The following is a 57671-nucleotide window of genomic DNA, read 5'->3' as shown; positions in this document are numbered from 1 at the left end:
GGCTGCACTTCGCTGTGTTGTTTCGCCAGCTCTTCAATCTCTGGTTTCACTTCATCAAGCGTTTTGCCGCTGCGGTACAGCAGTTTGTACGCGTTGCGAATGGCATGCAGCGCTTCTTTGCTAAAGCCGCGACGCTTCAGACCTTCGATGTTGATACCGTATGGCGTTGCGTGGTTGCCCTGCGCAATGACATAAGGCGGCACATCCTGCGCGACGCCTGAACAACCGCCAACCATCACGTGAGCACCAATGGTGCACCACTGATGTACCGCCGTCATGCCGCCGATAATTGCAAAATCATCAACGGTGACGTGACCGCCCAGCGTGGCATTGTTAGCAAAGATGCAGCGATTGCCGATCACGCAGTCATGCGCGATGTGAGCATTCACCATCAGCAGATTATCGCTGCCGACTTTGGTCACATTGCCGCCCTGCGTGGTGCCACGATGAATGGTCACGCTCTCGCGGATGCGGTTACGATCGCCAATTTCAACTCGCGTCGGTTCGCCCGCATATTTCAGGTCCTGGTTCACTTCACCAATGGAAGCGAACTGGTAGATCTGATTGTCTTTGCCGATACGCGTATGGCCGTTCACCACCACGTGCGATTTGAGAACCGTTCCTTCACCAATTTCCACATTGGCACCGACAAAACAGAACGGACCGATGTGAACATTGGCGCCGATAACAGCACCCTCTTCAATGACAGAACTGGGATGGATATTGGCGGTTGAATCAATCACTTATTATGCCTCCCGGCTACGGGCACACATCATGGTCGCTTCACAGACAATTTTGCCGTCCACGGTCGCCACGCCTTTAAAGCGCGTCAAGCCACGACGGGTTTTCTCGAAGGTCACTTCCATGATCATCTGATCGCCCGGCACAACCGGACGTTTGAAACGTGCTTCATCGATACCAGCGAAGTAATAGAGTTCGCCTGGTTCCAGTTTTCCAACGCTTTTGAACGCCAGAATGCCGGTCGCTTGCGCCATCGCTTCCAGAATCAGAACGCCTGGGAAAATCGGCTTACCAGGGAAATGTCCCTGGAAAAACGGTTCGTTAACAGAAACGTTCTTCACCGCGCGCAGATATTTATGCTCTTCAAAATCCAGCACGCGATCAACCAGCAAGAAAGGATAGCGGTGTGGCAGCAGTTCTAAAATCTCTTCAATTTTCAGAGTATGCGTTTCAGTAGTCAAAATACTCTTCCTGTCCTAAAAAATCTGATGGCAACAATAACACGGCCTGCACCGATCAAAATGATCTTCCGCAGGCCGCAAATTAGTTCGGGGCGTTTCGCTTTCTTACGATACCAGCTGCCATTCTCGGGTTAGCCAAGGTGGCAGAAAATACACTTCTTGTTATGAAAGCGAGTAGCGTGGGATGCGTTTAGTCGTCTTTGCCGACCTTACGTTCGATGGCTTTTAAGCGTTTGCTTATTTCATCGATGTTCATCACCAGCGCTGCTGTTTTACGCCAGGTTTTGTTGGGTTGCAGTGGAATTCCCGACGAATACACGCCTGGCTCTGTGATGGGGCGCATTACCATGCCCATGCCCGTTACGGTCACTTTGTCACAGATTTCCATATGGCCGTTAATGACGCTGGCGCCGCCAATCATACAGTAACGTCCAATCTTCAGACTACCCGCCATGATCACACCACCCGCAACTGCGGTGTTATCACCAATCACGACGTTGTGCGCAATCTGACACTGGTTATCTATGATAACACCATTGCCGATCAGAGTGTTATCCAGCGCGCCGCGATCGATGGTGGTACAGGCACCAATTTCTACCCGATCACCAATCACTACGGTACCCAGCTGTGGGATTTTCACCCAATTGCCGCGATCGTTAGCATAGCCGAAACCATCAGCACCAATGACGGTGCCGGACTGAATCAGACAATCCTGACCAATCTGGATTTCGTGATAAATCGTGACGTTAGCCCACAAACGTGAGCCGCGACCGATGCGCGTCTGCTTACCAACAAAACATCCTGCGCCAATAACGACGTCATCACCCAGCTCTACGCCGGACTCAATCACCGCATTTGCGCCTACCGAAACATTCTTACCCAGCTTAGCCGTTGCATCGATCACCGCGCTGGGCGCGATATTCTGCGCGGGCTGCGGCGTGGTGTCCAGCAGTTGTGCCATGCGGGCATAAGTTAAGTAAGGATTTTTCACCACCAGGGCGGCCGTTTTACACCACTCCAGATCCGCTTCCGTCAGCACCACGGCTGAAGCCTGGATAGTAGCGAGCTGCTCGCGGTAGCGGCTGTTTGCAAGAAAAGTGATTTGGCCAGTTGTGGCGGATTGCATAGAAGCAATGCCGGAGATGACGATATCGCCATCTCCGTGCAATTCTGCATCCAACTGCTGGGCTAAATCAGCCAGTCGAATTGATGACATCAATTATTTAACCTGTTTTACAACGTCAGCAGTGATGTCTTTAGCATCAGAAGAAGAGTACAGCACGGCCTGAGAGTCCAGAACCAGATCGTAACCTTCGCTTTTCGCTACAGACTGAACAGCGGTCTGGATTTTAGCCAGCAGCTTGTTACGCTCCTGCATCTGACGAGTTTGGTTGTCTTTGTCAAAAGCCTGTGCTTTTTGTTCAAAGGCAGCACGCTCAGTAGAGATTTGCTTCTCTTTCTTGGTGCGGTCGCTCGCTTTCATGGTCGATGCATTACGCTGCAGATCCTGAATTTCTTGCTGGATCTTCTGCTGCTGAGACTGGAGGTCAGAGGCGCGGCTCTGGAATTCACCTTCAAGCTGTTTAGCAACAGCAGCACGCTGCGGAGACTGCTGGAAAACCTGGCTCAGGTTCACGACGGCAACTTTATCAGCCGCTTGGGCACCCGCAGAAGCAGCTAACGCAACACCCAGAGCAGCAGCACAGAACAACTTTTTCACTATAAACTCCTTACCTCAACGTGTGTGTTTGCAGCGTGCCGCATTATCAGGCAGCACGCATGCAAGACGGTATTTTCACTTCCCTGCTCAGAGCCTTACCAGGTTTTACCAATGTTAAACTGGAATTGCTCTGACTTGTCTCCCTCGACTTTCTTCATCGGCTGGGCGTATGAGAATACCAGCGGTCCTAACGGTGACATCCACTGCAGTGCCACACCGGCAGAGACGCGAATGTTATTAGGATCGCTGTAATCTGGCACACCCGCCGCGCGTGTTTCCGCGGTGTTCTGCCATTTGGTATCCCAAACGGTACCGGCATCCATAAACACCGAGGTGCGCACGGAATTCGCATACTTCTCGCTCAGGAACGGCGTTGGCGTGATCAGCTCAAGGCTGGCAATCGCCATGGCGTTACCACCAACCGCATCATCCGACTTACAGACGCCGTTCGGATCAGAGAGATTACAGGTTGACGAGCCATCGTTCAGATACGCAGCTTTAGGACCAATGGTATTGGACTGGAAGCCACGAACTGTGCTCGAACCACCGCCGTAGAAGTTCTCATAGAACGGCATCTCTTTACCATTAAGTCCGTCACCATATCCAACACGGCCACGGCCTAATACTACCCACGTACCATCGCGGTTCAGCGGCACATATTGCTGGCTATCCAATGTCGCTTTGTAGAACGCGTTATCAGAGCCTGGAATCGTCACTTTACCATTCAGGTTGGTACGGTTACCGCGCGTTGGGAAGAAGCCGCGGTCTAAGGTGTTATAGGTCCAACCGTAGTTGAAGGTGAAATCATCCGCAGAGAAATCACCATCATCATTCAAGCCCTGATGACGACCGACTGAATCCAGATAACGCCACATCGCAACCTGTGGACGCATGTTGGAAAGGTCGTTATGCACGTAACCTAAACCAACACGCAGGGTGTTGTTTTCGTTGACCGGGAAGCCCAGCGTACCGTCGAGACCATAACTTTTGTTGGTATAGTCAGACAGATCCGCGTCATCGGCTTTAAAGTCGTTATAGAACAAACGACCGCCAAGGCTCACACCGTCGACTGTGAAGTACGGATCGGTCAGTGAGAACTCAGCATAGGTCTGGTAATCGTTTTTGGTACCGCTGATGCCAACGGTGTTACCGGTGCCGAGCCAGTTTTCCTGGGTCACACCCACCTGGAAGCTCACGCCACTTTCAGTACCGTAACCAACACCAAAGTTGAAGGTGCCGGTGTTACGCTCTTTAACCTTGTAGACCACATCAACCTGGTCTGGTGCACCTGGAACGCGCTGCGTATCCACATCCACGGTTTCGAAGTAGCCGGTACGATTCAGACGCTCTTTACCCTGATCGACGAGGTCGCTGCCCAACCAGGCACCTTCCATCTGACGCATTTCACGGCGCAGCACTGAATCTTTTGAGGTGTCGTTGCCTTCAAAGCGCACTTTACGCACGTAATAACGGTTGCCCGCATCTACGTTGATATGCAGCTTAACGGTTTTGTCAGCATCATTAATTTCTGGTTGCGTCATTACACGCGGATAGGCGTAACCGTAGCGGCCCAGCAATTTCTTGATGTCATCTTCCATTTGGGTGACTTTGGTGCCGTTATACAGCTCACCCGCTGGAATTCTGGTCATCTTTTCGATTTCAGCAGAATGGCCCGCCATGCTGCCGTTCACGATCACGCCGGCAATCTTGTACTGATCGCCTTCGTTGATGTTCACGGTGATGTAGATGCCTTTCTTATCTGGCGTCAGGCTCACCTGCGTTGAATCGATGTTGAAACGCGCATAACCGCGATCCAGATAGAAGCTGCGCAGGGTTTCGAGATCGCCCGCTAACTTCTGCTTCTGGTATTTGCGATCGCCCACCACGTTCCACCATGGCACTTCATCACGCAGTGAGAAGCGCGAAATCAGTTCGTCAGAGCTAAACGCTTTATTACCGACGATGTTGATCTGCTGGATCTGTGCTGAAACGCCTTCCTGGAAGACGAATTTCAGATCCACACGGTTGCGCGGCAGCGGCGTAGCAATGGCTTTGACGCTGGCGGTGTATTTACCGACGCTGTAGTAGAAGTCTTCCAGGCCCTTCTCGATTGAGGAGAGCGTGGTGCGGTCCAGCGCTTCGCCAACGCGCACGCCAGAAGCTTCGAGGTTCTGTTTCAGCTGATCTTCTTTCACCGCTTTGTTGCCGGAGAAAGTGATGTTGGCAATGGTCGGACGCTCTTTCACCTGAACAATCAGGGTTGTACCGTCACGCAGAACCTGCACATCTTCAAAGTTACCGGTGGCGAACAGTGAGCGAATGGTGTTTCTGACGTCATCGTCATTCACCGTATCACCGACACGTACCGGCATGCTGAGCAGAGCCGCGCCGACGGCGACTCGCTGGAGACCTTCGAAATGAATGTCCTTCACTACGAAATCGTCTGCACCGTAAACGGTGGCGCTGCTAAACAGCAGCGACGCTATGAGCAACTTTTTCATCGCCATCGTTGTTATGCGTTTTCCTAACACATCCCGCGTCTGTATGCGTTCCAGCTATTACAGACGAGAGAAATCATTGAAAAGTGCAAGCCCCATTAACAGCACTAGCAAGATTGAGCCAATGCGATAACTAAAGTCCTGAACTCGCTCGGACACCGGTCCACCTTTGATCTTTTCGATCGCCAGAAAGAGCAGATGACCACCATCTAAAACCGGCAGAGGGAACAGGTTAATGATGCCCAGGTTGACGCTGATAAGCGCCAGGAACATCAGGTAATAAATCACCCCGTACTCTGCTGATAACCCGGCACCCTGCGCGATCGAAATCGGCCCGCTCAGGTTATTCAGCTTCACATCCCCGATTATCAACTTGCCCAGCATGGAGACTGTTAGCTTCATCAACTGCCAGGTTTTTACACTGGCTTCGCCGATCGCCGCAAAAGGCCCATACTGCCTTACCGTTTTGTACTCATCAGGCAGCGGAATCACACGCGGTATTACCCCCGCGAAGCCTTCCGCTTCCTTGCCCGGTTTCGCTTCCGGCGTTAACGTCAACGCCACAGGTTCGCCGTTGCGCTCGATATCTAGCGCCATGTTTTTGCCCGGATTATCCCGCACCTGTGCCGCAAAAGCCTGCCACTGAGACAATGGCTGACCATCGACTTTAACGATCCTATCGCCCGCTTGCAAACCAGCATTGCTTGCCGGTGAGTTTGCCTGAACTTCAGCTAAGGTCGTTTCAATCTGCGGCCCACGTGGACGAATACCTAAAGCGACCACCGGATCCTGTTTATCAGGCTCAAATTGCCAATCGCGCAAATTTAATTGCTTTTGCTGCGTGGCTTCTTCGCCAAATTGCGAGACGGTAAGCGTGGCATCGCTGTCGCCGATTTTACCGATCAGCGCCATACGCACAGCATCCCAATCAGGCGTTTCGATACCATCTACCGCTTTAAGTTCCATACCGGAGGTAATTTGCGCTTCGGCAGCGACGGAACCGTTCATAATTTCACCAACTACGGGACGCACACCCGGCACGCCGTGAATAAACACGACCCAGTAAGCGAAGATGGCAAAGATGAAGTTGGCGATAGGACCGGCTGCGATGATCGAAGCACGCTGCAGCACGGTTTTATTATTGAAGGCTTGATGACGCAGTTCGGCGGGAACGCTCTCAACGCGTTCGTCGAGCATTTTGACGTAACCGCCGAGAGGAATCAGCGCGATGACATATTCGGTGCCCTGACGATCGCTGCGACGCCACAGCGCTTTACCAAAGCCAATTGAGAAACGTTCGACTTTGACACCGCAGCGGCGCGCCACCCAGAAATGACCAAACTCGTGCACGGTAATCAGCACGCCAAGCGCCACGATAAAGGCGGCAAAACTCCAGAGTATACTCAACATCGTCGGCTATCCTCAGAGGGTGCGGAACACCAACAGCAGCAGGCAGGCAAACACCGGCACCGCAGCAGTCAGGCTATCAATACGATCGAGAATACCACCGTGCCCCGGAATCAAGTTACCGCTGTCTTTAATGCCCGCTTCACGCTTAAACATACTTTCAGTCAGGTCACCCAATACCGATGCCAGCGTGGCAATCACCGCACAGATGATCAGCGTGCCCGGCGCCACCGAAAGCGGTGCCAGCAGGGCAAATAGCCAGGCGATAATGGCAGATGACAACAGGCCACCGAAGAAACCTTCCCAGGTTTTACCCGGAGAAACTTTCGGTGCCAGCTTGTGTTTGCCAAACAGGCGACCAAACATGTAAGCACCAGAATCAGCGCCCCAGACGAGGAACATCACGAACAGCAGCCACCATGCGCCGGCAAAATGATCGGTATCGTAATGATACTGACGCAGCGCCATCATGCCCCAGAAGAAGGGAATCAAGGTGAGCACGCCAAACAGCAGGCGCAGCGTACGCGAATGACGCCACAATGCAGCAGAAGCCGGATAGAACAGCACTAAGATGAGCGCGACAATCCACCATCCCAGCGATGCCCAAAGCGAGCCTTCCATCTGGAATTGGTGCAGATTGCGTTGATAGGGTTCAAGAGTGAAAAGCATCGCGGACAGCAACAGACCGCATAGCACGGCGAGCCAGATACGTTGCTGACGCGTTTTCATGCCGGCAAACTGCCCCCATTCCCAGGCGGCAAGCATGCAGATGATGATAGTGATAATCGCAAAACCGGACAGGGGTAACCAGAACAGTGCAGCGATCACCAGCGGAATCAAAATTAACGCGGTAATCAGACGAGACTTGAGCAAAGGTTACCCCCAAATTGCTTAGGCGCCGCCTGGTGCAGTACCGCCATAGCGTCGCTCCCGCGTAGAGAATGCATTCAGTGCACCTTCAAAAACGTTTTCATCAAAATCAGGCCAAAGAACATCGGTAAACCAAAACTCAGCATAGGCGATTTGCCACAGCAGGAAGTTGCTAATCCGATGCTCTCCCCCGGTCCTTATCACTAAATCCACTGGCGCCAGCTCCTGCATACACAGATACGGAGCCAGGCTTTCTTCGGTAATCTGGTCAGGACGCAGTAAACCTTCCTGAACCTGTTCGGCCAATTTTCTGGCACCCTGGATAATATCCCAACGGCCGCCATAGTTGGCAGCAATGTTAAGGGTCAGTCCATTATTTTGCTGAGTCAGTTCCTCGGCGCGGCGAATGCGTTCCTGAATACGGTTATTGAAACGACTGATATCACCAATAATGCGCAGACGCACATTGTGCTTGTGCAGGCTTTTGACTTCGCTGTCGAGCGCCCAGACAAACAACTCCATTAATGCTGTCACTTCCTGAATCGGACGGCTCCAGTTTTCACTGCTAAACGCATAAAGCGTGAGCGCTTCCAGTTTATGGCTAACCGCAAAGCTGACAGCCCGGCGTACTGATTTTACCCCGGCTTTGTGGCCTGAAATACGCAGTTTGCCCTGATTTTTTGCCCAGCGACCATTACCATCCATAATGATGGCCACGTGACGTGGCGTGCAGTACGACTCGTCATCGATTGTGTTGTGATTGTTGGACGACATAACGCGTAATAATTCCTTTCATCAGAAATGCTGTGGTTTCTGAATACATTGCGCCTGCAGCAAACTCCGGCAAACACGCCAGATGACATCGAAACAATGTCGGGCTGTGAAACGCGAGCGAGCGACTATACCATTTTCACCCAGAGCGAACAAATAGCGGGAACTATCAACCTGCTAAACGAAAGCGCGGCAACAATTCATTGGCACGCACGCGCGCTAACCGATCGATCTCCATCACCTCGTCAATGCTGCCCGGCTCCTGACAACTCAGGGTCGCCAGCACTTCGCTGTTGATGGCGGCGATATCGGTAAAACGAATCTGGTGCTGCAGAAAAGCTGCCACCGCTACTTCATTCGCTGCGTTCAACGATGTCGTAGCGGCCTGACCTGTGGCACAGGCATCAATCGCAAGCTTCAGGCAGGGATAGCGCTCGTAGTCCGGCTCGGCAAACGTCAACGACTTCATGCGAGTGAAGTCGAGCGGCGTTACGCCCGCAGAGATACGTGCTGGCCATGCCATGCTGTGCGCGATAGGCGTCCGCATATCCGGAGAGCCCAGTTGCGCCAGCACGCTGCCGTCGCAATAACGCACCATCGAATGGATAACCGACTGCGGATGCAGGATCACCTCCATCTGCGCGTCAGTCGCATTAAACAGCCAGCGGGCTTCAATGTATTCAAGACCTTTATTCATCATGGTGGCCGAATCAACGGAGATTTTACGCCCCATTGACCAGTTCGGATGCGCACAAGCCTGATCCGGCGACATACCGGCTAAATCCGCTAATGGCGTGTCACGAAAAGGACCACCCGATCCCGTAAGGAGAATCGACTCGATGCCGTTCCCCCGCAGATCAGCGTACCCCAACTGATGCTGTATGGAAGCGGGTAAACTCTGAAAAATGGCGTTGTGCTCACTATCGACGGGTAGCAATTGCACCTGATGTTGGCGTACCGCCTCCATAAACAGACGGCCGCATGTGACAAGCGATTCTTTGTTGGCCAGCAGCACGGTTTTGCCGGCACGAATTGCGGCCATGGTAGGCTGTAAACCTGAGGCGCCAACAATCGCCGCCATCACTTGATCCACGTCATCCAGCGCGGCCAATTCGCAGGCAGCCTGAACGCCGGAGAGCACTTCAGTATTAACGTTGAGTGCTTTCAGTCGCTCACGCAGCGCTTGTGCAGATTTCTCGTCGGACATCGCAGCATAGCGAGGTTGGAATTGCAGGCATTGCTCAGCCATCAACGCCACATTCTGGCCGGCCACCAGCGCGGTCACCTGATAAAGTTCAGGATTTGCGGCAATCACCGCTAGCGTACTGGTACCAATGGAGCCGGTCGAACCCAGCAGAGTTAATCGCTTCATCATGCTATCCCTGTGAAGTCGTGGAGGGTGCCCGCAACGGCGCCGGACACAATGTAAAACGCCGCCAGAGTCGAACACGTCTCGTCTCTGAACGGCGTTTTGAAAAGCAGTTGATGGAATTAGAAGTCCATCAGTTCCTTTTCTTTATCGGCCAATGCCGCATCAACACTCTTGATGTGCGCATCGGTCATTTTCTGGATCTCATCCTGCGTACGACGTTCGTCGTCTTCGCTGATCTCTTTGTCTTTCAGCAGCGCTTTGATCTTGTCGTTCGCGTCACGACGGACGTTACGTACAGAGACACGGCCCTGCTCAGCTTCGCCACGTACGATCTTGATCAGATCTTTACGACGCTCTTCGGTCAGCGCTGGCAGCGGCACACGAATATCGCTACCGGCTGAGCTCGGGTTCAGACCCAAATCAGACGTCATAATCGCTTTCTCAACGGCAGCGCTCAAAGAGCGATCAAATACGTTGATTTTCAACGTACGTGAATCCTCTACTGTCACGCTAGCCAGCTGACGCAGCGGCGTAGGTGTACCGTAATAAGGAACCACAATGCCGTCGAGCAGTGAAGGTGAAGCACGGCCGGTGCGGATTTTGCTGATGTTGTTTTTAAATGCATCCACACATTTTTCCATGCGCGTGTCTGCATCTTTTTTAATGTCGTTAATCACGTTGAAACCCTTGAATTCGGTTGACCTGGCCATTTCCGGGCTAACCGGAAGCGGTATCGATAAACATCGATCATCCTAATTGCTGCGCGATGCCAGAGCATCGCGGCAAAAGAATATACCTTATTTTAACGTGCGTCGGGTATTAATGCGTAATCAGGGTGCCTTCTTTTTCACCCATCACGACGCGACGCAACGCGCCAGGCTTGTTCATGTTGAAGACGCGGATAGGCAGTTTGTGATCACGCGCCAGCGTAAAGGCGGCGAGATCCATCACTTTGAGCTCTTTATCCAACACTTCTGCATAGCTCAGTTGGTCATACAGCGTGGCATCCGGGTTTTTCACCGGATCTTCAGAGTAGACGCCGTCTACTTTGGTGGCTTTCAGTACCACGTCGGCTTCGATTTCGATGCCGCGCAGACAAGCTGCAGAGTCAGTGGTAAAGAACGGGTTGCCAGTACCGGCCGCAAAGATCACGACGCGGTTATTGCGCAGCAGGCTGATCGCTTCTGCCCAGCTGTAGTTGTCACACACGCCGTTCAGCGGAATCGCTGACATCAAGCGCGCATTGACATACGCACGGTGCAGCGCATCACGCATTGCCAGGCCATTCATTACTGTTGCCAGCATGCCCATATGGTCGCCGACCACACGGTTCATGCCCGCCTGGGCCAGACCTGCGCCGCGGAACAGGTTACCACCACCAATAACCACACCCACCTGAATGCCCAATTCAACCAGCTCTTTAACCTCTTGCGCCATGCGGTCAAGCACGCTCGCGTCGATGCCAAAACCTTCGGCACCTTGCAGTGCTTCGCCACTCAGTTTTAGCAGGATACGTTGATATACAGGTTTTGCGTTGGTCGCCATGGTCAGTTCTTCCTGGAAGATATGATGAAAAGGAGAAGTAAAATCTGGTCGATCATCCGCAAAGCCCGCGAGAAAAGCTATTGGGATGAGACTGAAAGTGCTGCACTAAATCGCAGACAAAAAAGAACCGCCTTGTGGCGGTTCTTTCGGACCATTAAGACTGTTTGGACATTGCAGCAACTTCTGCTGCGAAGTCAGCTTCAACTTTCTCAATGCCTTCACCCACTTCGAAGCGGATGAAGTTGATGACGTCAGCGTTTTTCTCTTTCAACGCCTGGCCAACGGTTTTGCTTGGATCGATAACGAAAGCCTGACCGGTCAGAGAAACTTCGCCGGTGAATTTCTTCATGCGGCCTTCAACCATTTTCTCTGCGATTTCTTTTGGCTTGCCAGACTGCATGGCGATGTCCAGCTGAACCTGGTACTCTTTCTCAACCACGTCTGCAGACACGTCTTCTGGCTTAACAAACTCTGGCTTGCTTGCAGCAATGTGCATAGCAACTTGCTTGCTCAGTTCTTCGTCAGCACCGGTGGTAGAAACAACCACACCGATACGTGCGCCATGCTGATAGCTGTTCAGCTCAGCGCCTTCCAGGATAGCAACACGACGGATGTTGATGTTCTCACCGATTTTAGTAACCAGCGCTACGCGTTCTTCTTCGAACTGCGCTTTCAGAACTTCCACATCGGTAACTTTGCCAGCGACAGCTGCATCCAGAACCTTGTCAGCAAACGCCTGGAAACCGCCATCTTTAGCAACGAAGTCGGTCTGGCAGTTTACTTCCAGGATCGCCGCGAAACCGTCAGCGATTTTGGTTTTGATCACGCCATCAGCAGCAACGTTGCCTGCTTTCTTAGCGGCTTTGATTGCGCCAGATTTGCGCATGTTCTCAATCGCCAGCTCGATGTCGCCGTTCGCTTCGGTCAGCGCTTTTTTGCAGTCCATCATGCCTGCGCCAGTACGCTCACGCAGTTCTTTTACCAATGCAGCGGTAATATCAGCCATTCCAGAATCCTCGATTCGTCTCTGTGTGCTCACACACTGTCAGAAACTTGTTGCGGAAAATTTACTCTGCCCCGCTCGCTCTGCAGTGAGCGTGACAGACTTAGATAAAATAAAGGGGCCTGAACGGCCCCCTTAACAGATAACATCTGATGTCTAAGGGCTCTTAGAAAGAGCGAACCTTATTAAGCTTCAGCAGCTTCTTCAGCCTGCTCAGCCAGATCCTGTGAACGGCCTTCGCGCACGGTAGTGGCAACGGCAGTCAGGTACAGGCTTACAGCACGGATCGCATCGTCGTTACCTGGGATAACGAAGTCAACGCCGTCTGGATCAGAGTTGGTATCAACGATAGCAAATACTGGGATACCCAGGTTGTTTGCTTCTTTGATAGCGATATGCTCGTGATCAGCGTCAACAACGAACAGTGCATCCGGCAGACCGCCCATATCTTTGATACCGCCCAGGCTGTTTTCCAGCTTGGCCAGTTCGCGAGTGCGCATCAGCGCTTCTTTCTTGGTCAGTTTGTCGAAAGTACCGTCCTGAGACTGAGACTCAAGATCTTTCAGGCGTTTGATTGACTGACGAACGGTTTTCCAGTTAGTCAGCATGCCACCCAACCAGCGGTGGTTTACGAAGAACTGGTCGCAGCTCAGAGCTGACTCTTTTACCGCTTCGGCAGCAGCGCGCTTAGTACCAACGATCAGAATCTTACCTTTACGGGAAGAGATCTTTTTCAACTCAGCCAGAGCGTCGTTGAACATTGGCACAGTCTGCTCGAGGTTGATGATGTGAACCTTGTTACGTGCGCCGAAGATGAATGGCTTCATTTTCGGGTTCCAGTAACGGGTCTGGTGACCAAAGTGAACACCAGCCTTGAGCATGTCGCGCATTGAAACAGTTGCCATGATTACCTCTAAAGTTTGATTTGGGGTTGGGCCTCCATGTATCCCATACGACCGACCTCTTTCAAGGCACCCCGGCGTATGTGTCGATACATGTGTGTTTTAGTACACATAATGAGTTTTATGCGTTTCCTGCCAGCCAAACGTCGGTGACAGAGAATCGTCGGCGCGCTTTATACCACAATGCGCAGGAATACGCCAATAGTAGTTGAGCGCCGCAGGCGCAGACAATCGCCATTTGGCAGCCCTTTTGCTGGCTGCTAACATGACTGCCACAGAACTCATTATTGTCGAAAATTTCGACGATTGCGGATTAATTTAATGGCTATTTCAATTAAAACCCCTGAAGAAATCGAAAAAATGCGCGTTGCGGGCCGCCTTGCGGCTGAAGTGCTGGAGATGATTGCACCGCACGTGGTGCCTGGCGTCACCACCGGTGAACTGGATCGTCTCTGCCACGAACACATCACGCAGAAGCAGCAGGCGATTTCCGCCTGCCTCGGCTATCACGGCTTCCCGAAGTCGGTGTGTATTTCGGTGAATGAAGTGGTATGTCACGGTATTCCGAGCGACGATCGTGTGCTGAAAGATGGCGACGTGGTTAACGTCGATGTCACGGTGATCAAAGATGAGTATCACGGCGATACCTCAAAAATGTTCATCGTCGGCAAAGCGACCATTCAGGGTGAGCGCCTGTGTCGCGTTACCCAGGAAAGTCTCTATATCGCGCTGCGTCTGGTGAAGCCGGGGATTCGTCTGCGTGAGCTGGGCCGTGCGATTCAGCAGTATGTCGAAGCCCAGGATTTTTCAGTGGTGCGCGAGTATTGCGGTCACGGCATTGGCAAAGGCTTCCATGAAGAACCGCAGGTCCTGCATTACGACGCGGATGACAGCGGCGTGGTATTGCAAGCAGGCATGACCTTCACCATCGAACCTATGGTGAATGCCGGTGATTACCGCATCCGCACCATGAAGGATGGCTGGACCGTGAAAACCAAAGATCGCAGCTTGTCCGCACAGTATGAGCATACTATTGTGGTGACAGAAAACGGCTGTGAGATTCTGACGCTGCGTGAAGACGACACCATTCCAGCGGTGCTCGAAAACGTCGCGTAATCATCTCGCTGACAGTACCAGGCCGGCTTATAGCTGGCCTTTTTTATGTGCGTAATGAAGAGGCATGTTGATGAGTGGTAGCGTGACCGAAGCAGTACACAAAGGCCTGACCGATTCCCCCGCCAGCTGGCCCGATGACGCCCTGACGCGCGACAAGCTCAAACAGTATCTCGAGCAATTCCAGCAGCATCTGGGTATCGCATTTGATGCGGGCACCGATATCGAATCGCTGATCGATGCGCGCACGCTGTTTATCGACCGCTTATTGCGTCGCCTGTGGCGCTTCTTTGGTTTCGACCAGATGAAGGAGATCGCGCTGGTTGCCGTTGGCGGCTATGGTCGCGGCGAACTGCATCCGCTCTCCGATATTGATGTACTGATCCTCAGCCGCCAGCCGCTGGATGACGCAGCCGCGCAGCGCACCAGCGAACTGCTAACGCTGATGTGGGATTTGAAGCTGGAAGTCGGTCATAGCGTACGTACGCTGGAAGAGTGCCTGCTGGAAGGCTTATCCGATCTCACTGTCGCCACCAATCTTATCGAATCGCGCATGCTCACCGGCGATGTAGCGCTGTTTCTCGAACTGCAAAAGAACATCTTCAGTGATGGCTTCTGGCCGTCGTCGCGCTTCTTCGCCGCCAAAATTGAAGAGCAGCAGGAGCGCCACCAGCGCTATCACGGCACCAGCTACAACCTTGAACCGGATATCAAAAGCAGCCCCGGCGGCCTGCGCGACATTCACACGCTGCAATGGGTGGCGCGCCGTCACTTTGGCGCCACCACCATGGATGAAATGGTCGGTTTCGGCTTTATCACCGAAGCGGAACGCAATGAAATCAATGAGTGTCAGGAATTTTTGTGGCGCATTCGTTTTGCGCTGCACTTAACGCTGACGCGTTATGACAACCGCCTGCTGTTCGATCGCCAACTGACCGTCGCTCAACGCCTCAACTATTTGGGCGAGGTCAACGAGCCGGTTGAGCGCATGATGAAGGACTTCTACCGCGTTACGCGCCGCATCGGCGAACTTAATCAGATGCTGCTGCAGCTATTCGATGAAGCGATTCTGGCGCTGTCGACCACTGAAAAACCGCGCAATATTGATGATGACTTCCAGATTCGCGGTGACCTCATTGACCTGCGCGATCTCTCGCTGTTTGAGCGTGAGCCGCAAGCCATCCTGCGTATGTTCTACGTGATGGTACGCAACGAAAATATCAAAGGTATTTACTCCACCACGCTGCGGCAGTTGCGCTATGCGCGCCGCCATCTGAAACAGCCGCTGTGCCAGATTCCTGAAGCGCGTGAAACCTTTATGGCGATTCTGCGTCATCCGGGCGCGGTAAAGCGCGCGCTGGTGCCGATGCATCGTCACAGCGTGCTGTGGGCGTATACGCCGCTGTGGGGCAACATCGTCGGCCAGATGCAGTTCGATCTGTTCCACGCTTACACGGTGGATGAGCACACCATCCGCGTACTGCAAAAACTGGAGAGTTTTGCCGACGAAGCCACGCGCCCGATGCATCCGCTGTGCGTTGAACTCTGGCCGCGTCTGCCGCAACCGGAACTGCTGCTGATGGCCGCGCTGCTGCACGATATCGCCAAGGGCCGCAACGGCGATCACTCGATTCTCGGCGCGCAGGATGCGCTCGACTTCGCCGAATTACACGGTCTCAACTCCCGCGAAACCCAGCTGGTTGCCTGGCTGGTTCGCCATCATTTATTGATGTCAGTGACCGCGCAGCGCCGCGACATTCAGGATCCCACGGTAATTCAGCAGTTCGCCGAAGTGATGCAGAACGAAAACCGCCTGCGCTATCTGGCGTGTCTGACGGTTTCCGATATCTGCGCCACCAATGAAAGCTTGTGGAACAGTTGGAAGCAGAGCCTGTTGCGCGAGCTGTTCTTCGCAACCGAAAAACAGCTGCGCCGCGGCATGGAAAATAGCCCGGATCTGCGCGAACGCGTACGTCATCATCGCTTGCAAGCACTGGCGCTGCTGCGCATGGAAAACCTCGACGAAGAGCGTTTGCACCATATCTGGAGCCGCTGCCGCGCCGACTATTTCCTGCGCCACACGCCGAATCAGCTCGCCTGGCATGCGCGTCATTTGATTCACCACGATCTCAACAAACCGCTGGTGCTGGTCAGCCCGCAGGCCACACGCGGCGGTACCGAAATCTTTATCTGGAGCCCGGATCGTCCGCACCTGTTTGCAGCGGTGGCCGGCGAGTTGGATCGCCGCAATCTAAGCGTGCATGATGCGCAGATCTTTACCAGCCGCGATGGCATGGCAATGGACACCTTTATTGTGCTGGAGCCAGATGGCAGCCCGCTGGCCGCCGATCGCCATCCGCTGATCATTCAGGCGCTGGAACAAGCCATCACGCAGAACGAATGGGTGCCGCCGCGTACGCGCCGTCAGTCCGCGCGCCTCAAGCATTTCAGTGTCGATACCGAAGTCAACTTCCTGCCAACGCACACCGACCGCCGCAGCTATCTGGAATTGGTCGCGCTCGATCAGCCCGGCTTGCTGGCGCGCGTAGGTGAAGTGTTCGCTGATTTGGGGGTTTCGCTGCATGGCGCACGCATCAGTACGATTGGTGAGCGGGTTGAGGATCTTTTCATCCTCGCCGATAGTGAGCGGCGTGCGCTTGGGGTGGAAATGCGCAATGTGTTGCAACAGAGGTTGACAGAAGCCCTTAATCCAAACGATAAACAGTGACCTGGCTTTCATCCTTCACGTTGCAGGTGCGTTGGCTTTCCTCGCTCACCCCGGTCACATACTGATGTATGCTCCCGGGGATTCGCTGCGTCGCCGCCTTCCTGCACCATGAATGATGTTTGCCAGGTAATTTAACTATGTACGCTATTTGGCGTGCATTCCGCTTTGACAGAATCAGGAAATAAATATGCAACAGTTACAGAGCGTTATCGAATCTGCCTTTGAACGCCGCGCCGACATCACGCCATCTAGCGTAGACAGCGCGACCCGCGATGCTATCACCCAGGTTATTGGCCTGCTGGATAGCGGTGAACTGCGCGTGTCTGAAAAGATCAACGGTGAGTGGGTAACGCATCAGTGGCTGAAGAAAGCGGTGCTGTTGTCGTTCCGCATCAACGACAACCAGGTCATGGAAGGTTCTGAAACTCGCTTTTACGACAAAGTGCCAATGAAGTTTGCTGGCTGGGATGAAGCGCGTTTCAAAAATGCCGGTTTCCGCGTAGTGCCACCGGCTGCTGTGCGTCAGGGCGCATTCATCGCGCGTAACACCGTGCTGATGCCTTCTTACGTCAACATCGGCGCTTACGTTGATGAAGGCACCATGGTTGATACCTGGGCGACCGTGGGTTCTTGCGCGCAGATCGGTAAAAACGTCCACCTGTCAGGCGGCGTGGGCATCGGTGGCGTGCTGGAGCCGCTGCAGGCCAATCCAACCATCATCGAAGATAACTGCTTCATCGGCGCACGTTCAGAAATCGTTGAAGGCGTCATTGTTGAAGAAGGTTCAGTGATCTCAATGGGCGTTTACATCGGCCAGAGCACCAAAATCTTTGACCGCGAAACCGGCGAAGTGCATTACGGTCGCGTACCTGCGGGTTCGGTAGTGGTTTCAGGCAACCTGCCGTCAAAAGATGGTAGCTACAGCCTGTACTGCGCGGTGATCGTGAAGAAAGTTGATGCTAAAACCCTCAGCAAAACAGGCATTAACGAATTGCTGCGCAGCATCGACTAAGCTTTTCCTGCCTGTAAATCTTCCCGACGGGCCTGGCTACAGGCCCGTAATTATTTGTTTACACTCCCGCCTGAATTACCTGTTTCGCGCCGCGAATTAACACGTGCGTTTATTTTTCAAACAGTTCATAATCCGCGCCAAGTTAACTCCGGTCGCGCACTGTTCATCCCGGTTTTTGTGTCTACAGTTGATTAAGTATGCCGTAAGCGTTCCGGTTGCCGCGTTTCTGCTGCATCCCGAATGATGATGATAGTCCTGCGCGCTCACCCACTCTTAGATGGAATATAAACGCTATGTACGACAACCTGAAAAGCTTAGGTATCAGCTCTCCTGAAGACATCGACCGTTACAGCCTGCGTCAGGAAGCTAACAACGACATTCTTAAAATCTACTTCCGCAAAGACAAAGGTGAATTCTTCGCTAAAAGCGTGAAATTCAAATATCCACGTCAGCGCAAAACCGTCGTCGCCGATCACACCAGCCAGGGTTACAAAGAAGTGCAGGAAATCAGCCCGAACCTGCGTTACGTGATCGATGAGCTGGACCAGATTTGCCAGCGCGACCAGGTTGAAGTGGATCTGAAGCGTAAAATTCTGGCGGATCTGCGCCATCTGGAAAGCGTGGTCTCTAACAAAATCGCTGAGATCGAATCAGACCTCGACCAGCTGACCCGCAATAAATAATTGTTCGCTTTTGAAAACAGGCCAGCTAATGCTGGCCTTTTTTATGGCTGCTGATAAGGCAGCGAAAGCAGCCACGTATCGCGCTGTGCCTGCATCACCGCCCCGCTGTTTTGATCTTTCCATTGCGTCTGCCTGATCCACTGCTGATAACGCGGCTGCTGCAAACTGTTGTCGGCCATTGAAAGCAGCGGAATGATGCGTTGGCTCACCCGATCGCGGTTTTTCCACGGCCAGACTTTACTGGCATCGCTGTACGGCGCCATCATGTCCAGCGCATCCAGCAATGAGCCGCTTTGCTGTTGCCTGCTATGCCACAAATCACCCAATCCCGCTTTACCGGCCAACTGTGCCAATGCAGTAAGCGCCTGCAGATTGAAGTAGCTGTAATGGAAGGATCGCGTGCGCGCTAACTCTGCGGGCTGGCTGCCATCGGCTCGGATTTGCAGCGCAATTTTACTGCGTGCCAGCCCCACCATCGCTTTAACCGTCTCACGATCGCCGAGATACCAGGCAATTCCCGCCACCTGCGTGCAATACCAGCTGCCATGATTATTCGCCGCCGCCGCTTCTCTCAGTGCTAACGGATTGTGCCGCAGCCAGTGCAGATACTCGCTAAACCAAAAATGCATCGCCTGCTGATCGGCTGGCTGCCAACCGGGCGCACTACGCAGCAAAGTCAGCGCATCCACCACGCGCGTGGCAAAGTAGCGTCCATCCAGCACGCCATCATGGCGGCCTGAGGATCGGCCCGGAATTCCCTGCGCAAAGTTTAGATTCGGATGCATGCGGCTGGCGGGATCGATAAACCAATGGCGCATCATCGCTAGCGCTTTATCGGCATAACGTTGATCGCCAGAAAAATACCAGGCCAGCGTCAGTGCCTGAAAATCAGCGGTAAAGCGCGCCAGCCGCACACCATCACTTTGTTCATTCTTACTGGCGGGATTCACTTCGCCGTCGCGACGCTGCCACGGCAAGCCGTCTGCGCTGCTGTCGTCCGGCCACCAATAAGCGCTCAGGCTTAAATAATCCTGCTTCGAGCCGCTCGGCGGCAGCATACCTTTATCGGTGACGCTGGGATTGGGGTGTTTCAGCGCGTTATCCGCCTGCTGCTTTAACTGATGCCAGGCATCGATCGTGGGCGGCGCAGCTTGATGATGTGCCAGCTGCTGCTTAATCCGCTGAAGATCGTTTAAAGAGAGAAAGACCGGATCGTTAGCCACACTTAGCGCGCTATACAGCCACAGCAGCACAATCCACAGGTTTCTCATTAACTTTGCTCATCCAGTTGTAGCGCCACATACAGCAACAAACGATCGTCGAAGTTGCCCAGATCGAGACCGGTAAGCTCGGAAATACGATTGAGGCGATACTCCAGCGTGTTGCGGTGAATAAACAGCGCGCGCGCCGTAGCGCTGGGTTGCACATTATGGCTAAACCACGCCACCAATGTACGCCGCAGCAAACCATTGTTATCCATACTTTTCAGCTTCGCCAGCGGGCGCGCCAGTTCGTTGGCCTGCCAGCCCCCGCGTAAACTGTCGAGCAGCACTGGCAGCACCAGATCCTGATAAAAATAGCTGCGCTGTTCCGGCATGCGCTGTTTGCCCACCATCATGGTGGTGCGCGCGGTACGGTACGAACGTGCGATGCTGCCGGGACCGGTAAAGTAGTTGCCGAGCGCGATACGCATACGCACCTGTCCGCTCTCTTTCATGCGTTGCAGCAGTTGATCCACGCGACGACGATGATCGTCCTGATCGTAGCGGCCATGCGCATTCAGTGCCGGTTTCAGCACCACCATTTCGGTGAGTGAAACAATCGCAATCAGATTGTCACGCTCCGGCGTGGTCAGCAGCGTTTGCAGCTGCTGTAGTTCGGACATGGCGCTATCGACGCCAAGCTGGCCGCTGTCCACTTCCACCACCGCCACCACACGCGGCTGATTGAGATCGATGCCGAGCCGCTGCGCCCATTCGCTCAGCGCTGGCGATAAGGTTTCGCTGCGCACCAGATTCAGCACCAATTCTTCACGCAAGCGGCTGTCCTGCGCCAGCATATGCAGCAACCGCGCCTGCTCCAGCATCATTTCAGCGGTCATACACACCAACTCGCCATAATGACGCAGCGTTGCTGGTTGGCCGGTCAAACCGATTACGCCGACGATGTCGCCATCAATACGCAGCGGCAAATTGATGCCGGGACGCACGCCGTGCAGATGTTTTGCTACCGCTTCGTCAATGTCCACCACGCGGCCTTGTGACAGCACCAGCAGCGCGCCTTCGTGCAATTCGCCAATACGTTCACGATCGCCACTGCCGATGATGCGACCGCGCGCATCCATCACGTTGACATTGCTATCAATAATTTGCATGGTGCGGGCAACAATATCCTGAGCCAGTCGCGCATCGAGATGATAGGTGGCCATCAAACACTCCGGAGATAAGGACGAACAGACAGAATACGCATCCGTTAAGGCGCTGACATTGTGCAGTTGCACATAGCCGTGGGGATTATGCGGGATTTGCGGTAAGCGTCACATTCAGTACCGGACATTTGCACAGACACAAAAAAGGCGAGCCGAAGCTCGCCTGTTATCAACAACCTGAAACTTACTGCATCAGCAAATACAAACTGCTGTCACCGCGCTGTACGTTCAGTGCCAGCACCGAAGGTTTGGTATCAAGCACTTTACGCAGCTCGCCAAGGTTAGCCACGGCTTGCTGGTTCACGCCGAGAATCACGTCACCTTTCTTCAGACCGATACGCGCCGCTGCGCTGCCCGGTTTAACGCTATCGACACGCACGCCTTTCTGGCCATTTGTATCGATATTGCTGAGATCGGCACCTTCAATGCCGGTGTAGATGGTGGCGGACTGCACTTTATCCTGCGAGCTCTGCTGCAGTTCAACCGTGACGTTCACCGGTTTGCCTTCGCGTAGCAGACCCAGTTGCAGCTTGGTGCCGACCGGCAGCGAGCCGACTTCTGCACGCAGCGCCGCGAAGCTGGTCAGCGCTTTACCGTTCATCGACACCACTACGTCACCCGCTTTCACGCCGGCTTTCGCCGCTGCGGAATTCGGCAGCACCTGGCTAACAAAGGCGCCGCGCTGCGCATCGACTTTCATCGCTTTCGCCAGCTCAGAGTTCAGCTCGGTGCCCATAATGCCCAGCTCGCCGCGTTTCACCTGGCCGTACTCAACCATCTGTGCAGTCAGGTTTTTCACCATTGAACTTGGGATCGCAAAGCCGATACCGATGTTGCCGCCGTCCGGCGCCAGAATCGCGGTGTTAATCCCGATCAGCTCACCGTTAAGGTTAACCAACGCGCCGCCGGAGTTACCCCGGTTGATCGCCGCATCGGTCTGGATGAAGTTTTCATAGTTTTCAACGTTCAGGCCGCTGCGACCCAGCGCTGAAACAATCCCCGAGGTCACGGTTTCTCCGAGGCCGTACGGGTTACCGATCGCCACGGTGTAATCACCGACGCGCAGGTTGTCAGAGTCGGCAATTTTGATTGCGGTGAGGTTTTTCGCATCCTGCAGCTGAATCAGCGCGATATCTGACTGCGGATCTTTACCAATTACTTTGGCATCGTAGCGACGGCCATCGCTGAGCTGAACCTGAATTTTGGTCGCGTTATCCACCACGTGGTTGTTAGTCACCACATAGCCTTTATCCGCGTTAATTACCACGCCAGAACCGAGCGCACGGAACTGCTGTTTCTGCGCGTTAGCACCGCCATCCGCGCCGCCGCCGTCACCGCCCGCGCCGTTTTGGCACATTGGCGAACTCTGGAACGGTGATCCGTCCTGGCAGAACGGAGAATTATCACCAAAGAATTGCTGGAACTGCTGTGGCATACGCGGTGTTTTAACCGTCGTCGTGCCTTCCACGCTGATACTCACCACGGACGGCATAACTTTTTCCAGCATCGGTGCCAGGCTTGGCAACTGCTGGCTGGAAGAAGAAGCGGTCTCTGCGGCAAATACACTCACAGGGCTCAACGCCGTCGCGCCGAAACTCAGCGCCAACGCCAGCATAATTGTGTTTTTTTTCATTTATCTGTGTCTCTCTAAGAATTACGGCCAGACCATTGCTGTGGTCGTGATGGTGAGATTAAGTTTTTAGCGCGAAGTTCCTAATAAAGTTTTAGGCAAAGGTAAAAAATTGTTCTTCGTCTTTACAATTCTGCGCTTATTCAACCGCCATTAAACGACGATATTCATCCCAGGCATAATTGTCCGTCATCCCGCTAATGTAGTCCTGAATCAGGCGCGCACGATAATAACGTTCCCACAACAGGCGCTGATATTTATGCTCAACAATTAATGAACGCATGTGTTGCTGATAGGCTTTGCGATGTTTGCCGGAAAGCTTATGAAACAGCCGGGTTTCAATTGGATGCTTTGCCAGAAAATCCTCGTTCATCAAGGTAGTAAATTGCTCGTAATCCAGCAACAGCAGTGACTGATATATTTCGAGCAAACCTTTAATCACCCGATAACCCTGTAATTCCAGTTGTTCAACTTCCGGATGATTAAACACCTGCTGACGCGCCACCGTTTTAAACAGTTTCAGCAAGCGCCCTTCTTCGCCATCATCTTCCAGTAAGGCGTGATTAAAATCGCCTTCGAAAATAGCCGGCAAGTTGTCGATGAAACGCTTAACCGCATGGCTAACTAAGACATTTTGTACGTTAACCCGCAGCGACATAAAGAATTGATCGCTGATACTGCGGCGTTTTTTCTGATTAGCCTCTTTCCAGGCATCGCCGATGGTGCGGCTGAAAACATCGCCGGTTTTTACCGTGCCCCAGGCATCGAGTAAATGCTTATACAGCGTTTCAACATGGAAGATGTCTTTTTCTACGGCGTCATCCAGATCGGCAATGCAATAAGAGATATCGTCGGCGGCTTCCATTATCCAGGTGAGCGGAAAACGATGGTGCTCTTTTATATTCGTTGCCTCGCGTAACTCAGCCACATATTCACGCTCAGATAAATAGAAACCCGGTTTTTTCATTAATACGCTAAATTCAGCCGGTTTATCGCCTTGCCACCATGCGGGCGCGGTATATTTCAAAATACAGGCGACCTGCGCATAGCTGAGATTGAGTTGCAGCAGCGTGTGCACCAGGCGAATCGCCTGGGCGTTACCCTCGAAATGGCATAAATCTTGACGAATCATTGCATTTAACTGGTCAAAAGCAGAACGCTCTGATTCATCGGCAACACCCGCCACCAGCGGATCGACCAGCTCGGCAGGCAGATTATCATCGAACCAGTCATTGATCGCCGCTTCACCAAAGTGACCAAACGGCGGATTGCCAACATCGTGCAGCAAACAGGCCATCTCAATCAGGCTTTCAAAGGCACCTTCGAACTCATCCAGTCCATAATTTGCCAGCCCGCCGCCCTGCGTTTTCAGCGCTTGCAGAATCTCTTTGGTGATATAACGCCCGGTTTGCTGTACTTCCAGCGAGTGCGTCAAACGCGAACGCACCGCCGCGTTGCGCTCTAGCGGGAATACCTGAGTTTTCTGTTGCAGACGACGAATCGCGGCGGAGTTAATAATACGTCCGCGATCGCTTTCAAAGTGGCGGGTAATAAAGTATTCCCCTTCGGGATCTTTGCGGCTGGTATAAGGGCGGGTGAAACTGATCTTCTTCCTGAAATTGATCGTCGCCATAATTACCCCTTATTTTTTCGTGAATTCTTCCTCAATCAGCCATGTTAGACTATGCCTCACTTTTGCGGGTTACATCCATTAAATTAGCGAGATTCTTATGAAAGTAGGCATTATTGGCGCGATGGAGCAGGAAGTTACTCTGCTGCGTGACAAAATCGAAAACCGCCAGACACTGACGCTGGCCGGCTGCGAAATTTACACCGGCACGCTGAACGGTGTTGAAGTGGCGCTGCTGAAATCAGGCATCGGTAAAGTGGCTGCCGCGCTCGGCACCACCTTGCTGCTCCAGCTATGCAAGCCGGATGTAGTGATCAACACCGGTTCTGCTGGCGGATTGGCGCCAACGCTGAAAGTGGGCGATATCGTGGTGTCCGATGAAGTGCGCTATCACGACGCCGACGTCACCGCCTTCGGTTACGAGCCAGGCCAGATGGCCGGTTGCCCCGCGGCTTTCGTGGCAGATGACAAACTGATTGCCGCCGCTGAGCGGGTTATCAAGCAGCTCGACCTCAACGCGGTACGCGGTTTGGTAGTGAGCGGCGATGCCTTTATCAACGGTGCTGCACCGCTGGCGCGTATCCGCACCACCTTCCCGCAGGCGATTGCAGTGGAGATGGAAGCGACCGCGATCGGTCACGTTTGCCATCAGTTCAGGGTGCCTTTTGTGGTGGTGCGCGCGATTTCTGACGTCGCCGATCAGGAATCACACCTGAGCTTTGACGAGTTCCTCAGCGTTGCGGCAAAACAGTCTTCACTGATGGTTGAAAACCTGCTGGTTCAGCTGGCGCGTGGCTAAAACTCTGCTGCTTGGGCTGTTGCTGCTGTGCAACAGCCTGTTCGCCGCCGCGCCGCGCGTTATTACGCTTTCGCCCCATCTGACCGAACTGGCTTTCGCCGCGGGCATTACGCCGCTGGCCGTCAGCGCCTTCTCCGATTATCCCGCGCAGGCTAACGGGCTGGAACAGGTGGCGAACTGGCAAGGCATCAAAGTAGAACGCATTCTGCAACTCAAGCCGGATGTGGTGCTGGCGTGGCGTGGCGGTAATCCGCAGCGACAAATCGAACAGCTGCAACGTTTCGGGATTAAGGTTGAGTGGATCGATCCACAAACCATTGATCAAATGATCGATGCGCTGGCGGCGTTACAGCGCTGGAGTCCGCAGCCGCAGCAAGCCATTGATGCGGCGCAGGCATTACGCGCGCAGGAAGCGGCGCTGCGTAAGCAATATCAGCAAAGTACGCCGATCCCGCTGTTTTTGCAGTTTGGTCAGCAGCCGCTGTTTACGGCTTCGCGTAACACCATGCAAAACCAGGTCATTGAACTTTGCGGCGGCAGGAATATTTTTGCCGATAGCAGCGTCAGTTGGCCGCAGGTGAGCCGTGAACAAGTACTGATGCGCCATCCGCAGGCGATTGTGATTGGCGGTAACGCCGCACACGCCGCCAGCATTGCCAAATTCTGGCAGCCGCAGCTGGATGTGCCGGTGATCGCCATCAATGACGACTGGCTGAGCCGTCCGGGGCCTCGCATGCTGCTGGCGGCGAAACAGCTGTGTGCAGATTTACATCCGACGAAAAAAAGCACCAATAAAGATTAAAGATCCGGCAGAAATTGTCGTAAATCATAATACAAGGCGCAGCGGCCACGTATGCTCTGTGCCCATTTTTAGCGCTTAGCGCAATTTTGTCTTCACCAGGAACTATTCATGACCAGAGCACTGCTGCTGGCCATAGGGCTCGTGATCGCTGCACCACTGAGTGCGGCCACGTCGACCGGCTCTATCGCCGTCACCTTGACGTTATTCTCGCGTTGCGATATCTCACGCCAGAATGAACACACTCTGCCGACGGTGGATTGTGGACGCCATTTCAGCGCGCAGCCGCGCATTACCGAACGTGTGTTAAAACGCGATGCCACGCGCCGTGAATCTGCGCGTTTAGTGACAATTGAGTGGTAGGAATCTGGCTACCAGAACGGCAGCCAGAAGCAGCATTAGATGCTGAAGGAAGAACCGCAACCACAGGTGGTTTTGGCATTCGGGTTGGTCACGATAAAACGTGAACCTTCCAGGCCTTCGGTGTAATCCACGGAACCGCCCACCAGATATTGCAGGCTCATTGGATCCACCACCAGCGCCACGCCTTGTTTCTCGATGGTCATGTCGCCGTCATTCATTTGATCGTCAAAGGTGAAGCCGTACTGGAAACCGCTGCAACCGCCGCCGGTAATATAGACGCGCAATTTCAGCTCAGGATTCTCTTCATCAGAAATCAGGTTTTTCACTTTTTTTGCTGCTGCATCAGTGAATTGCAAAGGCAGCGCTGCTAAGTCGTCACTCATCTTTTACTCCGGGTAAACGTCGAGGTCAGAAAACGACCTTAATTTCGCTATTATCTGCCAGCCGTCCAGTGCAATCAAGTCTCAAGCTTGACACTGCGTGCCGCCGTATGCGCAGGAAAGTATATACCCTAAACTTTAGCGCAAGCCTTTATTCCCGTAGAATGGCGCCAGATTTTTTCCCGAACAGCAGGAGCAGAACAATGAGTAAGTCCGAAAACCTGTATGCCGCAGCGCAACGCCTGATCCCCGGCGGTGTGAACTCTCCGGTACGTGCATTTACCGGTGTAGGCGGTGTGCCGCTGTTCATCGAACGCGCTGACGGTGCGTATCTGTATGACGCCGACGGCAAAGGCTATATCGATTATGTCGGTTCGTGGGGCCCGATGGTGCTGGGTCACAACAACGCCAACATCCGTAACGCGGTGATTGAAGCCGCCGCGCGCGGTCTGAGCTTCGGCGCGCCGACCGAGATGGAAGTAAAAATGGCCGAGCTGGTGTGCGAGCTGGTGCCTAGCATGGACATGGTGCGCATGGTTAACTCCGGCACCGAAGCCACCATGAGCGCCATTCGCCTGGCGCGCGGCTTCACCCATCGCGACAAAATCATCAAGTTCGAAGGCTGCTATCACGGCCACGCCGACTGCCTGCTGGTGAAAGCCGGTTCCGGCGCGCTGACGCTGGGCCAGCCAAACTCGCCGGGCGTACCGGCAGATTTCGCAAAACACACGCTGACCTGCACCTACAACGATCTCAGCACCGTGCGTGCGGCTTTCGAGCAATATCCTGAGGATATCGCCTGCATCATCGTTGAGCCGGTCGCGGGTAACATGAACTGCATTCCACCGCAGCCGGACTTCCTGCCGGGCCTGCGTGCGCTGTGTGACGAATTCGGCGCGCTGCTGATCATCGACGAAGTGATGACCGGCTTCCGTGTCGCGCTGGGCGGTGCTCAAGCGTATTACGACGTGACGCCCGATCTGACCTGCCTGGGTAAAATCATCGGCGGCGGCATGCCTGTTGGTGCTTTTGGTGGTCGTCGCGATGTGATGGATGCGCTGGCGCCAACCGGTCCGGTTTATCAGGCCGGTACTTTGTCCGGTAACCCGATTGCCATGGCGGCGGGCTTTGCATGTCTGTCGCAGATTGCGCAGCCAGGTACGCACAGCACGCTGACCGATCTGACCACGCAGTTAGCGCAAGGCTTGCTGGCCGCAGCGAAAGCCGAAAACATTCCGCTGGTGATCAACCACGTGGGCGGCATGTTCGGGATTTTCTTCACCGACGCCGATGAAGTCACCTGCTACCAGGACGTGACTCAGTGTGACGTTGAACGCTTCAAGCGCTTCTTCCACCTGATGCTGGAAGAAGGCGTTTACCTCGCGCCATCCGCTTTCGAAGCCGGCTTTATGTCGCTGGCGCACAGCAAAGAAGATATTCAGCGCACCATCGATGCCGCACGTCGCAGCTTCGCGAAACTGTAAAATTGCTAAATGCGATCCTACGCATTTTCGTAGGGTCGCCATTAATGGCGACCAACATTAAGCCCGCCGCAACAACCAGATAAAATACGGCGCACCGAAGAAGGTCGCCATCAACCCGGCTGGAATCTGATCCGGAAACGCCAGCATCCTGCCGCACCAGTCGGCGAAAATCATCAAACCGCCGCCCAACAAACCGGCCATCAACACCTGCGGTAACGCACGGCGGAACCCAAGCATACGCACGATATGCGGTGCCATCAGCCCGATAAAACTCAGCGGCCCGATGGTTAAGGTTGCCGTGGCGGTCAATGCCGCCGCCAGCAACAGCAAGCTAAGGCGAGAAGTGGTCAACGCCATGCCCGCCGAACGCGCGGTGGCGCTGCCGAGTGGCAACAAGGTTAACCAGCGACTTGCCAGTGGTGCCAGCGCAATCAGCACCAAACCCACCACCGCGCTTTGCACCGCCTGCTGCATATTGATGTTGTAGGTTGAACCGGAAATCCAGCTCAGCAAGCCGCCCATGCGCGGATCGCCGCTGGCCAGCAGTACCATCAGAATAGTGACGAACGCGCTGTTGAGCGCCATACCCGCCAGCAACATACGTTCCGGCGAGAAGCCGCCGCGACTCGCCACCAGCATAATAATCATCAACGTCAATGCTGCGCCCAGCGCACCGGCAGGCAACAGCCACGCCACCGCATCGCCCGGCACAAAGAACATCATCACCACCACGCCACACGCCGCACCCGAGCTAATGCCCAGCACTTCAGGGCTCGCCATCGGATTGCCGGTGAGACGCTGGATCAGCGCACCTGCCACGCCGAGCATCATGCCGACAATCAGCGCGGCCAATACGCGCGGTGCGCGCCACGGCAGCAGCTGCTGCAGCATATCGCCGCCCACCCACGTAAAGCCGTGCGCATCGCGACCAAAGGTAATGCCAACCCAGCTGAATATGCCCAGAACCAGTAATCCAATCAGACACCAGCGCAAGACGTTCTGCCGCTCAGCCGGCACGCTATCGCCCTGATTAAGCGCCGGCGGCACCGATCCGGTACGCAAGCGCGGCAACAGCCACAGCAGAATCGGCACGCCGATCAGCGCGGTCGCCGTGCCGGTAGAGACTTCGCGCCAGTGGCTGGTGAGCCACAGCACGCACTGATCGGCCAGCCACAACAGCAGCGCACCGATCAACGGGGCCAGCATCATGCGACTGATCAGGCGACGTCCGCCGAGCATCTTCGCCAGCAGCGGCGCAAACAGGCCAATAAAGCCGATGATGCCCGCAACATTGACCAACTGCGCGCTAAGCAAAATCGCCAGCGCCAGCGCGGCAATACGCGCCGCCGACAGCGCCAGACCGAGGTTTTTCGCTACGCCATCGTCGAGCCCCATCAACGTCAGCGGGCGCAGCAGCGACAGCGCCACCACAAACGCCAGCAGCAGACGCGGCCACAGTTGGGCCACGTTGTGTCCATCCAGCTGGTTGAGCGCGCCGGTGCTCCACAGGAACATGTTTTGCAGCTGATCGTGATTGAAGATAGCGAAGATTTGATTCACTGAACCGGCGTACAAACTCAATACCAGCCCAGCCAGGATCAGCGTTACTGGCGACAGACGTTTGCCCCAGGCAACCCCGAATACCAGAATGCCGACCAGCACCGCGCCGCCCATCGTCGCAAACTGCTGCGTGAGCTCGCCACCCGGCAAATGCCATAAGGTCGCGACGGTAATCCCCAGCTGAGCGCCCGACGACACGCCCAGCGTGGTGGGTTCCGCCAGCGGATTACGCAGCACCTGTTGAAACAGCAAACCGGCGAGGCCAAGGCCCGCGCCAACCAGCAGCGACAGCGCCAGTCGCGACAGCAAACTGTGATGAAACACCACTTGCTGAATATTGTTGATGTCAGGCGCGAAAAACGCCTGTGACCACTGCTCGCTCGGCAGCGCCTGGCGCAGATTGATCAAGGTTAAGGCCAGCGCCAGCAGAAAGACCGCACTCAGCAGCGCGACGGGAAAGAGACGATTGCGCATCAGTGCGACTCCAGCGCGTGTTCCAGCACGCGGACAAATTTCAGCGCCGAATAGGTTGCGCCGTAATACCAGACCGCCGGCACGCGCTGGAAACGCTGCGCGCGCACAAACGGCAGCGCCTGCCACAGCGCGGTAGCCATCACTTGCTGCATATCGCGATCGTTATCGTGATCGAAGCAGATCACCTGCACATCGCCCACTTCCGCCAGCCGCTCCAGCCCAACCACCGCGCTGCCCCAGAAGTTGGTTTCGCCCTGCCACGCGTTGCTCAAGCCAAGGATCTCCATCACTTCGAGGAACAGACTGTTTTTACCGAAGGTAATCGCGTGGCGGCTGTCCATCAGCGACATCAGCAGCACCGGACGATCGGCCCACGGTTTGAGGCGTTCACGCGCCGCCGCCAGCTGCTCATCCACATACTGCAGATGCTGCACGGCCTGCGCTTCACGGCCAAGACGCGCGCCGAGCGCCTGCAGCGAGTGACGCGCGGTGCTGAGCGGTTTGCCGTCGCCGCTATTAAGGTCAAAACCCATGGTCGGCGCGATGCGCTGCAGCTTATCCAGCGCCGGGCCGTAACCATTGGAGTGCAGAATGAGCGAAGGTTCGAGCTGCGTCATCAGCTCCAGATTGGGTTCGGTGCGCAGACCGAGATCGATAACGCCGGACGGCAGCTGCGGATCGCCGACCCAAATGTTGTAGTTGTGCATGTCGGCCACGCCGAGTGGCGTCACGCCAAGCGCCATCAGCAGCTCCACCGGCAACCACTCAAGCGCCAGAATGCGCTGCGCATCTGGCACGGCGGCACGCAGCGGCAACACGGACATCAACGGGGAAAGCGCCAGCGCCGTCAGCAGGCGGCGGCGAGAAATGTCGAACATGGCGAGGCCTTAATAAACGAAACTGACGGGCGCGCCGCCCAGCGGATGCGGCAAAATGCCCATCGGAATACCGTAAATGTTGCCCAGCACATCGGCCTGCATGATCACCTCGGGGCCGCCTTCGGCAATCACTTCGCCACCGCGCAGCGCCACCAAACGATCGCAATAGCGCGCCGCCATGTTGAGATCGTGTAGCACCGCAATCACCGTCAGCCCACGTTCGCGGCTGAGACGCAGAATCAGTGCCAGCACATCAACCTGATGGGCGATATCCAGCGCCGACGTCGGTTCATCCAGCAGCAGGCAGCGACTGTTCTGCGCCACCAGCATCGCCAGCCAGGCACGCTGACGCTCGCCGCCTGAAAGGCTATCCACCAGACGACCGGCAAAAGGTTTTAATCCCACCAGCGTAATCGCTTCATCCACCCGATCGCGATCTTCCTGACCGTAACGGCCCAGCGCGCCGTGCCACGGATAGCGGCCAATCGCCACCAGCTCGCGTACCGTCATGCCTTCCGCCGCTGGCAGCTGCTGCGGCAGATACGCTACCTGGCGCGCAAAATCTTTGCTGCCCCAGTTATCGACCGCGTCCTCATTCAGCAATACGCGCCCTTCACTCGCCGCATGGTGACGACCAAGCATTTTCAACAGCGTGGATTTGCCGGAACCGTTATGACCAATCAACGCGGTGACTTTACCCGGTGCAAATGTTAGCGACAGCGGATGAAGCAGCGTGCGGCCTGGCACACGAAAACTGACGTTATCCAGCCTGAAGGTGGTTTCTGCGTGGTGCGGATGCTGCATGATAATCCCTGGTTAATCTGTAGGGTCGCCATTGATGGCGACCTACGTAACACGATTAGAAACGGAAGGTCGCAGTACCGACGATCTGGCGCTCAGCGCCCCAGTAACAGGCGTAATCGCGGTAGCAGCTGGCGACGTATTCACGATCGAACAGGTTATTGACGTTAACGCCGATGCTTGATCCCGGCATGCCAAAGCGTGCGAGATCGTATTTCAGCGCGGCATCAACCGTGGTGTAACCGGCGACGTCGAAGTTTTGGTTCGCATCGTCGCCGCTGGCGTACAACCCTTTGCTCTCGCCGACATAACGCACACCGGCACCCACGGTGACACCCGATAGCGCGGTCTCATGGAAGGTGTAATCGCTCCACAGTGAGGCCATATGCTTCGGCACCTGCACCGGCGTTTTGCCTTTCAGCAAGGTGTCATGCGTATATTCGGCATCGGTGTAAGAGTAAGCGGCTGTCAGGTTGATATTGGCATTTACCGCCGCTTTGGCTTCTAACTCCACGCCGCGCGAACGGATTTCACCACCCTGCACGCTGAATTGCAGACTATCGGGATCGGCTGTGAGGTTCTTCGTTTTCGTGAGCTGATAGACCGCACCCGTAATAACAATCGGACGATCTTTTGGCACATATTTCACACCCGCTTCATACTGCTTAGCGCGTGAAGGGTCAAATGGTTGGCCGCTGGAAGTGGTACCCGCAGTAGGAATAAACGATTCGCTATAGCTGAAATACGGCGCGATGCCGTTATCAAACACATAGTTCAAACCACCGCGCCAGGTGAAGGCCTGATCGTGATTTTTCTCTTCTGTATTACCGTTACGGTTCAATGCCGAGGTCATCGCGTAATCATAGCGACCGCCTAATGTCAGCACCCAACGGTTCCACTCCATTTGATCCTGGGAGTAGAGGCCAGTTTGTTCCTGACGGTTTAGATATTGATACGGGAATGGCGTACCGATAACCGCGTCATTGCCATATTGCGGATTGATTGCACTGATCGGTGCGGCGCTGCCAAAGGCAGCATCAATATCATTGCGGGTACGCTGATAATCCACCCCCATCAACAAAGTATGATCTACGGCACCGGTGGCAAATTTAGCCTGAACCTGGTTATCAACGGCAAACTGGTTCAGTTTCTCATTTGAGAATGCTGTACCACGAGTAATTTGTTGTGTTTCAGGCAGATAACCATTGCCATAAATACTGCGATAATCCGTTCTCAGATCGGCATAGCGCAGATTCTGTCGCACCGTCCAGGTATCGTTGAAGCTGTGTTCGAAGTTGTAGCCCACCATCTTGGTGTTGCGCGAAATCTTGTTGCTGTCTTCGCCTTCATCAAAGTTGGTCGGCAGCTTGTAACTGCTGCCGTCAGGACGCGTAATGCCCACCACTGTGCCCTGACGCGGCAACCAGCCGTAATAGCCGGTTTCCGGTTCGTTCTGGAAGTAGGTCAGCAGATCAAAACGCGTGTTCTCATCCGGACGCCAGCTGAACGATGGCGCAATGGTGTAGCGCTTCTCTTTGTTCATCTCCTGCTGCGCATCGGCGCTGCGCGCGAGGCCGGTCAGGCGATAGCTGTAAACGCCGTCATCATCCAGCGAGCCGCCGAAGTCGAAACCGGTGGAGAACTGATTATTGGTGCCCATCTGGAACTGCACTTCACGCAGCGTCTCCTGCGTCGGACGCTTACTCACCAGCGAAACGACGCCGCCCGGATTGCTCTTGCCGTACAGCACCGAAACCGGACCGCGCAGCAGCTCAGCGCGCTCGAGGAAATAGGGATCGATAGCAAACTCAGAGTAGTTATCGCCCTGCAGTTTCAGGCCATCAAGATATTGGTTGGTGTTGGTTTCGCTGAAGCCGCGAATAGAAAGCGCATCGATGACATTGGAGCTACCGCGGTTGCCGGTCAATACGCCAGGCGTATAGTTGAAAGCCCCTTTCACGCTGGTGACGTTTTTCATCGCCATCTCTTCTTGCGTGACTACAGAGATCGACTGCGGGTTCTTTTCAATCGGTGTATCGGTTTTGGTGCCGGTGGCGCTGCGTTTGGCCGCGATGGTTGGCGACGGGCCCCATGCATTCTCTTGCGCCACGCCGCTGCCGCCATCGGCACTGACAACCACGGTATCTTCTGCCAACGCCTGCACGCTGAACGTACCCAGAGTCAGTGAAATAAGCCAAGCCAGCGAACGCGGGCGTAAAAAACAAGGATTGGTGTTTCGCGTATTCATAAATGAGGTCTCTCGAAAAAAGTCGATGCAGGTGAATACAAACGAGAATGATTATTATGACGCACGGATTTTAGGCGAAATAACGCCACATTCGCAACGACTAATGCCCGTTAGCGCGGCGTTTACAGCCAGATCGCGCATATTCATGATCGCGAATAATAAATTAGCGATGAAGGGAGCGGAGGCCAGCAATCGGGAAATTGCACTGCCGCAAAGCGGAAATTCATTTCATCCGGATAGAGCTCACAATTAACAATAATGAATAAAATCATCAAGTTAAAATCTGGCCCGCTAATTGCTTATGTCATGCACTCTCCTTCCTACAGAAACCGTCATGGCAGTTATAAACTGGAACATTGTTGATCGCGTCATTTTCATCAATTTGAAGAAACGCAAAGACCGATTAACCCGCATCACTAAACAACTTAAAAAGTTGGGTCTAACCCCTGAAAAAATCGTTCGTCTGGATGCGATCAAGCATGAAAAGGGGTACATCGGCTGCACGCAATCGCATATTGCCGCGCTGGAGATGGCACGCGATAACGGCTGGGAGCGGGTGCTGATTCTGGAAGATGACTTCAGCTTTGATGAAAACCAGGCGAATTATGACAATCTCAACCGCTACTTTGCCGCCCTGCCGCAAATCAACTGGCAAGTGGCTTTTCTGGCGGCCAATTATCGTCGCGTGACGCCGCTGAAAAGCGTGGAATATATCGTGCGCGCTAACTTCGCGTGGTGCGCCTGCGCATATATCGTCAATCACCGCTATTACGCCACGCTGATTGAAAACTATCGCGCAGCGCTTCAGGCACAATTGCAAGGTGGCGCGCAGGCACAATATGCCCTTGATGTGCACTGGAATAGCTTGATGCAGCAGGATCTGTGGCTGGGCATGTTCCCCAACGCTGGTGCACAACGGCTCGACAAAAGCGATATCGAAAATAGAACGGTAGATTACCGCGCCCTCTTCAGGAAGCCGTTGAGTCAAATCGTTGCGCCCGCCAAATTCACGCCCTCCATTAGCGGTCCAATTAAGGTCGATTTTTACTTTCAGTGGCCGCCGGGTTGGACAAACTTTGAATCGGTGATTGAGGCGATGCAGGCTAATTCCGCCTTCGATTGCCGCATCGTAGTTGTGCCTTACCTGAACTGGAAAGCCAGCGATGTTAATGGCGATATTCAGCGTGATATTCTGCGCGAAAGAGGGCTCGATTACACAGGTTTTGAAGATTATCAATTGGAGGAGCGTCAGCCGGATGTGGTGTTCTTGCAAAACCCTTACGACGAAGCGCGACCCGAAGCCTTTCGCAGCGACTACCTGCATGAACGCGGCGTGAAAATCGCCTACATCCCTTACGCGCTCGACACCGGAATTGGCGCTGAAAGTATGGTGTATCAATATAATTTGCTCTGTCAGAATCTGGCGACGTGGATATTTGCCCGTTCAGAAAAACATAAAGCTGAGTTTGCACTGCAATGTCAGGCAGGAAATCGCCATGTGCACGTTACCGGCCATCCCAAATTTGACCACTACCAGCGTCGTTTCCCTCTTTCAGACAAGCCGCAGCCACGCACAGTAACCACCTTCCTGTGGACACCGCATTTCGTGTTGCCGGGCGACCAGAAGATGTACACCACTTTCAACCTTTACGGCAGCGCGTTCCTGAAGCTGATTGAGCGTCAGGATATTCATCTGATTATTCGCCCTCATCCGCTGCTAAGCCAATGGATAGGCGAAGCCAGCCCAACGGCGCAAAGCCTTTATCAGCAGTTACTGCGCGCAGCACAGCAACACGCCAATCTCGAGTGGGATCACGGGCATGATTACACGCTTACTTTTGCACGTTCCGATGCACTCATCGCGGACGCCGGTTCCTTCCTGCTGGAATATCTGCCGTCAAAAAAACCCATCCTCTATCTCACTCACGAAACATGTCACGGTTTGAACCGCACTGCAGATTTCATTTATGACGCCTACGACGTGGCCTGGTGTGAGGAGGATATTTTCAACTTTGTTGACAATATTGTCGCGGGGCGCGATGCAATGAAAATTCGCCGGGAACAGGTGCTGTATGAGGAACTGCAGATAGAAAAGAAAACGGCGGGCGAGAAGATCACTGAAATTATTTGTTCATCACTCAGACCGCAACCGGCGGAATAAAAAATGAAAAATGTAGCCATAATACTTTCTGGCGGTACAGGCACCCGCTTTGGCAGTGACAAGCCGAAACAATTTGCTAAGTTGGCGGGACGTGCGGTGATTGAATACACCATCGAGCGTTTTGAAACTTCGGTCGACATTGATGAGATTATTATTGTCTCGCAAAATGAGTACATCGATTATGTGTGGGAACTGGTGGCTAAAAATCAGTGGCATAAAGTTAGTAAAGTGGTGAACGGCGGTAAAGAACGTTTTGACTCGACATATTCCGCACTGAAAACCCTTATCAACTATGACGGTCAATGCAAAATCTTACTGCATGATGCCGTGCGGCCATTAATTAGCGACGCAATAATTCGCAATTGTGTAGATGCTCTGGAATCCTTTGATGCCGTTGATGTGGTGATCCCCTCAGCAGATACCTTAGTAGAAGTGCACGATGATGGCTGCATTGCCAATATTCCTCATCGTGCCAGCATGCGCCGTGGCCAGACACCTCAGGCATTCCGTCTCGATAAAATTCGTCAGGCTTATGAGAAAGCGGCGGCCATGGGTAAGTTTACGTTTACCTGCGACTGCGGCGTGCTGCGTAATATGTTGCCTGAAACGCGTGTAATTACCGTCGAGGGCGATGAGGACAATATCAAAATCACCCATCCACTTGATCTCTATATCGCAGAGAAATTGCTGCAGGAAAGAAGTTCACACTCGCTGAATACCGCAAATCTCGATTTCCTGCGCGATAAGCATATGGTTATTTTTGGTGGCGGTAGTGGAATTGGTTTGGAGATGATGAAAGTTGCCACGCTGTGCGGGGCAAAAGTGCATATTGCCAGCCGTTCACATAATGATATCGATATCACTCAGCTCGACAGCATTAAAAACTATTTAAATAACATCATTGCCGATCATGGCAATATTGATTATATCGTCAACACTGCGGGTATATTAATTAAGAAACCGCTTTCCACGCTAACTCAGCAAGAAGTTATGGCGCTGATTAACATTAATTATCTCGGGGCAGTAAACGTGGCGATTGCGGCAAAAGAGCGCTTAACCTGTAATTCCGGCATGTTATTGAATTTTACATCCAGTTCCTATACGCGCGGACGGGCCTTTTATGCCCTTTACTCCTCTGCAAAAGCTGCGGTAGTCAATTTGACTCAGGCGCTGGCAGAAGAGTGGATTGAGGATAAAGTCAAAGTGAACTGCATTAATCCTGAGCGAACCGCAACGCCGATGAGAACCGTTAATTTTGGCGAGGAACCGGCAGACTCACTGCTACATGCACGAGACGTTGCAGTAAAAAGCCTGGAAGTTCTCGTAACGCAGAGTACTGGTATGGTTATTGATATTCGCAAAAATAGCGGTAAGAACCAGCCCGGCTAACCACCTATCCCAATGAAAAAGGGCGCCGCAGCGCCCTTTGTTTTTCCGGCAACTTACTTGCTGCCGAACATATCCTTAATCCAACCCGCGACGCCGTCAGAATCTTTCTGCTCATTCTGTGGCTGCTGCTGTTGTTGTTGCTGCTGTTGCTGCTGTTGCTGCTCTTGTTGCTCTTGTTGCTGCTGCAACTGCTGCTGTTGTTGCTGAACCTGCTGTTGCTGCTGCTGACACAGCGCATTTGGATCCAGCGACCACACCGGCAGCGAACGCCATGTGCTGCTACCGCTACCGCAAACGAAGTTACCGGCAGAATCGACGTTCATCTGCGTGATGTCTTCCGGCGGCGTCAACACCAACGGCATCGGCGCCTGGTTGTCGAGATAGCGACGATAAAGCTGCATCGCACCGCTGGCACCGTACAGTTTCGAGGTTTGGTTGTTATCACGACCAACCCAGGTAATCGCCACTTCTTTGCCATCGACACCGGCGAACCAGCTGTCGATCAGGTCATTGGTGGTACCGGTTTTGCCCGCCAGATGCGCTTTAGGATAACGCGCACCCAGCGCACGCGCGGTACCGTGATCGGCGACCTGCTGCATGGTGTAGAGCGTCAGATACGCGGCCTGCGCTGGTTCAACGCGCTGCGCCTGCGGATAGCTCTGATACAGCACCGTGCCATCTTCCGCAATCACCGAACGCACCGCCGACAGCTCAGCGCGGTTACCGCCGCTGGCAATCGACTGGAACGCCTGCGCCACTTCAATCGGCGTCAGGTTCAGTGCGCCCAGCAGCATGGATGGAACCGGATGCAGCTGATCTTTCGGCACACCGAGTTTGTTCCAGGTATCAACCACCGCATCCAGTCCCAGCGTCATACCGAGGTTGACGGTTGGCACGTTCATTGAGTTGGTCAGTGCATCCACCAGCATCACTTTGCCGCTGAAACGACGATCGTCATTCATCGGTTTCCAGATGGTGCCGTTCGGCTGTTTCAGCGCAATCGGCTCATCGGCGATCCAGCTGTTGAGGCGATAGCTGTTCGGCTGGCTCAGCGCGGTGAGATAGGTCGCCGGTTTTGCCAGCGAGCCAATCGAACGACGCGCCTGCAATGCGCGGTTGTAACCCGCAAACTGCGGATCGGCACCGCCAACCATAGCGCGCACTTCACCGCTAAAGCGGTCAACCACCACCATCGCGGTTTCCAGATCTTTCAGGCCACGCTGTTTTTTCAGCGTCGGAATGCCTTCAACCACCGCTTTCTCTGCGGCATCCTGCGAGATCGCATCCAGCGTGGTGAAAATCTTCACGCCGGAGAGATCTTTCATTTTGTCGCCGAGCTTAGCCTGCAGCTCGTTACGCACCATCTGCATAAACGCCGGCTGTGGCGTGATCACGCCGCCTTTTGGCTGCACGCCCAGCGGACGCGCCGACAGCATGTCATACAGTTCCTGATCGATGACGTTCTGCTGCTGCAACAAACGCAGCACCAGATTACGTCGCTCCAGCGCCAGTTTCGGGTTACGCCACGGATTGTACAGCGACGCCCCTTTCACCATGCCGACCAGCATCGCCTGCTGATCGAGGCTCAGCTCATCCACCGGACGACCGAAGTAGTACAAGCTCGCCAGCGGGAAGCCGCGGATCTGATCGTTACCAGTCTGGCCGAGATACACCTCGTTGAGATACAGCTCGAGGATGCGATCTTTGCTGTAACGCGCATCCATGATCACCGCCATATAGGCTTCACGCGCTTTACGCCACAGCGAACGCTCGTTGGTGAGGAACAGGTTTTTCACCAGCTGCTGCGTCAGTGTACTGCCGCCCTGCACCGCTTTACCGGCGGTGATGTTGGCGAGGAACGCACGACCAATCGAGTACGGGCTAATGCCGTCGTGCTCGTAGAAGTGGCGGTCTTCCGTGGCGATCAAGGTGCTGACCAGCAGATCCGGAAAACCGGCGCGCGGCACGAACAGGCGCTGTTCACCGTTCGGCGACTGCAACATGGTGATCAGGCGCGGATCGAGGCGGAAGAAGCCAAAGTCGCGGCCGGTATCAAGGTTTTTAATCTCGCTCAGCTCATCGTTGCTAAACGTCAGACGCGCGTTGATCTGCCCTTCTTTGCTGTCCGGGAAATCAAACGGACGACGCAGCAGGTCAATGGTATTGCCTTTGACGCTAAACTCGCCCGGACGGGTGATGCGCGACACTTCGCGATACTGCGTGCCTTCCAGCAGCGCAATCATCTCTTTTTTGTCGTACGGCATGCCCGGTTCAAGGCTTACCATGCGGCCATAAACGGCGGCCGGCAGTTGCCACACTTTACCGTCGATGCGGCTACGGATTTCCGAGTCGAGATAGACGCCCCAGGCAGCCATCACAACCACAAAGACCAGGAAGAGTTTAATCAACCAGCCTAACCAGCGACGTTTGCCGCGTGGCGGACGTTTTTTACTTTTTGGTGGCAACGGTCCACTCTCCTCATCTTCTTCATCAAAATCGTCCTGATCGATATCATCATCAAGTTCCCTGCGGCGACCCCGACGCGCAGTGCTGCGCGGCGGCTTTGGCGCTTTTCCTTTGCGCCCAATAGGTTCGCGATCGTTCCCAGACATGCTTTTATTCTCCAGGTATTGCTACGGCGGCGGCCGTTACTCTAACTGCTTTCTCGTGCTGCGCATGGCAGAACCCTCTGAATTCGATCCACAGCGTTTCACGATGAAAATTTCTTGGTCCGCCTTGTGGGTAAGGCGTTGGCCGGATCGTCCGGCCACGGATGCTTTGGATAGCGCCCTTTCATCTCTTTCTGCACTTCGGGATAGGCACCGCGCCAGAACGCCGCGAGGTCGCGAGTGATCTGCAATGGACGGTGCGCGGGCGAAAGCAGCTCTAACACCAGCGGTACACGGCCATCGGCCACCGCCGGATTCTGTGCTTCGCCAAACATCTCCTGAATCCGCACCGCCAACGCGGGTGGCTTCTCTGCATCGTAGCGGATCGGCAGGCGGCTTCCGGTCGGCACAGTGTAATGAGTTGGCAGCACAGTATCCAGCCGCTGACGTTGTGACCATGTCAGCAAATGTAATAATGCGCTGACAAGATTGATGCTCTGCAATCCTTTCAGATCGCGCACCGTGCTCATCTCCGGCAGCAGCCAGCTTTCGAGCGTTTCGAGCAGGCTCTCATCGTCCAGCGGCGGCCACGCCTCTTCCGGCAACCACTGCGTGGCACAATGCACCCGCAAGCGTAGCTGCTCAGCGTCTTCTTTCCAGCCCAGCACCGACAATCCTTTTTCGCGGATCCAGCGCAGCATCGCCGGATGCAATATTTCGGCTTCCGGACGCGCCTGCGGCTGTGCTTTCAGGACCAGCGCGCCGATGAGTTCGCGTTTCCACGCGCGCAAGGTGCCTTTCTCCTCGTCCCACTCCACGTCGGTGCGCTGCTCAACTAAGGTTGGACATGCGCGGCGTAGCGCGTCGATATCCACCGGCAGCGCCAGCAACATGCGCGCATCGGCGGCGCTGGCGTCCTGCAGCAGCGTCGGCGCGATTAGCCATTCATAGCGGCTCAAACCATCATGCTCGTTGAGCATCGCGCCAATGCCGTTCGCCAGCTGATAACGCGCGCTATCGCCACGACGCTGCGCCAGACGATCGGCAAAACCGGCGGCTAATAGCTGCGGAAACAGGTCTGGATTAATGGTGCCGCCGCTGGCGTTGAGGCGTTTCTGCCACTGACGCGCACGGCGCTGCCAGTACGACTGCGGATGATTGAGCGCATCACGCAGATCGACGCTGCCGCTGCGTGGAGGATCTTCCAGAATCGCTACCAGCAGTGCGGCGCTGGCGATGGCATCGTTGTTTTGCCCGGCGGCCACCAGAATCGCGCTCAGGCGCGGATCGCTGCCCAGCGCGGCCATTTTGCGACCGCGCGCGTTGAGCTGATGATTCTCCAGCGCGCCTAACTGCGTCAACCGCTCGCACGCCGCTCGCAAGTTGCGCGGCGGCGGCACGTCAAGCCAGGTAAGCTGCGTCGCATCCTGACATCCCCATTGCAGCATATCGATCTGCAGCGAGGTCAAATCGCTATGGAGAATTTCCGGTTCGCTTTGCGCTGCCGCGCGCAGCGCCTGCTCTTGCGGCAGTAAATGCAGGCAGATGCCCGGTTCTAATCGCCCGGCACGTCCGGCGCGCTGGGTCATCGATGCCTGACTGATGCGCTGCGTTTGCAACCGCGTCACGCCGCTGCGCACGTCAAACTGCGCCGAGCGCTCCAGCGCGCTATCGACCACTAAGCGGATGCCTTCGATGGTCAAGCTGGTTTCGGCGATGTTGGTCGCCAGCACCACTTTGCGTCGCCCCGCTGGAGACGGCAGGATGGCGCGGCGTTGCGCCTCCAGCGACAGCGCGCCATATAAAGGAGAGAGATCAACCTCGTCATTGACCCGCGCTTCCAGCTCGCGCTTCACCCGCTCGATCTCCGCTACGCCCGGCAGGAACAGCAGCAGCGATCCTGATTCGTCACGCAGCAGTTGCGCCACCTCGCGTGCCACCGCTTCTTCAAATCGTTGCTGGCTGTTGAGCGAAGCATAGCGGCGCGTGACCGGGAAGCTGCGGCCTTCCGAGACGACAAAAGGCGCATCCGGCAGCAGCTGACGCAAACGCTGATTGTCGAGCGTTGCCGACATCAGCAGGATTTTCAGATCGTCGCGCAATCCTTGCTGCACATCGAGCAGCAGCGCCAACGCGAGGTCGGCCTGCAGGCTACGTTCGTGGAATTCATCGAGGATCACCAGCGAAACACCTTCCAGCATCGGATCGCGCTGTAGCATGCGCGTCAAAATGCCTTCGGTGACCACTTCGAGGCGCGTGTTGGCACCGCAGCAGTTTTCACCGCGCATGCGATAGCCAACGATGCCGCCCGGCTGCTCGCCAAGCAGTTCCGCCAGGCGCTGCGCCACGTTGCGCGCCGCCAGCCGACGCGGCTCCAGCATGATGATGCGGCCGGGCAATTGGGCGTGTTTTAGCAGCTGTAACGGCAGCCAGGTCGATTTCCCTGCGCCGGTCGGCGCCGCCAGCAACACCTGCGGCGATTGCGCCAGCGCGGCCAGCAACGCAGGCAGCACCTCGCTTACCGGTAACTCACTCAAACTCAACTCCCAAAATGCCTGTGCTAAGATGGCGCGCATTGTAGCACTCTGAGGCGCGGATTACCGGAGGCCAACCTGGCAACGCAACGTCTGTTTTTTGCTCTTGAACTGCCCGCTCCGCTCCAGCAACAGCTGGTACAGTGGCGCGCGGATAATTTTGCTGCCGAAGCCGGGAAACCGGTGGCGGCGGCCAACCTGCACCTGACGCTGGCGTTTCTTGGCGAGGTCAGCGATGAGACCTCACGTAAGCTGCAACTGCTGGCCTCACGCATCGAACAACCCGGTTTTGCCCTTGATTTGGATGACGCCGGTCACTGGCCGCGTCCCGGCGTGGTGTGGCTCGGCTGCCAGCGTGCGCCGCGCGGATTACTGCAGCTCGCCAGCTTGCTGCGTGCGCAAGCGGCGCGTCATGGCTGCGCGCAGAGCCCGCAGCCGTTTCATCCACACGTCACGCTGTTGCGCCACGTGGCGCCACAGATCGCGCTACCGCCGCGCGGCTTTCACTGGCGCGCCAATATCCGCCATTTTGCGCTGTTCGCTTCGAACGTCACGCGCGGCCGCACGCGTTATCAGGCGCTGGCCCGCTGGCCGCTACTATCATCCACAGGAGAGTAAATGGAGTTCGATCCGCCACTCAAACCCGCCCGCTTGATCGCCCGTTACAAACGCTTTTTAGCCGATGTGGTTACGCCAGAAGGTGAAACGCTGACCATTCACTGCGCCAATACCGGCGCGATGACCGGCTGCGCCACGCCAGGCGATACCGTGTGGTACTCGACATCCAACAGTGCCACGCGAAAATATTCGCACAGCTGGGAACTCACCGAGACCCAACAAGGCCACTGGATCTGCGTCAATACGCTGCGCGCCAATCAGCTAGTGCGCGAGGCGCTGACGCTCGATAACATTCCGGAATTATCCGCTTACAGCCGCTGCCAGCCTGAAGTGAAATACGGCACGGAAAAAAGCCGAATTGATTTCCTGCTGCAAGCGGATGGCCGATCGAACTGCTATATTGAAGTCAAGTCCGTCACCCTTTTACAAGCAGGTAAAGGCTATTTTCCGGATGCGGTGACGGCTCGTGGACAGAAACATCTGCGCGAATTGAGCACTATCGTGGCAGAAGGTCATCGAGCCGTTTTGTTGTTCGCAGTTTTGCATACGGGGATTGAGGACGTTTCCCCGGCACGCCATATCGACGTGCACTACGCAGAACTACTGGAACAGGCGCAGCGTTGTGGTGTGGAAGTTTTAGCGTATCAAGCTCAAATCTCACCGTTAAAGATATTACTGACGCATCCGATTAACGTAGCGTTGTAATATTTATAGCAATTTGGTGTGATAGGAATGTTCTGGGCGAGGCGCTGAATACGCGATTGTTCAGAGGCTTGTCAAGTAGTGGTCAGGAATAATTGCCAACCTTGATTGCTTCTGCTATTTATAGCGGCCTGTTTTTTTCCCTTTATGGGAATCGATAAGCCCTAAATCGTTCGGGTTGTAGGCACACAGTCAACGCACATGCAACTTGACGTATTTAGGGAAGTGCGTGTTATCCAGGAGAAACAACATGCAAGAAGGGCAAAACCGTAAAACATCGTCCCTGAGTATCCTCGCCATCGCTGGAGTTGAGCCTTATCAGGTGAAACCGGGCGAAGAGTATATGAACGACGCCCAGCTAGGCCATTTCCGTAAAATTCTGGAAGCCTGGCGCAACCAACTTCGGGATGAAGTAGATCGCACTGTGTCACATATGCAGGACGAAGCTGCTAACTTCCCGGATCCGGTCGACCGTGCTGCGCAGGAAGAAGAGTTCAGCCTGGAATTGCGTAACCGCGATCGTGAGCGCAAACTCATTAAAAAGATTGAGAAAACGCTCAAGAAAGTGGATGACGACGATTTCGGTTACTGCGACTCCTGCGGTGTAGAAATTGGTATTCGCCGCCTTGAAGCGCGTCCGACTGCCGATCTCTGCATTGACTGCAAAACGCTGGCAGAAATCCGCGAGAAGCAGATGGCTGGCTAATGGCCGTGAGCAAATTGCTACCGCACAGCCGGGAAAATCCCTGTTTTCCCGACGTGCGGTACACTTCGTTATGAATCCTTCACTCTGCATTGGGCGTTTCGCCCCCTCTCCTTCGGGTGACCTCCATTTTGGTTCGCTGATTGCTGCATTAGGCAGTTACCTGAGCGCGCGCGCCCAACAGGGACGCTGGCTGGTGCGCATTGAAGATATCGATCCCCCACGTGAAGTTCCCGGTGCCGCAACGCGTATTTTGCAGCAGCTGGAACATTATGGTCTGCATTGGGATGGCGAGGTTATGTGGCAGTCACAGCGCCACGACGCCTATCGCGCCGCGCTGAGCTGGCTGCAAACGCATCGACAAAGTTACTTCTGCACCTGTACGCGCAGCCGCATCCAGCAGCTGGGAGGCTTTTATGATGGTCACTGCCGCGATTTGCAGCTGCCGCCTGACAACGCCGCGCTGCGCCTGCGTCAACATGCGCCGGTTAACGGCTTTGACGATCGCCTGCGCGGCCATTTGCAGGCTGAACCGCAGCTGGCGCAGGAAGATTTTATTATCCATCGCCGTGATGGGCTGTTTGCCTACAACCTCGCGGTGGTGGTCGATGACCATTTTCAGGGCGTGACGGAAATCGTGCGCGGCGCGGATTTGATTGAGCCAACGGTGCGCCAGATTGCGCTGTATCAGCAGTTTACCTGGCCGGTGCCGGATTACCTGCATTTGCCGCTGGCGGTTAATCGTGATGGCAATAAGCTTTCCAAGCAGAATCATGCGCCCGCGCTGCCCGATGGTGATGCGCGCCCGTTGTTGGTGCAAGCTTTGCGCTTTCTTGGTCAGCCGGTTTCGCCAGGCTGGCAGGATGAATCGCTGGAAAGCCTGTTGAAACAGGCGGTGGCGCAGTGGAATATCCGTCTGATTCCGTTGCAGAACGGTCTTAAAGAGGATGAAACGACATCACCATTCCTAAATGGTTCTCAACAGGCTATGATTAGCCGCTGATTTTATTAACACCCTTTTTCTCACTGTCGAGGTGTCCCATTTTTACCCGAGTCGCTAATTTTTGTCGGAGAGTCCTCAAGCGTGATGAGGAGGCGCCTGAAGAGGTGGAAGCTGAAAGTCCTGGTCAGATGACTGTCATTCCACGAGAAAGCCACAACATCTCACGCAAAGATATCAGCGAAAACGCCCTCAAAGTGCTCTATCGCCTGAACAAAGCCGGATTCGAAGCCTACCTGGTGGGCGGCGGCGTGCGCGATTTGCTGCTCGGCAGCAAGCCAAAAGACTTTGATATCACCACCAACGCCACGCCTGAACAGATGCGTAAACTGTTCCGCAACTGCCGTTTGGTGGGTCGTCGTTTTCGTCTGGCGCATGTGATGTTCGGTCCGGAAGTGATCGAAGTCGCCACCTTCCGTGGTCATCATCATGAAGAGAGCGAAGAAGATCGCAACAGCTCGCAGCGCGGCCAAAACGGCATGCTGCTGCGTGACAACATTTTCGGCAGCATTGAAGACGATGCCCAGCGCCGCGATCTCACCATCAACAGCCTCTATTACAGCGTGGCCGATTTCACCGTACGCGATTACGTCGGTGGCTTGCACGATCTGCACGAAGGCATCATTCGCATGATTGGCGATCCGGAAACGCGCTATCGCGAAGATCCGGTGCGTATGCTGCGCGTGGTGCGCTTCGCCGCTAAGCTGCAGATGCGTATCGCGGCAGAAACTGCCGAGCCGATCCCGCGTCTGGCGACGCTGCTGAATGACATTCCGCCAGCGCGTATGTTTGAAGAGTCGCTCAAGCTGCTGCAGACCGGTTACGGTTACCGCACCTATCAGATGATGCGCGAATATCAGCTGTTCCAGCCGCTGTTCCCTACGCTGACGCGCGGTTTCACCGCCGAAAGCGACAGCCTGATGGAACGTATGGTGGCGCAGGTACTGAAAAATACCGACACCCGCATTCAGAATGATATGCGCGTCAATCCGGCCTTCCTGTTTGCCGCGATGTTCTGGTATCCGCAGCTGGAATCCGCCGAACGCATTGCGCAGGAAAGCGGCCTGACCTATTACGATGCATTCGCCTTGTCGATGAACGAAACCCTGGATGAAGCCTGCCGCGCGCTGGCGATTCCAAAGCGTATTACTACGCTGATTCGTGATATCTGGCAGCTGCAGCTGCGCATGTCGCGTCGTCACGGCAAGCGTGCGTGGAAGCTAATGGAGCATCCTAAATTCCGTGCCGCTTACGATTTGATGGCGCTGCGTGCCGACGTGGAAAACAATCCTGAGCTGCAGAAGCTGACGCATTGGTGGGGCGAGTTCCAGGCGGCGGCACCGGTGCAGCAGAAAACCATGATGACCACGCTTGGCGACGATCCGGCACCGCGCCGTAAACCGCGCCGTCCGCGTCGCCGTCCAACCGGGCCTCGCACTAACAGCCCGCAATGACCCGCGTTTATCTCGCTTTAGGCAGTAATCTGGCCGATCCGCTGCATCAGGTTGATGCAGCGTTGGCCGCGCTAGACGCCATTCCGCATACTACGCGCATCGCCACCTCATCGCTGTATCGCACACCGCCGTACGGTCCGCCGGATCAGCCTGATTACCTTAATGCGGTGGTTGAGCTGGAAACTGCGCTGGCGGCCGACGCGCTGCTCGATCATACCCAGCGCATTGAGCTGGAGCACGGTCGCGTGCGTAAAGCCGAACGCTGGGGACCGCGCACGCTGGATCTCGATATCATGCTGTTTGGCAACGAAACCATTCACACGCCGCGCCTGACCGTGCCGCATTACGACATGCACAATCGCGCTTTTATGCTGGTGCCGCTGCTGGAGATTGCCCCGCAATTGTCGCTGCCGAACGGGCAAGCTTTATCTGCCATTCTTGCCACTCTGGATCGCAGCGCTATCCGTTTGTGGTCTGAGTAAGCCGTAGTACACTGCGCGCATCAGAAAACTCTGGAGCGTGTGATGAAACCAACAACCCTCTCCCATTTACGCCAACTCAAAACCAGCGGCCGCAAATTTGCCACGCTGACGGCGTACGACTTCAGTTTTGCCCGCCTGTTTGCCGATGAAGGCATTCAGGTGATGCTGATTGGTGATTCGCTCGGCATGACCGTGCAGGGCCACGAATCGACCTTGCCGGTCACCGTGGACGATATCGCCTATCACACCGCCGCCGTGCGCCGTGGCGCGCCGCTGGCGCTGCTGATGGCCGATCTGCCGTTCATGAGTTACGCCACGCCGGAACAGACGTTCACTAACGCCGCACAGCTGATGCGCGCGGGCGCCAATATGGTGAAGCTGGAAGGCGGCGAGTGGCTGGCGGAAACCGTGCGTATGCTGACCGAGCGCGCCGTGCCGGTGTGCGGCCATCTGGGCCTGACGCCGCAATCGGTGAACATCTTCGGTGGCTATAAAGTGCAGGGCCGCGATGAAGCCGCCGCTGAACGTCTGCTGGCCGATGCGCTGGCGCTGGAAGCCGCCGGTATGCAGCTGCTGGTGCTGGAGTGCGTGCCGGTGGCGCTGGCGGAACGCGTCACCAAAGCGTTGTCGGTGCCGGTGATCGGCATCGGCGCGGGCAACGTCACTGACGGACAGATTCTGGTGATGCACGACGCCTTTGGCATTACCGGCGGCCACATTCCCAAATTTGCTAAAAATTTCCTCGCTGAAACCGGCGACATTCGTGCGGCGATTCGCCAATATATCGCCGACGTTGAAGCGGGCCTCTATCCAGCCGCTGAACACAGTTTCCAGTAAATCAGGAGATTTGCAGTGCTGATCATTGAAACACTGCCGATGCTGCGTCGTGAAATTCGTCGCTGGCGTCAGGCAGGCAAACGTATCGCGCTGGTGCCCACCATGGGCAACCTGCACGACGGTCATCTGACGTTGGTCGATGAAGCGCGCGAGCGCGCCGACGTTGTGGTGGTCTCGATTTTCGTTAACCCGATGCAGTTTGATCGTCCCGACGATCTGGCGCGCTATCCGCGCACGCTGCAGGACGATTGCGAGAAGCTGAATCGTCATAGCGTGGATCTGGTGTTCGCACCCGCGCCGGCTGATGTCTATCCAAAAGGCCTTGATAGCCAAACCTTCGTGGAAGTGCCGGGTTTATCATCGCTGCTGGAGGGTGCCAGCCGTCCGGGACATTTCCGTGGCGTCTCCACCATCGTCAGCAAACTGTTTAATCTGGTGCAGCCCGACATCGCCTGCTTTGGCGAGAAGGATTTCCAGCAGCTGGCGATCATCCGCAAGATGGTGGCGGATATGGGCTTCGATATCGAGATTGTCGGCGTACCAACGGTGCGCGCGAAAGATGGCCTGGCGCTGAGTTCGCGCAATGGCTATCTCACCGCCGACGAGCGTAACATCGCCGCCGGTCTCAGCCAGGTGATGAACAGCATGGCCGAACGTCTGAGCAACGGCGAGCGGCATGTCGAAGAGATTATCGAGCACGCGGAAGTGGCGTTGCGTGAGAAGGGTTTTCGTCCGGATGGACTGGCGATTTGCGATGCCGAAACCTTACAAGCGCTCAACGTGGACAGCCAGCGCGCGGTGATTCTGATGGCCGCATGGCTCGGCAATGCGCGTCTGATTGATAATCAGCAAGTGGATCTGACGGAGTAGTTTTCCGTCGTTTATTGGCAGCTTAACAAGGTTAGACAGTTATGATTCGCACCGTACTTCAAGGCAAACTGCATCGCGTTAAAGTCACTCAGGCAGATTTGCATTACGAAGGTTCCTGCGCCATTGACCAGGATTTCCTCGACGCCTCCGGCATTCTGCAATATGAAGCCATCGACATCTACAACGTCACCAACGGCCAGCGTTTTTCCACCTACGCAATTGCCGCTGAACGTGGCTCGAAGATCATCTCAGTCAACGGTGCCGCCGCGCGTTGCGCCTGCGCTGGCGATATCATGATCATCTGCTCTTACGTGCAGGTCGAAGATGAGGTCGCGCGCAGCTGGCAACCGAAAGTCGCCTATTTCGAAGGCGATAACGAAATGAAGCGCCTCGCCAAAGCGCTGCCGGTTCAGGTCGCCTGATACAACAAGGGCGGGATTAAATCCCGCCCTTGTTATTTGTAGGGTCGCCATTCATGGCGACCTTCTTAAAGATCGCTCTTAAACCTACGTACGCAACCCGCGCCCACGCTGAATCAGCGAATACACCAGCACATAAAACACCACGATAAAGGCGATCAACACCGACAGGGTAAACACCAACGGCACATCGCTAATACCAAGGAAACCGTAACGGAAGCCGCTGATCATATACACCACCGGATTCAGCTTCGACACCGCTTGCCAGAACGGTGGCAGCAACGTCAGCGAGTAGAACACGCCGCCGAGATAGGTTAACGGCGTCAGCACGAAGGTCGGAATCAGGCTGATATCGTCAAAGGTGCGCGCGAATACCGCATTCAGCAGGCCCGCCAGCGAGAACAGAATCGCCGTCAGCAGCAGCGTCACCGCCACCATCGACCACGAATGCACGTGGAACGGCACGAAGAACAGCGAAATCGCGGTCACCAAAATTCCCACGCACACGCCGCGCGCCACGCCGCCGCCGACATAACCGGCGATGATGATATGCGTTGGCACCGGCGCCACCAGCAGCTCTTCAATGTTGCGCTGGAACTTGGCGCTGAAGAATGATGACGCCACGTTAGCGTAAGCGTTGGTGATCACCGCCATCATGATTAGCCCCGGCACGATAAACTGCATGTAGCTGAAACCGTGCATATCGCCGATGCGTGAACCAATCAGGTTGCCGAAGATAATAAAGTAGAGCGTCATGGTGATCACCGGCGGCACCAGCGTCTGAATCCAGATGCGGGCGAAGCGATTGATCTCTTTGCTCCAGATGCTCTTGAGCGCCACCCAATACAAGTGCGTCATGCTTTCACTCCTGTTTTTCCCTGTGTCAGGCTGACGAACAGCTCCTCAAGGCGGTTAGCTTTATTGCGCATGCTCAGCACCTGCACGCCCTGCACGCTCAGCTGGCTAAACACGCTGTTGAGGCCTTGCTCGCGCATCACTTCCACTTCCAGCGTAGAGGTATCGACCAGACGATACTGGAAGCCCTCCAGCTGCGGCAGCGGGCTGCGCGGTGCTAAATCGAGAATGAAGGTTTCGGATTGCAGCTTAGAGAGTAGCCCTTTCATCGAGGTGTTCTCCACCAGCTCGCCGCTCTGAATAATACCGATATTACGGCACAGCATTTCCGCCTCTTCCAGATAGTGCGTGGTGAGGATGATGGTGGTGCCTTTGATATTCAGCTCTTTCAAGAAGCTCCACATCGAACGGCGCAGTTCGATATCCACGCCCGCAGTCGGTTCGTCGAGGATCAGCAGCTTCGGCTCATGCATCAGCGCACGCGCAATCATCAGGCGACGCTTCATACCGCCCGAAAGCATACGCGCACGTTCGTTGCGTTTGCCCCACAGATCGAGTTGATTGAGGTATTTTTCCGCGCGCTTGTTTGCTTCGGCGCGTTCAACGCCGTAGTAACCAGCCTGATTAACCACAATCTGCATCACGGTCTCAAACGGGTTGAAGTTGAACTCCTGCGGCACCAGCCCGAGCTGGCGCTTGGCGTTGACCACGTCTTTTTGCAGGTCATAGCCAAACACGCGCACGCTGCCGCCGGTTTTATTCACTAACGAGCTGATAATACCGATGGTGGTGGATTTTCCGGCGCCGTTTGGCCCCAGCAAGGCGTAAAAGTCGCCCGCTTCCACGTTGAGATCGAGTCCTTTCAGCGCCTGTACGCCGCCGGGATAGGTTTTGGTCAGCCCGGAAATTTCCAGTGCATATGTCATTGCGAATCCATACCTTGTTGTAGAGACATCAAAGGCCTATGAAAATGGTAATGCGCACGAACGATGTCGCGGTCATTAACATTAAGAAATCAATGGAGTTTAGCAGAGAGTGAAGCCAGCCCATAAGTCGTTGACTCACGGGCTGCGCAGTGTATCGCAGGCGGGGGAGATTAGCCTTGGACGATTGTGCGGTTATTCACCGGTTGGGATAACTTTGCCGATATACGGCAGATGGCGATAGCGCTGGGCGTAATCGATACCAAAGCCCACCACGAACTCATCGGGAATGGTGAAGCCCACGTATTCGACGGTGACGTCCACTTCGCGGCGCTCGGGCTTATCCAGCAAAGTACAAATCGCCAATGACTTTGGCTCGCGCAGACGCAGGATCTCGCGCACTTTGCTCAACGTGTTGCCGGAATCGATGATGTCTTCCACGATCAGCACGTCCTTGCCACGAATATCTTCATCGAGATCTTTAAGGATTTTCACATCGCGGGTGCTCGACATGCCGCTGCCGTAGCTTGACGCAGTCATAAAGTCGACTTCATGCGGCACGTCGATGGCGCGGCACAGATCGGCCATAAACATAAAGGAGCCGCGCAGCAAACCCACCAGCACCATTTCGCTGCCGCTGTCGCGGTAGTGCTCGTTAATCTGCTTGCCCAGTTCGGCAATTCGGGTTGCGATCTCTTGCTCGGAGATCATCACGTCGACGGTATGTTTCATTGCATGCGTCCAGTTACGGTTTTTGGAAAGCCACGAAGTCTATCATAGTCGAGCCAGCGTCTAACGCCGCGCACAGAACGCAAACGATTCCGTGGCGAAATTTATCGCGCTGGCGTTAACTGTAGGAACCTGTCCGCCCTTTCACCGCCGAGTTCTGGAGTTCCTATGACCGCTTCATCCAGTAAAAAAACCAAGATTGGTACGCGCGAGTTGCACCCGGAAACGCAGATGCTGAATTACGGTTACGATCCGCAGTTATCGGAAGGCGCGGTGAAACCGCCGGTGTTTCTCACCTCCACCTTTGTGTTTAACAGCGCCGAAGAGGGACAGGACTTTTTCGATTTCGTCGCCGGACGCAAGCAGCCGCCGGAAGGCAAAAGTGGCGGGCTGGTCTATTCGCGCTTCAACCATCCCAACAGTGAAATCGTTGAGGATCGGCTGGCGGTGTACGAAGGCGCGGAAAGCGCGGCGCTGTTCTCTTCCGGAATGTCGGCAATTGCCACCACGCTGCTGACGTTTGCGCGTCCGGGCGAAGTGATTCTGCATTCCCAGCCGCTGTACGGCGGCACCGAAACGCTGCTGAGCAAAACGCTGCACGATTTGGAGATCAAAGCGGTGGGTTTCAGCGATGGCACCGACGAAGATAAGGTGCATGAAGCGGCAAAACTGGCGTGGCAGCGCGGACGCGTAGCGCTGATTCTGATTGAGACACCCGCCAATCCGACCAACAGTTTGGTGGATATTCAGTTGATGCAGCAGGTGGCGGATGTGATTGCGCAGCAGCAAGGATCGCGGCCGATTCTCGCCTGCGATAACACGTTGCTCGGCCCGCTGTTTCAACGTCCGTTGCAGCACGGTGCGGATTTGTCGCTCTACTCACTGACCAAATATGTCGGCGGCCATTCGGATCTGATTGCCGGTGCGGTGCTGGGGAGCAAAGCGCTGGTCGGCAAAGTACGTTCGCTGCGCAGCGCCATCGGCACACAGCTGGATCCGCACTCCAGCTGGATGATTGGTCGCTCGCTGGAAACGCTGTCGCTGCGCATGGAGAAAGCCACCAGCAATGCCGAAAAAGTGGCGGCATTTTTACGCGATCATCCGCAGGTGGAAAAACTGCATTGGCTGCCGTATCTGGCGGCTGAAAGTCCGGCGGGCAAAACCTGGCAGCGCCAGTGCAGCGGCGCGGGTTCAACCTTCTCATTTGATATTCGTGGCGGGCAAGCGGCGGCGTTCCGTTTCCTCAATACGCTGGAACTGTTCAAGCTGGCGGTGAGCCTCGGCGGCACCGAATCGCTCGCCAGCCATCCTGCTAGCACCACCCATTCGGGCGTGCCGCAGGATGTTCGGCAACGTATTGGCATCACCGATGCGACCGTGCGCTTGTCGATTGGTATCGAACATCCTGACGACTTAATTGAAGATATGCGCCTGGCGCTGGAAGCCTCGGTTAACTGACGCTAAATCCGAGCATCATGCCGGTATCTTCATGTTCCAGCAGATGACAATGCGCCATGTAGGCATTGTCGGCGTTAGCGACATAGTTGAAGCGCACCAGCACTTCGCTGCGCCAGCCGTTAACGCTGACCATGTCCTTCCAGCCGGCGCGATGCGGCGCTGGCGGCTTGCCGTTTTCTGACAGGATGCGGAACTGCGTGCCGTGAATGTGGAACGGATGCAGCATTTGATCGCCTTCACCGGAAATCGTCCACTTCTCCAGCTTGCCCAACTCAACATTGAACATTGGCTTGGTCATGTTGAACGCCTGGCCGTTGATCTTGTTGCCGTTGTGGAAATCATAGGCGGCGGTTTTACCGTGACTGCCGTGATCCATCGCCATCTCGCCATGATCCATCGGCTTGGCGCTGTGACTCATATCCATATTGCCATGATCCATTTTCATATCGCCCATGGCTTTATCGCCGTAGCGATCCATCAACGCCTGCATGCCTTGCTGATCAAGCTGCGGATCCATCATCAGCTGCAGCCAGCGGCTTTGCAGACCTTCGGTGGCAGGAATCGGCGGCAGATCCACCAGCTTGTCCGGCAATGTGCCGCTAGCCAGCACGCGCAGCGGCAGAATATTGACCAGCGGCAGCGGTTGATCGAACGGCGCCAGCGTCATGCCCATTTGCGTGACCGGCAGCGTCACCACGTCAAAGGCTTTACCATCTGAGGTATCCACCAGCACTTCAAAACGCTCGCCCGGTAGCAGCGGCAAGCTCTCCACTTTCACCGGTTCGGCCAGCAAACCGCCGTCGCTGCCGATCACATACAGCGGACGTTGATCGCTGGTAGCGATATGCAGCGAACGCGCGTTACAGCCGTTGAGTAACCGCAGACGCAGCCAGCCGCGCGGCACCGCATGCTGCGGATATTGCACGCCGTTGGTCAGCATCATATCGCCGAACCAGCCGACGGCGGCACGCATGATATCGAGCTGATAATCGATTTGCGTTCCCGCTTTATTCAACTGCTTATCCTGGAAAATCAGCGGCACATCGTCTTCGCCCCATTGCATTGGCAGACGCAATTTTCCGGACGCTTCATCTTCCAGCAGCACCAAACCGGCCAGACCTTGCGCCACCTGATAACCGGTTTTACCGTGTTGATGTGGATGGAACCAGCAGGTCGCGGCAGGTTGATCGGGCGTGAAACTCACCTGACGGGTCGCTCCGGGCGCAATGATCCCCTGCGGGCCGCCATCGACATCGCCGGGAATTTCCAGACCATGCCAGTGCAAGGTGGTGGCTTCTGGCAGCTGGTTATGGATATTCACCGTAACCGCTTTTTCGCGTTGCAGACGCAGCGCAGGCCCGAGCAATCCACCGTTGTATCCCCAGGTTGGCACCGCTTTGCCATTCCATTGGCTGCTGCCGGTCATCGCGGTTAAGTTATATTGCCCGCGTGCATCAGGCTGCAAAATAGAGGGAATCGGCAATAATGGGCGTGTGGCGGCCATTAGTGAGCGGCTCCACAGCGGCAGCGCACCGGCGGCGCTGAGTGCGGCAGTCAACTTTAGAAAATGACGACGTTGCATATTCTTATCCTTGTCGTGAATAAGGGCACAGCGTAAACCTTTACCCTGCGGGAGGGTCAAGCCCTGAAACAGAATGCACTGATAAAAATGGCGGGAATGACCCGAAAGGGCAAATTTAGCGGAATACCGGCAATAACTGTGCTAACGTCAATAAATTGTCCCTTGTTGAGAATCATTATGACGAAAAGCATCAAGATCCTGCTGCTGGCGGGACTCCTTGGCTTCTCCTCCACCAGTTTTGCCCTGAGCGAATCCGAAGCAGAAGATCTGGCCGACCTCACCGCTGTGTTCGTTTATCTCAAGAACGATTGTGGCTATCAGGATTTGCCGGACGCACAGATTCGTAAAGCGCTGGTGTTTTTCGCCCAACAAAACCGTTGGGATTTAAGCAACTACAGCAATTACAACATGAAGTCGCTGGGCGAAGAGAGCTACAAGGATTTGAGCGGCATCGCCATCACCAACGACAAGAAGTGTAAGTCGCTGGCGCGCGATTCGCTGAGTTTGCTGGCTTACGTTAAGTAATCAGATTGGGTGCGGGCTGATGCCCTCACCCCATTCCTCTCCTGTGGGAGAGGAAAATGTTAAGTTAATTGCAAACCCAATCCACGCTCGCGCAGGTCGCGGCATACCGCTTCATCCAGACGCGCATCCGTTACCACATCGGTCAGGCTATCAATCGGCGCGGCGCAATACAGCGACCATGAACCGTATTTACTACTGTCAGCCAGCAGAACACGGCGGCGTGCATTGGCCAGCAGATCCATCTTCAATCCGGCTTTATCTTCGGTTGGCGTGGTAATCCCGCGTTCGATGCTCCACGAGTTGCAGCTGACAAAGGCGATATCGGGATTGATGCTGCGCAGCAAGCGACGTCCATGTTCACCAATACACGACTGGCTGGAATCATCGATGCGTCCACCAATAATGGTGGTTTCGATTTGCTTAAATTCGGAAAGAAACAGCGCGATGTGCAGATCGGCAGTGATCACCCGCAGCTTGAGGTGCGTCAGCTGGCGCGCCAGCTCCAGCATGGTAGTGCCGGCATCCAATACCACCGCATCACCCGATTGCACGTAGCTGGCGGCAAACTGCGCGATGGCCTGCTTCTCGGCGAGGTTACGCTGCATCTTCTCCAGCGTGGTCGGCTGATTGGGGATAAAGCGATTAAGCGTGACGCCGCCGTGGCTGCGGCTAATAACGCCCTCTTTATCCAGCTTGATCAGATCGCGGCGGATCGTCGCTGGCGAGGCAGAAATAGCGCTCACCAGTTGTTCAACAGTGACCAAATTATGGCTCTTCAGATAGTCCATAATCTGGTCGAGACGGCTTTGTCCCTTCATATTTCCCTATGCAAGCTGCATCGCGAGTTTAATGGAGATCGCCATGCTCGCAGAGTTCGCTTTACCTGTCCAGGCGATATCAAACGCGGTGCCGTGGTCCGCCGAGGTGCGGATAAACGGCAAGCCAGCGGTGATATTCACACCATCATAAAAACCTAATAATTTCAGCGGGATGTGCCCTTGATCGTGGTACATCGCTACCACCATATCGTACTGCCCTTCCTGACACTGCAGGAACACGGTATCTGGCGGGCATGGGCCGCTGACATCAATGCCCTGCGCTTTCATCGCCTGGATGGCGGGCGCGACAATAGTGATCTCTTCATCGCCAAACAGACCGTTTTCACCGGCATGCGGATTAACGCCTGCCACCGCGATGCGCGGCTTGTCGAAACCGACGCGGCGCAGGAAGCTGTCGGCCATACCGATCACCGTCTGAATGCGCTCGCCGTTTAAGGTATCGAGGAACTTGCGCAGCGCAATATGCGTGGTGACGTGAATCACTTTCAGCTTATCGGTGTAGAGCACCATGGCGTAATTTTTGGTGTTGGTCAGTTGCGCCAGCAGTTCGGTGTGGCCGGGATAAAGATGCCCCGCCGAATGCAGCGCCTCTTTATTTAACGGTGCGGTGGCAATCGCCTGCACCTCGCCAGCCAGCGCCAATTCGGTAGCGCGTTTGACGCAGCGCCAGGCCAAATCGCCC

At 55.1% G+C, this 57671-nt stretch carries 51 protein-coding genes (2 of these 51 cut by a window edge); 21 read left to right on the top strand and 30 right to left on the bottom strand.

From position 1 onward, the window contains the following. From lpxA to rpsB, 13 genes are all read right to left on the bottom strand, one after another. A protein-coding gene (gene lpxA / locus VIJ98_RS03845) for an acyl-ACP--UDP-N-acetylglucosamine O-acyltransferase (RefSeq protein WP_008108476.1) crosses the window boundary here: on the bottom strand, positions 1 to 743 show its 5' portion. It extends 46 nt beyond the left edge of the window; the window shows 743 of its 789 coding nt (coding positions 1-743); the start codon lies at positions 741 to 743; its stop codon lies beyond the left edge, outside the window. Between the two features lie 3 nt (positions 744 to 746). Beyond that, the gene (gene fabZ, locus VIJ98_RS03840; RefSeq protein WP_007893924.1) at positions 747 to 1202 is read right to left on the bottom strand and encodes a 3-hydroxyacyl-ACP dehydratase FabZ; all 456 of its coding nucleotides are present in this window, start codon (positions 1200 to 1202) and stop codon (positions 747 to 749) included. Between the two features lie 190 nt (positions 1203 to 1392). After that, entirely contained in the window at positions 1393 to 2418 is a 1026-nt protein-coding gene (gene lpxD / locus VIJ98_RS03835; RefSeq protein ID WP_008108477.1) for a UDP-3-O-(3-hydroxymyristoyl)glucosamine N-acyltransferase, read from the bottom strand. 3 nt (positions 2419 to 2421) lie between these two features. Beyond that, positions 2422 to 2922 carry an OmpH family outer membrane protein gene (locus VIJ98_RS03830; protein ID WP_008108478.1) on the bottom strand — a complete coding sequence of 167 codons (501 nt, stop codon included), beginning with the start codon at positions 2920 to 2922 and terminating at the stop codon, positions 2422 to 2424. Between the two features lie 95 nt (positions 2923 to 3017). Continuing rightward, on the bottom strand, positions 3018 to 5429 hold the full coding sequence (gene bamA / locus VIJ98_RS03825; RefSeq protein ID WP_008108479.1) for an outer membrane protein assembly factor BamA: 2412 nt from the start codon (positions 5427 to 5429) through the stop codon (positions 3018 to 3020). A gap of 51 nt (positions 5430 to 5480) precedes the next feature. Further along, on the bottom strand, positions 5481 to 6830 hold the full coding sequence (gene rseP / locus VIJ98_RS03820; protein WP_258144634.1) for a sigma E protease regulator RseP: 1350 nt from the start codon (positions 6828 to 6830) through the stop codon (positions 5481 to 5483). A gap of 12 nt (positions 6831 to 6842) precedes the next feature. Next, positions 6843 to 7700: a phosphatidate cytidylyltransferase gene (cdsA, locus tag VIJ98_RS03815; protein WP_258144633.1), complete on the bottom strand. Its 858-nt coding sequence runs from the start codon at positions 7698 to 7700 to the stop codon at positions 6843 to 6845. A gap of 18 nt (positions 7701 to 7718) precedes the next feature. After that, positions 7719 to 8471: a (2E,6E)-farnesyl-diphosphate-specific ditrans,polycis-undecaprenyl-diphosphate synthase gene (ispU, locus tag VIJ98_RS03810; protein ID WP_007893909.1), complete on the bottom strand. Its 753-nt coding sequence runs from the start codon at positions 8469 to 8471 to the stop codon at positions 7719 to 7721. A gap of 166 nt (positions 8472 to 8637) precedes the next feature. Next, entirely contained in the window at positions 8638 to 9840 is a 1203-nt protein-coding gene (gene ispC, locus VIJ98_RS03805) for a 1-deoxy-D-xylulose-5-phosphate reductoisomerase (protein WP_193372753.1), read from the bottom strand. A gap of 119 nt (positions 9841 to 9959) precedes the next feature. Then, entirely contained in the window at positions 9960 to 10517 is a 558-nt protein-coding gene (gene frr, locus VIJ98_RS03800) for a ribosome recycling factor (protein ID WP_036649587.1), read from the bottom strand. A 142-nt stretch (positions 10518 to 10659) separates the two neighbouring features. Continuing rightward, positions 10660 to 11385: a UMP kinase gene (gene pyrH, locus VIJ98_RS03795; protein ID WP_007893903.1), complete on the bottom strand. Its 726-nt coding sequence runs from the start codon at positions 11383 to 11385 to the stop codon at positions 10660 to 10662. A gap of 154 nt (positions 11386 to 11539) precedes the next feature. Then, positions 11540 to 12391, bottom strand: a complete 852-nt coding sequence (gene tsf, locus VIJ98_RS03790) for a translation elongation factor Ts (RefSeq protein ID WP_008108484.1) — start codon at positions 12389 to 12391, stop codon at positions 11540 to 11542. Positions 12392 to 12573: 182 nt separating this feature from the next. Continuing rightward, on the bottom strand, positions 12574 to 13293 hold the full coding sequence (gene rpsB, locus VIJ98_RS03785) for a 30S ribosomal protein S2 (RefSeq protein ID WP_007893898.1): 720 nt from the start codon (positions 13291 to 13293) through the stop codon (positions 12574 to 12576). A gap of 318 nt (positions 13294 to 13611) precedes the next feature. Here rpsB and map point away from each other — a divergent pair, with 318 nt between their 5' ends. The 4 genes from map to VIJ98_RS03765 all read left to right on the top strand — a co-directional run bounded on the left by map (position 13612) and on the right by VIJ98_RS03765 (position 18826). After that, positions 13612 to 14406, top strand: a complete 795-nt coding sequence (gene map, locus VIJ98_RS03780) for a type I methionyl aminopeptidase (RefSeq protein WP_008108487.1) — start codon at positions 13612 to 13614, stop codon at positions 14404 to 14406. 70 nt (positions 14407 to 14476) lie between these two features. Further along, positions 14477 to 17131, top strand: coding sequence for a bifunctional uridylyltransferase/uridylyl-removing protein GlnD (gene glnD, locus VIJ98_RS03775; RefSeq protein ID WP_154193271.1), 2655 nt, complete (start codon positions 14477 to 14479; stop codon positions 17129 to 17131). A 187-nt stretch (positions 17132 to 17318) separates the two neighbouring features. Continuing rightward, positions 17319 to 18143 (top strand): 2,3,4,5-tetrahydropyridine-2,6-dicarboxylate N-succinyltransferase, encoded by an 825-nt coding sequence (dapD, locus tag VIJ98_RS03770; RefSeq protein ID WP_008108489.1) that lies wholly within the window; start codon positions 17319 to 17321, stop codon positions 18141 to 18143. Between the two features lie 293 nt (positions 18144 to 18436). After that, a complete protein-coding gene (locus VIJ98_RS03765) occupies positions 18437 to 18826 on the top strand; it encodes a DUF3461 family protein (protein ID WP_008108490.1) in 390 nt (129 codons plus the stop codon). A 41-nt stretch (positions 18827 to 18867) separates the two neighbouring features. On the opposite strand, the gene VIJ98_RS03760 is transcribed toward VIJ98_RS03765, so the two are convergent. From VIJ98_RS03760 to dgt, 4 genes are all read right to left on the bottom strand, one after another. After that, positions 18868 to 20097 (bottom strand): alginate lyase family protein, encoded by a 1230-nt coding sequence (locus VIJ98_RS03760; RefSeq protein WP_323272357.1) that lies wholly within the window; start codon positions 20095 to 20097, stop codon positions 18868 to 18870. Beyond that, complete coding sequence (locus tag VIJ98_RS03755) at positions 20097 to 21254, bottom strand: CdaR family transcriptional regulator (protein WP_061718082.1); 1158 nt, start codon at positions 21252 to 21254, stop codon at positions 20097 to 20099. The genes VIJ98_RS03760 and VIJ98_RS03755 overlap by 1 nt, the downstream gene beginning before the upstream one ends. A 184-nt stretch (positions 21255 to 21438) precedes the next feature. Continuing rightward, positions 21439 to 22887, bottom strand: coding sequence for a serine endoprotease DegP (degP, locus tag VIJ98_RS03750; protein WP_008108493.1), 1449 nt, complete (start codon positions 22885 to 22887; stop codon positions 21439 to 21441). Positions 22888 to 23023: 136 nt separating this feature from the next. Continuing rightward, on the bottom strand, positions 23024 to 24517 hold the full coding sequence (dgt, locus tag VIJ98_RS03745) for a dGTPase (protein ID WP_008108494.1): 1494 nt from the start codon (positions 24515 to 24517) through the stop codon (positions 23024 to 23026). Positions 24518 to 24614: 97 nt separating this feature from the next. Here dgt and mtnN point away from each other — a divergent pair, with 97 nt between their 5' ends. The 3 genes from mtnN (at position 24615) to VIJ98_RS03730 (ending at position 26475) form a co-directional block, all read left to right on the top strand. After that, positions 24615 to 25313, top strand: coding sequence for a 5'-methylthioadenosine/S-adenosylhomocysteine nucleosidase (mtnN, locus tag VIJ98_RS03740; protein ID WP_323272354.1), 699 nt, complete (start codon positions 24615 to 24617; stop codon positions 25311 to 25313). Further along, complete coding sequence (gene btuF / locus VIJ98_RS03735; protein ID WP_323272352.1) at positions 25306 to 26115, top strand: vitamin B12 ABC transporter substrate-binding protein BtuF; 810 nt, start codon at positions 25306 to 25308, stop codon at positions 26113 to 26115. Before mtnN ends, btuF begins: the two co-directional genes overlap by 8 nt. A gap of 108 nt (positions 26116 to 26223) precedes the next feature. Then, a complete protein-coding gene (locus tag VIJ98_RS03730) occupies positions 26224 to 26475 on the top strand; it encodes a hypothetical protein (protein ID WP_008108497.1) in 252 nt (83 codons plus the stop codon). 35 nt (positions 26476 to 26510) lie between these two features. Here the strand turns inward: VIJ98_RS03730 and erpA are convergent, their stop codons facing one another. Then, complete coding sequence (gene erpA / locus VIJ98_RS03725; protein WP_007893884.1) at positions 26511 to 26858, bottom strand: iron-sulfur cluster insertion protein ErpA; 348 nt, start codon at positions 26856 to 26858, stop codon at positions 26511 to 26513. A gap of 200 nt (positions 26859 to 27058) precedes the next feature. On the opposite strand from erpA, the gene hemL reads away from it, so the two are divergent. Then, entirely contained in the window at positions 27059 to 28339 is a 1281-nt protein-coding gene (gene hemL / locus VIJ98_RS03720; protein WP_008108498.1) for a glutamate-1-semialdehyde 2,1-aminomutase, read from the top strand. A 57-nt stretch (positions 28340 to 28396) separates the two neighbouring features. On the opposite strand, the gene fhuB is transcribed toward hemL, so the two are convergent. The 4 genes from fhuB to fhuA are packed head-to-tail and all read right to left on the bottom strand — an operon-like array spanning position 28397 to position 34300. Next, complete coding sequence (gene fhuB, locus VIJ98_RS03715; RefSeq protein WP_323272350.1) at positions 28397 to 30373, bottom strand: Fe(3+)-hydroxamate ABC transporter permease FhuB; 1977 nt, start codon at positions 30371 to 30373, stop codon at positions 28397 to 28399. Next, complete coding sequence (gene fhuD / locus VIJ98_RS03710; protein ID WP_323272348.1) at positions 30373 to 31251, bottom strand: Fe(3+)-hydroxamate ABC transporter substrate-binding protein FhuD; 879 nt, start codon at positions 31249 to 31251, stop codon at positions 30373 to 30375. Before fhuD ends, fhuB begins: the two co-directional genes overlap by 1 nt. A 9-nt stretch (positions 31252 to 31260) precedes the next feature. Beyond that, entirely contained in the window at positions 31261 to 32055 is a 795-nt protein-coding gene (gene fhuC / locus VIJ98_RS03705; RefSeq protein ID WP_323272346.1) for a Fe3+-hydroxamate ABC transporter ATP-binding protein FhuC, read from the bottom strand. Between the two features lie 55 nt (positions 32056 to 32110). Then, a complete protein-coding gene (fhuA, locus tag VIJ98_RS03700) occupies positions 32111 to 34300 on the bottom strand; it encodes a ferrichrome porin FhuA (protein ID WP_323272344.1) in 2190 nt (729 codons plus the stop codon). A gap of 334 nt (positions 34301 to 34634) precedes the next feature. Here fhuA and VIJ98_RS03695 point away from each other — a divergent pair, with 334 nt between their 5' ends. Continuing rightward, positions 34635 to 36461: a glycosyltransferase family 25 protein gene (locus VIJ98_RS03695; protein ID WP_323272342.1), complete on the top strand. Its 1827-nt coding sequence runs from the start codon at positions 34635 to 34637 to the stop codon at positions 36459 to 36461. Positions 36462 to 36464: 3 nt separating this feature from the next. Then, positions 36465 to 37850, top strand: coding sequence for a bifunctional cytidylyltransferase/SDR family oxidoreductase (locus VIJ98_RS03690; RefSeq protein ID WP_323272340.1), 1386 nt, complete (start codon positions 36465 to 36467; stop codon positions 37848 to 37850). Positions 37851 to 37903: 53 nt separating this feature from the next. On the opposite strand, the gene mrcB is transcribed toward VIJ98_RS03690, so the two are convergent. Continuing rightward, positions 37904 to 40462: a bifunctional glycosyl transferase/transpeptidase gene (gene mrcB / locus VIJ98_RS03685; RefSeq protein WP_323272338.1), complete on the bottom strand. Its 2559-nt coding sequence runs from the start codon at positions 40460 to 40462 to the stop codon at positions 37904 to 37906. 98 nt (positions 40463 to 40560) lie between these two features. Further along, positions 40561 to 43035, bottom strand: a complete 2475-nt coding sequence (hrpB, locus tag VIJ98_RS03680; protein WP_323272336.1) for an ATP-dependent helicase HrpB — start codon at positions 43033 to 43035, stop codon at positions 40561 to 40563. Between the two features lie 36 nt (positions 43036 to 43071). On the opposite strand from hrpB, the gene thpR reads away from it, so the two are divergent. From thpR to panD, 9 genes are all read left to right on the top strand, one after another. Next, positions 43072 to 43611, top strand: coding sequence for an RNA 2',3'-cyclic phosphodiesterase (thpR, locus tag VIJ98_RS03675; RefSeq protein ID WP_258145152.1), 540 nt, complete (start codon positions 43072 to 43074; stop codon positions 43609 to 43611). Then, positions 43612 to 44316: a DNA/RNA nuclease SfsA gene (sfsA, locus tag VIJ98_RS03670; RefSeq protein ID WP_323272334.1), complete on the top strand. Its 705-nt coding sequence runs from the start codon at positions 43612 to 43614 to the stop codon at positions 44314 to 44316. Positions 44317 to 44563: 247 nt separating this feature from the next. Beyond that, positions 44564 to 45019 (top strand): RNA polymerase-binding protein DksA, encoded by a 456-nt coding sequence (gene dksA / locus VIJ98_RS03665; protein WP_007888770.1) that lies wholly within the window; start codon positions 44564 to 44566, stop codon positions 45017 to 45019. Positions 45020 to 45089: 70 nt separating this feature from the next. Continuing rightward, positions 45090 to 46019 (top strand): tRNA glutamyl-Q(34) synthetase GluQRS, encoded by a 930-nt coding sequence (gene gluQRS / locus VIJ98_RS03660; RefSeq protein WP_323272332.1) that lies wholly within the window; start codon positions 45090 to 45092, stop codon positions 46017 to 46019. 38 nt (positions 46020 to 46057) lie between these two features. Then, positions 46058 to 47470: a polynucleotide adenylyltransferase PcnB gene (pcnB, locus tag VIJ98_RS03655; protein ID WP_323275728.1), complete on the top strand. Its 1413-nt coding sequence runs from the start codon at positions 46058 to 46060 to the stop codon at positions 47468 to 47470. Continuing rightward, positions 47467 to 47952, top strand: a complete 486-nt coding sequence (gene folK / locus VIJ98_RS03650) for a 2-amino-4-hydroxy-6-hydroxymethyldihydropteridine diphosphokinase (RefSeq protein ID WP_323272330.1) — start codon at positions 47467 to 47469, stop codon at positions 47950 to 47952. Before pcnB ends, folK begins: the two co-directional genes overlap by 4 nt. Before the next feature lie 42 nt (positions 47953 to 47994). Beyond that, a complete protein-coding gene (gene panB / locus VIJ98_RS03645; RefSeq protein ID WP_061718097.1) occupies positions 47995 to 48789 on the top strand; it encodes a 3-methyl-2-oxobutanoate hydroxymethyltransferase in 795 nt (264 codons plus the stop codon). A 15-nt stretch (positions 48790 to 48804) separates the two neighbouring features. After that, on the top strand, positions 48805 to 49659 hold the full coding sequence (gene panC / locus VIJ98_RS03640; protein WP_256695639.1) for a pantoate--beta-alanine ligase: 855 nt from the start codon (positions 48805 to 48807) through the stop codon (positions 49657 to 49659). 41 nt (positions 49660 to 49700) lie between these two features. Next, positions 49701 to 50081: an aspartate 1-decarboxylase gene (gene panD / locus VIJ98_RS03635; protein WP_007888760.1), complete on the top strand. Its 381-nt coding sequence runs from the start codon at positions 49701 to 49703 to the stop codon at positions 50079 to 50081. An 84-nt stretch (positions 50082 to 50165) separates the two neighbouring features. Here the strand turns inward: panD and VIJ98_RS03630 are convergent, their stop codons facing one another. The 3 genes from VIJ98_RS03630 to hpt form a co-directional block, all read right to left on the bottom strand. Beyond that, positions 50166 to 50936: an ABC transporter permease gene (locus tag VIJ98_RS03630; protein ID WP_008108523.1), complete on the bottom strand. Its 771-nt coding sequence runs from the start codon at positions 50934 to 50936 to the stop codon at positions 50166 to 50168. After that, complete coding sequence (locus VIJ98_RS03625; protein WP_323272327.1) at positions 50933 to 51859, bottom strand: ABC transporter ATP-binding protein; 927 nt, start codon at positions 51857 to 51859, stop codon at positions 50933 to 50935. Before VIJ98_RS03625 ends, VIJ98_RS03630 begins: the two co-directional genes overlap by 4 nt. 192 nt (positions 51860 to 52051) lie before the next feature. Then, the gene (gene hpt, locus VIJ98_RS03620; protein WP_008108528.1) at positions 52052 to 52588 is read right to left on the bottom strand and encodes a hypoxanthine phosphoribosyltransferase; all 537 of its coding nucleotides are present in this window, start codon (positions 52586 to 52588) and stop codon (positions 52052 to 52054) included. A 165-nt stretch (positions 52589 to 52753) separates the two neighbouring features. On the opposite strand from hpt, the gene VIJ98_RS03615 reads away from it, so the two are divergent. Further along, complete coding sequence (locus VIJ98_RS03615) at positions 52754 to 54043, top strand: cystathionine gamma-synthase family protein (RefSeq protein WP_323272325.1); 1290 nt, start codon at positions 52754 to 52756, stop codon at positions 54041 to 54043. On the opposite strand, the gene cueO is transcribed toward VIJ98_RS03615, so the two are convergent. Further along, complete coding sequence (cueO, locus tag VIJ98_RS03610; RefSeq protein ID WP_323272323.1) at positions 54036 to 55625, bottom strand: multicopper oxidase CueO; 1590 nt, start codon at positions 55623 to 55625, stop codon at positions 54036 to 54038. The genes VIJ98_RS03615 and cueO overlap by 8 nt on opposite strands. A 177-nt stretch (positions 55626 to 55802) precedes the next feature. Between cueO and VIJ98_RS03605 the strand changes: the two genes are divergently transcribed. Continuing rightward, on the top strand, positions 55803 to 56150 hold the full coding sequence (locus VIJ98_RS03605) for a YacC family pilotin-like protein (protein ID WP_007888732.1): 348 nt from the start codon (positions 55803 to 55805) through the stop codon (positions 56148 to 56150). Positions 56151 to 56209: 59 nt separating this feature from the next. Here the strand turns inward: VIJ98_RS03605 and VIJ98_RS03600 are convergent, their stop codons facing one another. Both VIJ98_RS03600 and VIJ98_RS03595 read right to left on the bottom strand, forming a co-directional pair. Next, positions 56210 to 56968, bottom strand: a complete 759-nt coding sequence (locus VIJ98_RS03600; protein ID WP_008108534.1) for a DeoR/GlpR family DNA-binding transcription regulator — start codon at positions 56966 to 56968, stop codon at positions 56210 to 56212. Positions 56969 to 56974: 6 nt separating this feature from the next. Continuing rightward, on the bottom strand, positions 56975 to 57671 hold the 3' portion of the coding sequence (locus VIJ98_RS03595; RefSeq protein WP_323272320.1) for a D-threonate 4-phosphate dehydrogenase. 284 nt of this gene lie beyond the right edge of the window; 697 of the gene's 981 nt are visible here — the last part of the coding sequence; its start codon lies beyond the right edge, outside the window; the stop codon is at positions 56975 to 56977.

The organism is Pantoea sp. S18 (assembly GCF_045689705.1).
GTDB lineage: Bacteria > Pseudomonadota > Gammaproteobacteria > Enterobacterales > Enterobacteriaceae > Pantoea > Pantoea symbiotica.
This window is presented reverse-complemented; position numbering and strand designations above follow the sequence as displayed.

Coding starts and splice junctions, on each gene's coding strand:
- lpxD (WP_008108477.1), bottom strand. CDS start 2,418: ATGTCATCAATTCGACTGGCTGATTTAGCCCAGCAGTTGGATGCAGAA.
- bamA (WP_008108479.1), bottom strand. CDS start 5,429: ATGGCGATGAAAAAGTTGCTCATAGCGTCGCTGCTGTTTAGCAGCGCC.
- rseP (WP_258144634.1), bottom strand. CDS start 6,830: ATGTTGAGTATACTCTGGAGTTTTGCCGCCTTTATCGTGGCGCTTGGC.
- ispU (WP_007893909.1), bottom strand. CDS start 8,471: ATGTCGTCCAACAATCACAACACAATCGATGACGAGTCGTACTGCACG.
- ispC (WP_193372753.1), bottom strand. CDS start 9,840: ATGAAGCGATTAACTCTGCTGGGTTCGACCGGCTCCATTGGTACCAGT.
- pyrH (WP_007893903.1), bottom strand. CDS start 11,385: ATGGCGACCAACGCAAAACCTGTATATCAACGTATCCTGCTAAAACTG.
- tsf (WP_008108484.1), bottom strand. CDS start 12,391: ATGGCTGATATTACCGCTGCATTGGTAAAAGAACTGCGTGAGCGTACT.
- rpsB (WP_007893898.1), bottom strand. CDS start 13,293: ATGGCAACTGTTTCAATGCGCGACATGCTCAAGGCTGGTGTTCACTTT.
- map (WP_008108487.1), top strand. CDS start 13,612: ATGGCTATTTCAATTAAAACCCCTGAAGAAATCGAAAAAATGCGCGTT.
- glnD (WP_154193271.1), top strand. CDS start 14,477: ATGAGTGGTAGCGTGACCGAAGCAGTACACAAAGGCCTGACCGATTCC.
- dapD (WP_008108489.1), top strand. CDS start 17,319: ATGCAACAGTTACAGAGCGTTATCGAATCTGCCTTTGAACGCCGCGCC.
- VIJ98_RS03765 (WP_008108490.1), top strand. CDS start 18,437: ATGTACGACAACCTGAAAAGCTTAGGTATCAGCTCTCCTGAAGACATC.
- VIJ98_RS03760 (WP_323272357.1), bottom strand. CDS start 20,097: ATGAGAAACCTGTGGATTGTGCTGCTGTGGCTGTATAGCGCGCTAAGT.
- VIJ98_RS03755 (WP_061718082.1), bottom strand. CDS start 21,254: ATGGCCACCTATCATCTCGATGCGCGACTGGCTCAGGATATTGTTGCC.
- degP (WP_008108493.1), bottom strand. CDS start 22,887: ATGAAAAAAAACACAATTATGCTGGCGTTGGCGCTGAGTTTCGGCGCG.
- dgt (WP_008108494.1), bottom strand. CDS start 24,517: ATGGCGACGATCAATTTCAGGAAGAAGATCAGTTTCACCCGCCCTTAT.
- mtnN (WP_323272354.1), top strand. CDS start 24,615: ATGAAAGTAGGCATTATTGGCGCGATGGAGCAGGAAGTTACTCTGCTG.
- VIJ98_RS03730 (WP_008108497.1), top strand. CDS start 26,224: ATGACCAGAGCACTGCTGCTGGCCATAGGGCTCGTGATCGCTGCACCA.
- erpA (WP_007893884.1), bottom strand. CDS start 26,858: ATGAGTGACGACTTAGCAGCGCTGCCTTTGCAATTCACTGATGCAGCA.
- hemL (WP_008108498.1), top strand. CDS start 27,059: ATGAGTAAGTCCGAAAACCTGTATGCCGCAGCGCAACGCCTGATCCCC.
- fhuB (WP_323272350.1), bottom strand. CDS start 30,373: ATGCGCAATCGTCTCTTTCCCGTCGCGCTGCTGAGTGCGGTCTTTCTG.
- fhuD (WP_323272348.1), bottom strand. CDS start 31,251: ATGTTCGACATTTCTCGCCGCCGCCTGCTGACGGCGCTGGCGCTTTCC.
- fhuC (WP_323272346.1), bottom strand. CDS start 32,055: ATGCAGCATCCGCACCACGCAGAAACCACCTTCAGGCTGGATAACGTC.
- fhuA (WP_323272344.1), bottom strand. CDS start 34,300: ATGAATACGCGAAACACCAATCCTTGTTTTTTACGCCCGCGTTCGCTG.
- VIJ98_RS03695 (WP_323272342.1), top strand. CDS start 34,635: ATGGCAGTTATAAACTGGAACATTGTTGATCGCGTCATTTTCATCAAT.
- VIJ98_RS03690 (WP_323272340.1), top strand. CDS start 36,465: ATGAAAAATGTAGCCATAATACTTTCTGGCGGTACAGGCACCCGCTTT.
- mrcB (WP_323272338.1), bottom strand. CDS start 40,462: ATGTCTGGGAACGATCGCGAACCTATTGGGCGCAAAGGAAAAGCGCCA.
- hrpB (WP_323272336.1), bottom strand. CDS start 43,035: ATGCGCGCCATCTTAGCACAGGCATTTTGGGAGTTGAGTTTGAGTGAG.
- sfsA (WP_323272334.1), top strand. CDS start 43,612: ATGGAGTTCGATCCGCCACTCAAACCCGCCCGCTTGATCGCCCGTTAC.
- dksA (WP_007888770.1), top strand. CDS start 44,564: ATGCAAGAAGGGCAAAACCGTAAAACATCGTCCCTGAGTATCCTCGCC.
- gluQRS (WP_323272332.1), top strand. CDS start 45,090: ATGAATCCTTCACTCTGCATTGGGCGTTTCGCCCCCTCTCCTTCGGGT.
- folK (WP_323272330.1), top strand. CDS start 47,467: ATGACCCGCGTTTATCTCGCTTTAGGCAGTAATCTGGCCGATCCGCTG.
- panB (WP_061718097.1), top strand. CDS start 47,995: ATGAAACCAACAACCCTCTCCCATTTACGCCAACTCAAAACCAGCGGC.
- panD (WP_007888760.1), top strand. CDS start 49,701: ATGATTCGCACCGTACTTCAAGGCAAACTGCATCGCGTTAAAGTCACT.
- VIJ98_RS03630 (WP_008108523.1), bottom strand. CDS start 50,936: ATGACGCACTTGTATTGGGTGGCGCTCAAGAGCATCTGGAGCAAAGAG.
- VIJ98_RS03625 (WP_323272327.1), bottom strand. CDS start 51,859: ATGACATATGCACTGGAAATTTCCGGGCTGACCAAAACCTATCCCGGC.
- hpt (WP_008108528.1), bottom strand. CDS start 52,588: ATGAAACATACCGTCGACGTGATGATCTCCGAGCAAGAGATCGCAACC.
- VIJ98_RS03615 (WP_323272325.1), top strand. CDS start 52,754: ATGACCGCTTCATCCAGTAAAAAAACCAAGATTGGTACGCGCGAGTTG.
- cueO (WP_323272323.1), bottom strand. CDS start 55,625: ATGCAACGTCGTCATTTTCTAAAGTTGACTGCCGCACTCAGCGCCGCC.
- VIJ98_RS03605 (WP_007888732.1), top strand. CDS start 55,803: ATGACGAAAAGCATCAAGATCCTGCTGCTGGCGGGACTCCTTGGCTTC.
- VIJ98_RS03600 (WP_008108534.1), bottom strand. CDS start 56,968: ATGAAGGGACAAAGCCGTCTCGACCAGATTATGGACTATCTGAAGAGC.